We start from the raw sequence: 57,671 nt of genomic DNA, 5'->3' as shown, positions 1-57,671 counted from the left end.
CTCCGCGGTGTCCAGCAGTTCCTGATGCTCTTTTACGTAAGAAAGCGTTTCTCTTGCTTTTCCGGTTTCCTCATGGCTCTCGTACAGCCATGCTTTTCCCAGCGTCACCCACGCCATGTCTCCGCCGGCTTTTTCGAACTGCTCGATGGCCTCCCAGGTGTCCTGATACCAGGTACGGTAGTCGCGTTTATGGACTGCCAGATCGAGATAGCCGCGCGCGATGGCAGTTATCTGACGGTCGCGCTCCGTATTTTTCCTGCTGGTCACATGTTTTTCGCTGTTTGTCACTTCCAGTTCAAAGCGAAGCTCCTGTTTTCCCTGACGCACCGTAATTCTGCCGTAATGGCGGCCGTTTCCGATTTTCTCCTGATGGATAATGTATTCCACACCGTAGACGCTTCCGATGAAATCTTCTGAAGTGACGACTTTCTTTTCCACTTCCAGAAAGTCTCCCTGCACCTCGATTTCCATGCGGACGTAGCCCCAGGTATTTTTATACAGATACAGTGTTTCCTTGCGCGGCTGGTCCACGGTAAGCACAGTTTTCTCCGGCTGTTCCGCCGAAAGCATCACCGGCTCTTTCTGACCGAGGGCAACCAGAAATTCCTCCAGGTGCTGAAATGTCACCGGCTTGTGGGACAGTCCCTGATAAAGTGCCATCTGCTCCGGTGCCTCTTTCTGAAGAAGACGTGCAAACTCTTTTTTTACAAAGAAGCGGTACGCTGCGCCGAAATCATGGCTTGCCAGATGCACAAAATCTGCCAGGGAATGAATCTCCTGTCCGGAAATGTTCATTGTCTTTCCTGCAATCGAGACGTGTACCCGCACGCAGCGTTCCTCCAGATTGCTGCTGACGGTGATGTTTCCACAGATTTCATCGCCTGCTTTTAATCCGCTGGTATCCACGCCGTACTCAATCGTACTCGCCGTTCCCTGGAACTGATTTTTCGCCAGAACGATTCTCTGATGATCTGTGGTCACAATTCCTTTTACTCTTCTCCCGTCTTCCGCTCCGATATTCAGCTCTCCGCGGAAATTCTGCCCCTCGTCCAGCGTCAGGGCCACCTCCGTCTCGGACAGCAGCAGATGGGGAACCTCATATTCAAATCTGCCGTTCAGCAGTTGTTCCAATCTTCTTCTCAATGTTTTTCACCTTATTTTATCTAAATCGTTTTCGTTCTTTTCCACAACGTCTGATTATACCCCAAGACGCACGGGATTGCAACGGAAAGGGGACGCTCCTTTTAATAGTCGAACAGCGAAAACTGGTTGCTTTCGGGCAGATCTCCGAAGACACCGAGGTCCGCCATAAAGTCGATAATCGTCTTGCTGACCTTGGTGCGGTCGCGGAAATCATCTTTCGAGAGGAATTTTCCGTTTCGTGCCGCAAGGACAACGGCGTCGGCCGCCTTGTCGCCCAGACCCTCGATCGAGTCGAGCGCCGGCATCAGATGTTTGTCATCGTAGACCTGGAAGCGGTGCGCCTGTGCCTTATAGAGGTCCACCGGCACGAAATCGAAGCCGCGGGCGTACATTTCCTGGACAATCTTCATATCCTTGACGGTTGCCTGCTCCTTCTGAGTCAGCGTGTCTTTCCGTTTTTCGTAATCTTTCATATAATATTCCAGCCGGTCGCGTCCCATGCACATGAGCTCGTAGGAAAATGCGGACGCACGAATGGAGAAGTACGCCGCATAGTACGCCAGCGGATAGAAAATTTTATAGTAAGCGATGCGGTACGCCATCATGACGTACGCCGCCGCGTGGGCTTTCGGGAACATGTACTTGATCTTTTTACATGACCAGATGTACCAGTCCGGCACGTCATGTGCCTTCATCTCCTCTTCCCACTCCGGTTTTAAGCCCTTTCCTTTTCGCACACTCTCCATGATCGTAAAGGAAAGCTCACTTTCGAGTCCCTTGTCGATCAGGTAGATCATGATATCGTCTCGGGTACAGATGGCGGTGGAAATCGTCGCCTTGCCCTCCTCGATCAATGTCTGCGCATTGCCGAGCCATACGTCGGTTCCGTGCGACAGACCAGAGATACGGATCAGGTCAGAGAACGACTGCGGCTTCGTGTCCAGAAGCATCTGGATAACGAAATCGGTACCGAACTCCGGCACGCCAAGACATCCAAGCGGGCAGCCGCCGATGTCCTCCGGCTTGATGCCGAGCGCCTCGGTGCTCTTGAACAGCGACATGACCTCCGGGTTATCGAGCGGAATCGTCTGCGCATCAAGGTGCGTGATATCCTCGAGCATACGGATCATGGTCGGATCATCGTGTCCGAGAATGTCGAGCTTTAAGAGGTTGGCATCAATGGAGTGGTAATCGAAATGGGTCGTAATGATGTCGGTTGTCATATCGTTCGCCGGATGCTGCACCGGGGTGAAGGAGTTGATATCCTCACCGAACGGCAGAACGATGATACCGCCCGGGTGCTGGCCGGTGGTACGGCGGATGCCGGTGCATCCTTCCACGATCCGGTCGATCTCGCAGTTCCGTTTGTGCTGGCCGCGCTCTTCGTAATAGTTCTTCACGTAACCGAACGCTGTTTTATCCGCCAGCGTACCGATGGTTCCCGCACGGAACGTCTGACCGGCGCCGAAAATAACCTCTGTGTATTTGTGCGCCTTACTCTGGTAATCACCGGAGAAGTTCAGGTCGATATCCGGCTCTTTGTTTCCCTTGAATCCAAGGAACGTCTCGAACGGGATATCAAATCCCGCTTTTTTCAGCGGCTTGCCGCAGTTCGGGCAGACGGCGTCCGGCATATCGCATCCGGCGCGCCCGACGTACTCTTTGACGCGCGGTGAATCGAACTCGCTGTAATGGCACGACTCGCAGTAGTAATGCGGGCTCAACGGGTTTACCTCCGTGATTCCCGCCATCGTCGCAACGAACGAGGAACCGACGGAACCACGCGATCCTACGAGGTAGCCGTCCTCGTTCGACTTCCACACTAGTTTCTGTGCGATGATGTACATAACGGCGTATCCGTTGGAAATAATGGAGTTCAGCTCCCGTTCGAGGCGCGCGGAAACGATCTCCGGCAGCTCCTCGCCGTAGATTTCATGCGCGCGGTCGTAACAGATTCTCCGCAGTGTCTTGTCGGAATCCTCGATGACCGGCGGAAATTTTCCGGCACGGATCGGGGAGATTTTCTCGACAAGGTCGGAGATTTTGCGCGGATTGGTGATGACGACCTCCTCCGCTTTCTCACTTCCGAGATACGAAAACTCTTCAAGCATCTCCTCGGTAGTGCGCAGGAACAGCGGTGCCTGCTCATCCGCGTCGTCAAAACCTTTTCCGGTCATGATGATGCGGCGGTAGATCTCGTCCTGCGGATCCATGAAGTGGACGTCGCACGTTGCCACAACAGGCTTATGGAACTGCTCGCCAAGTTTGACGATGCGCCTGTTGATCTCTTTTAAATCCTCCTCGCTCTCTACGGCAGAAACGTCCTCTTTTTTGATCATGAACGCGTTGTTGCCGATCGGCTGGATTTCCAGATAATCGTAGAAGTCCACGAGACGCGCAATCGCCGCATCCGGTTCACCGCGCAGGATTGCCTGGTAGAGTTCGCCCGCCTCGCAGGCAGATCCGATCATCAGACCGTCCTGGTATTTCAGGTAGACGCTCTTTGGCAGCTTCGGCCGGCGGTTGTAGTATTTCAGGTGGGATTCCGACACGAGGCGGTACAGATTGACACGTCCCGTCTCGTTCTTTGCCAGAATGATCGCATGGTACGATGGAAGCTTGCGCACAGCCTCCTCCGATACTTTTCCCTGCGCATTCAGGTCATCCAGAGTCAGAATATTGCGCTCCTCCAGCATTTTTACGAATTTCACGAAAATTTCCGCCGTACAGCCGGCATCGTCCACCGCACGGTGATGGTTTTCCAACGATACGCCGACCGCCTTCGCAACGGTATCCAGCTTGAAACGGTTGAGGCCCGGCAGCAGGAAACGCGCCATGGCGACGGTGTCCGCCGTTGTAAATTCCCGCTCGATCCCCTGCAGGACGCAGTTGTGCTCGATAAAGCTCATATCGAACGAAGCATTGTGGGCAACCATAACGGCTCCCTCACTGAACTCCAGGAATTTCGGCAGCACCGTTTCGATGTCCGGCGCGTCAAGAACCATGTTGTCGTTGATGCCGGTCAGGTTCTCAATCCGGAACGGGATCGGGACTTTCGGGTTGACGAAGGTGGAAAACTTATCGACAATCGCTCCGTTTTCCACACGGACGGCACCGATCTCAATGATTTTGTTGACAACCGGGGAAAATCCCGTCGTCTCGATATCAAACACAACGTAGCTTCCGTGGATGTCCTGTCCTTTGCTGTTGACAACGATATCTTTCAAGTCGTCGACGAGATAAGCCTCCATGCCGTAGATGACCTTGAACGGAGCCGAAACTTTTTTCAGCTCATCTTTTGTCGCATCCGGGTGCTCTGCCTGGTATTTTTTCCGGTAAGCGCCGTCGATCGCCTCGATCGCATGGTTTGCCTCCGGGAAGGACTGCACCACGCCGTGGTCAGTGATCGCGATCGCCGGATGGCCCCACTCGTAGGCACGCTGTACCAGACGGGCAGCATCGGTGACACCGTCCATATCGCTCATCTTTGTATGACAGTGCAGCTCCACACGCTTCACCGGACTCGTATCCTGACGGCCGGTACGGAAATCGGTGATCTTCTTGATGCCCCAGACAGACATAACCGTCAGATCGTGGTCAAATGCATCAACCGTCGTTTTTCCTTTTACTTTAATGAACGCGCCTTTTTTGATCGCATCCTTTAATTCCGGCACTTCCGCGTTCTGGACGAAAATCTTGACGCCGATGGTATCCGTAAAGTCGGTGATCGTGAACATGAAAATCGTACGCTCATTCCGGATCTCGCGCATATCCACACTCTGGACTCTTCCTCGGATGACAACATCACCGATCTCATCGCCGATTTTCAGAATCTCCACGCTCTCATCCTCGAAATCTCTTCCGTACAGCACATCCGGATTGGAGGATTTGCGCGGCTGATTGTCCGCATTCCGGCTGAAACTGCCCTTGCCTTTCTTGAAGGAACCGCGTCCGCCGCCGGAAAAACCTTTTCCCCTTCCGCCGTCTGCTGCTTTTTCTTTTTTCGCCTCGCCGCCCTTGGCTGCTGCGGCTGCTTTTGGCTGTTCGCCTGCTGCCTCCGCCTGCTCTTCCATCCGGTTCTGCTCTTTTTCGCCGAGCATCTCACCGTAATGGGTATGCGCCAGAACGTGGCGCACTTCCTCCCGGATGCGGAGCTCGGAATTTCTCATGGCGCGGCTCTCGCCCTCCGGCTTTCTCATCTCGGTTTCCACGATCAGGTCGAAGCCGCACCGCTCACAGAAGATTTTCTCGAGAATGTGGACCAGCTCCTCCTCGCGCTCCTTTGCCACAACGGAATCCACGAGCACCAGGTGCATTTTGTTCGTCTCCGGGAAGGTAATCTCGGCAGTCGAAAACAGATGATTCAGAAAGACACTGTGGTTTTTCAGCTCGAGCAGGATACTCGGACGGTACACCTCCAGAAAGTTTTCCGGCGTATACTGGCGCGACAGATAGAACCGCTCAATAATCTTCACGCGCAGCGGCACGTTGGAAAAGAGCTGCTCCTCGATCTGGCGCTCCAGCTGATAAATATATTTTTTGTGAATCCACTGATGGCTGACCACATAGATCCGCAGCAGATCTTTTTTCTTATTGATCGATACCCGCGAAACCTCCACGGTATCGAGAAGCTCTGCCATGCCCCCTTCGATTCTCAAATCCGGAAATACTTCCTGAAACTGTTTTTCCATTCCTATTCCTGCTTTCTTTTTTACTTGCCCCAGTGATCCAGCTCGTCCTTTAAGACGGACAGCAGCTCGCTCTCCGGTACTTTTTTCACGATTTCACCTTTTTTAATTAAAATGCCGACGCCTTTTCCGCCTGCAACACCAAGATCCGCCTCTTTTGCCTCGCCCGGTCCGTTGACCACGCAGCCCATGACGGCAACCTTGATATCAAGATCGTAGCCCTGCACCAGTGTTTCCACCTGGTTTGCCAGTCCGATCAGGTCAATCTGGGTCCGTCCGCAGGTCGGACACGATACGACCTCAATGCCGCCTTTTCGAAGTCCCAGGGTCTTTAAGATCCGTTTTGCGGATTTGATTTCCTCGAGCGGATCGCCGGTCAGGGAAACACGGATCGTATCTCCGATGCCCTGATATAAAATAATACCGAGCCCCACTGCCGATTTGATGTTGCCGGAATACAGCGTTCCTGCCTCCGTAATGCCGACATGAAGCGGATGATCCGTCTGGTTCGTGATCAGCTCATGCGCTTTTGCACACATCATCACATCAGACGATTTGATACTGATGACGAGATTGTCATAGCCCATCTCCTCGATGATCCGCACTTTGTCGAGCGCGCTCTCCACCAGGCCCTCTGCCGTTACGCCGTTGTATTTTTCCACCAGCTCTTTTTCGAGTGAACCGCTGTTGACGCCGACGCGGATCGGAATCTGGCGTTCTTTTGCTGCATCTACAACCGCCTGGATCCGGTCGCGGCTGCCGATGTTGCCCGGGTTGATGCGGATTTTATCGGCTCCGTTTTCGATCGCGGCGATCGCCAATCGATAGTCAAAATGAATGTCTGCTACAAGCGGAATCGAGATCTGCTTTTTGATCTCGGACAGCGCCCTGGCTGCCTCCATGGTCGGGACGGCGCATCGGATAATGTCACATCCGGCTTCCGTGAGCGCCTGGATCTGCTTTACGGTTGCCTCCACATCTTCTGTTTTGGTATTCGTCATGGACTGGATCAGAATCGGATTTCCGCCTCCGATGACCCGGTCGCCGATTTTCACAACTCGTGTATTTGCTCTGCTCATTGTCTTTCCTCCATTTATTTTCTCCGTGATGGCATAAAAATCTTATTTTATTATAAGACAATTTTTTCTCTGGCACAACCGTCTTTTCTCTTGCAATTTTTTCCCAAATTTTCTATAATGCTAGGAGTGATTTTTTTTGATTCAACTGGAAAGGAAGACATACAAACGATGAAAAAGATGATCCTCGTAACCTCGCCGCCGGCGTGCGGAAAGACATACATTTCAAAACAGCTCGCCAAGGAGCTGAAACACGTTGTTTATCTCGACAAGGACACGGTCATTCCGCTGTCGAACCGCGTTTTCAAAGCGGGCGGACAGGAAATCAACCGCAGTTCTGATTTCTTCGAGGAGAATATCCGCGATTATGAATATGAAGTAACGGTCAATTTCGGACTGGAAGCACTCGAGTATGACGATATTGTGCTGATCAACGCACCATTCACACGCGAAGTGCATGATGAGAAGTTCCTGAAAAACTTCTCCAAAAAGCTCGCTGACCATGGGGCAAAGCTTGTTGTGATCTGGGTTGTCACAAAACCGGAGATCTGCCACCAGCGCATGATCGACCGCAACTCCGTGCGCGATACGTGGAAGCTGGAGCACTGGGATGAATATGTGAAAACGATCGACTACTCCATCCCGGAAGCACTGAAGAAAATGAGCAGCTGCCTCGATCTGATGCTGTTCTACAATTCTTCGGATGAAGAATATCAGAAATCCATGGAGATGGTTATCTCCCGTCTCGAAGACGAATAACGACTAAACGAAAAAAGAGAATTTTGCCGGACCTCATTTTTACAGTCTGCAAAATTCTCTTTTTATTTATAGAAACTATTTTCACATCCGATACAAAAGATAATCCGCCGCTGCCGCCCACAGCACCCAGGAAACGCAGAGAACTGCGAACACACTCTTATATCCGAGCACGGCAAAGTGGACGCGCCATTTTTCCTTCTGCGTGAATTTCTCCGGGTTTTTGCCTTTTACCATCAGCATTCCGGCGATCACGAACATGCCGAGGGCCGCGATCAGCAGCAGGCCGTCTTTCGCCGCCTCAAGGGCAGCGCGGAACGTGAATCCCCCAAAGAGGAATCCTCCCAGCAGCAGCACAGCTGCCGCAGCGCCGCCGGAGAGCAGGCCGATTGTAAATGCTTTGCCGAGATCACGGCAGATGTTCTTTATCTTTTCCATGTTTTATAATTCCTTATTTTCTTCTAACGCATCGCAGAAATGACATGCCACAAAGTGATTGTTGCCCACGTCTTTTAATTCCGGCATCTGCTGTCGGCAGATGTCTTTTGCGTACTTGCATCTTCCCTGGAATTTGCAGCCCGGCTTCGTGTTGATCGGGCTCGGCACCTCGCCTTCGAGGCGGATTTTTTTGCGGTCGCGCTCTGCCTCTACTTTCGGGTCCGGAATCGGAATCGCGGAGAGCAGTGCCTGTGTGTACGGGTGGCGCGGGTTGGCGTACAGCTCCTCGGATGTCGTCAGCTCGACGAGCGTTCCCAGATACAGAACCGCCACACGGTCGGAAATATGTTTGACCATCGACAGATCATGCGCAACGAAAAGATAGGTCAGACCCATCTTCTTCTGTAAGTCCACAAGCAGGTTGACGATCTGCGCCTGAATCGAAACGTCGAGTGCGGAGATCGGCTCATCGAGAACGATGAACTCCGGCTGCACGGCAAGCGCACGCGCAATACCGATTCGCTGGCGCTGTCCGCCGGAAAACTCGTGCACAAAACGGTTCGCATGCTCGCGGTTCAGTCCGACCAGTTCCAGATATTTGTAGATCATCTCCTGGCGCTCTTTTTTATTCTTCGCCAGATGATGGATATCGATTCCCTCGCCGATGATATCGGCAACTGTCATACGCGGGTCAAGCGATCCATACGGATCCTGAAAGACCATCTGTACCTGTTTTTTGAAGGCAAACCGCTCTTTTCCGTTTAACGCATGGACATCGGTTCCCTTGTAGAGCACCTGTCCGTCGGTCTTGTCATACAGGCCGATGCAGGTACGGCCGCACGTTGTCTTTCCACATCCGGACTCGCCAACCATTCCAAGTGTCTCACCCTTGTAAATTTCGAAGGAGACATCATCCACGGCCTTTAAGGTCGCATGGTTTCCGACCTGAAAATATTTTTTCAGATGGGAAACGGAAAAAAGCACTTCTTTTTCGTTATTTTCCATTACAGTTCTCCTCCTTCCAGATTTGGCATTTCTACTTTTGGTGCCATCGGGTGATGGAGCCAGCAGGCAGCCTTATGCTCGCCGCCGAATTCCGTTGCCTCCGGCATCTCTTCCTTACAGATCGGCATACAGTAGCTGCACCGCGTGCAGAACGGACATCCGACCGGCGGGTTTAAAAGATCCGGCGGAGTTCCCGGAATTGTCGCGAGTTCCTGCTTGTTTTTCAGATCCAGACGCGGTACGGAACGGATCAGCGCCCAGGTATACGGGTGACGCGGACGATAGAAAATATCCTCACACGTTCCGCTTTCCACGATAATACCGGAATACATAACAGCAATCTTCTGTGCGATATTTGCCACAACACCGAGATCATGTGTGATCATGATGACGGACGTCTGATTTTTCTTTTGCAGATTTTTGATAATATCGAGAATCTGTCCCTGAATTGTCACATCGAGCGCGGTCGTCGGCTCGTCACAGATCAGAATTTTCGGATCACAGGCAAATGCAATCGCGATCATAACACGCTGACGCATACCGCCGGAAAATTCGTGCGGATACTGTCTGACACGTTTTTCCGGCTCCGGGATGCCGACCATGCGCAGCATCTCGACAGCCTCCTTTGCCGCTTCCTGTTTTGTCATGTTTTTGTGGCCCATCAGATTTTCCATAATCTGTTTTCCGACACGCATCGTCGGATTTAAGGAAGCCAGCGCATCCTGGAAAATGATTGCACACTCGCCGCCTTTGTAATGCTGCCACTGTTTTTTGTTGTATTTCAGAATATTCTCTCCATTGTAGAGAATTTCACTGTTCTCTTTCATCTCACCCTGCGGCGCCTTGATGAGGCCCATGATGGATTTCGCCGTTACAGATTTTCCGCAGCCGGATTCGCCCACAATTGCGAGCGCCTGACCTTTCTCGAGAGAAAACTGTACACCGCGGACTGCCTTTACTTCACCGGCATAGGTGTGATAAGAGACTCTTAAGTTTTTTACTTCCAGAATCGGATTGTTTTGTTCGTTCATATCGTTATCTCCCACTTATTACTGGCGAAGTCTCGGATCCAGGGCATCGCGCAGGCCGTCTCCCAGAAGGTTGAATGCCATAACGATGATACAGAGCACGAGACATGGGAACAGAAGCTGTGACGGATAGAAATCCATGTTCTGCTGTCCCATCGAAATCAGGACACCAAGGCTGATCGACGGTGCCTTGAGGCCGATGCCGAGGAAGCTAAGACCTGCCTCCGTAAAAATAAACATCGGGATTGCCGTCGCCGTATCCAGAATCAGGATACCCAGCATATTCGGTACATAGTGTTTTAAGATGATGCGGAGCGGTTTTGCACCGAGCACCTCCGCCGCGTAAACGTATTCCGTCTCACGGAGCTGTTTGATCATACCGCGCACCTGACGTGCCGTGTTACACCATGCGGTGACACTAAGCGCGACCAGAAGTGCAAACAGGTTATTTCCAAGAATCATCATGATCAGAATCGTAAGAAGCAGAGACGGAATCGAGTTGATAACCTCGATGATCCGCATCAGAACCTCATCGACCCAGCCGCCGAAATGTGCCATCAGCGCGCCATATACCGTTCCGATGATGAGTTTGATTGCCGTTGCAACGATCGCGATGATCAGTGATGCCCGCGCGCCGACCCAGACTCTTGAGAAGAGGTCACGTCCCAGGTTGTCGGTTCCAAACCAGTATTTTGACGATACGCCCTGGTTTTTCTCGGCGATATTCATGGATACATAATCATATCCTTTGATATGCGGTCCGATGATGACCATGACAAGCAGAATGCCGAGCACAACAAGAGATCCCATTGCGATCGGATTTTTGCGGAGCCGTCTCCAGGCGTCCTGCCAGTAGGAAATGGTCGGGCGGTCAATCCGGTTCGCATCTTCCTCGGTGTATCCTATTACTTTAAATTTTTCCGGTGTTAATGCTGCCATAATATCCTCCTTATCTGCTCTTTCCTGTCAGACTGATTCTCGGGTCAACGACCACGTACAGCAGGTCCGTGATAAAGAGAACACCGATGTAAAGTGCTGCGATAATAACCGTCTCTCCCATGATAATGGAAAGATCCTGGTTATTGACCGCCGTCACATAATACTGTCCGATTCCCGGGATGGAAAAGATGCTCTCGATGAAGAAGGAGCCTGTGATACACATGGCAACCGACATCGGAAGCTGTGTGATAACCGGGATAAACGAGTTCCGAAGGATATGGCGGCGGATAATCTGTCCGCGGCTTAAGCCCTTCGATTCAGCAGTCAGCACGTAATCCTGATTGATCACATCGAGCATCGAGGTTTTCAGCAGACGCGCATACGTTGCGATATAAGAAAAGCATCCTGTCAGGGTCGGAAGAATCGTGTATTCCCATCCTCCGAACCACAGATCCTTTCCCGCAGGCCAGCCGATCGTCGGCAGAACCTTCAGGTTACCTGCGAAAATTTTCTGAAGCATCAGACCAAAGATCAGGTTCGGAATGGAAATCAAGAGGACCGACAGGGCGATCACCATATAGTCCCAGAAGCTTCCCCTCCTCATTGCCGCAAGAATTCCAAGCAACAGACCGATCGTGATACCGGCCAGCACCTGCTGGATACCAAGGCGGGCGGATACCGGAAGACGGTCATGAATCAGCTTCTGTACCGTCTGTCCCGCATAGACAACAGATTCCCCGAACTCTCCCTTGCAGATTCCCTTCATTGTGATCACATAGCGCTCCATCATCGGCTTGTCGAGGCCGTAGCGCTTATAGAGGTTTTCCTTTACGGTCGGCGAGAGCTTGCTCGCACGCTCCGTCAGCGGATCTCCCGGAACCGCTTCCAGAAGGAAAAACGTGGCCGTTGCAATCAGAAACAGTGTGATCAGCATTTCTGCAAAACGGCGCAGTAAATATTTTGGCATAAAAATCCTCTCCCTGTCCGGTCTTTTCCGACCGGAATTTTATTATGATAGCGAAAGAAGAGCCTATTGTTTCATAAGCCCTTCTTCCCTCATTTCTTCTGTTTTGCTGCTTTTTTATTTCTGTACAGATGCTCTGTAAAGCTCCTGGCTTGCGCCGAAGGAGGATGTGTAGAAATCTTTTACCCAGTTCTGATAATAGTAATGTTTATCAGAGTAGTACAGCGGTGCAACACCACAATCCTGTGCAACCAGCAGATCTTCCAGCTTCTGGTAAATCTCAAGGCGTTTTGCGTTGTCGTTCTCTCCGGTCAGAGAATCGATCAGGCTGTCGTACTCGCTGTTGCTATAGAGGCCGTAGGAATCATAAACGCCTGTCTTCATGACGTTCAGGAAATCCAGCGGATCGTTGTAATCGCTGAACCATCCGCCTACAAAGATATCGTAGTTCTTGTTATCGCGCTCGTTTGCAAACATCTGGTAATCGCCAACGGTATTCAGCTCTACCTTTACGCCCAGATTCTGGGAAATGGACTGCTGCAGGTACTCTCTCTCGAGCTGATTCTCGGTAGCAGAACCCTGGGACAGCAGTGTAATGGTGATGTCTTCCGGTTTGTCGGTGATACCAAGCTCATCAAGGCCTTTCTGGAACAGTGCTTTTAACTTGTCTGCATCTCCTGCATACTGCTCATATTCCTCTTTCATGGTCTCCGACGCCTGCTTGCGGTAGGAAGTTCCGTCGAGCGTGATCGCCGGGGAAACGAAGCCGTAAGCTGCGGTGTATCTTCCGTAAACAGCTGATACCATCTCCTCACGGTTGATGGAGTAGGAAATTGCCTTGCGGATGTTTACGTTTTTCATCAGACCAGATTTTCCGCCCTCAGACTGCTCGTAGCACAGAACCATAGTTCCCGGGTACTCGGTGGTCATGGTCTGCATATTGCCTGCTTCTACTTCTTTGTCATATTTTGCAATGTAATCGCCTGCTGCATCGAAAACGTCCAGCTGTCCGTTATCGAACATGGTTGCTGCTGTTGCGTTCTCTGCTACACAGTACCAGTTTACCTGATTCAGTTTTACGTTGTCCTTATCCCAGTACTGGTCATTTTTCACCCATGTCATGGAGTTATCTTCTACCAGGTTGGTCATGGCAAACGGTCCGTTGTAGACACATTTTGTCCAGTCTTTTCCCCACTGGTCTCCGGCTGCCTCTGCGACATCCTGACGGGTCGGGTAAAGCGGAGTTGCTACCAGCTTGGACTGGAAGGTCGGATCCGCTACCTTTAAGGTAACCTCGAAGGTGTAATCGTCCACTGCCTTGATTCCGATCTCATCGGCAGAGCCCTGTCCGTTATAATACTCCTCTGCTCCTACTACGTTGAACAGGAAGAAAGAATAGGAATAGCCGTATTCCGGATTTAACAGACGTTTCCATCCGTACTCATAATCTGCTGCGGTAACCGGCTGTCCGTCGGACCATTTTGCATCCTTTCTCAGATGGAAGGTATAAACCAGTCCGTCGTCGGATACGTCCATGGATTCTGCACCGGCGTACTCGAAACGGTCTCCGTTCTCATCTGCTACGTCACGCATCAGTCCTTCGTAGCACTCTGCCATCATCCAGCGCCATCCCATATCCTGTACATCGAAGTTGTTTCCAAAGGATACCGCGCGAAGATTGATCTGTCCGTCCACTTCACCTGCAGTCTCCGGTGCTGCAGAATCCGCTGCTCCAGTACTGGTTGATGCCGCTGTAGCATTGTCAGCAGTTGCTACCTGTGCCTCTCCGCTGCTTCCGCATCCGGCCAGAAGACCGGCTGCCATGCATCCTGCCAAAAGCAGAGAAACGACTTTGTTTCTTTTTCTCATTGGTGTTCCTCCTTTGTTTTCCGCAGACCCTCCCCAGCTGATCCGGCTATGTCTGCACACGGGCCATTGTTTTTCATATAATTATCCTGAATTTTTTCTCTTATTCGGACAATAGCACGAAATAATACCTTGTTTTTTCACTCTTTTCACGTGATTTTAGCCCAACTTTTATCAGAATATCGAAAAATATCTTTTTTGTCAATCTTTTTTCCTACACATTTTGTATTTTTTAAGTGCGCAACAATTCGGTATCAAAAGGAAAAGAAGGAGGCTGCCGTCGCACACAGCATTCTCCTTCTTCTTTTTCTTTCTTTTTCTTTCTTTTTCTTTCTTTTTCTTTCTTTTTCTTGCTTTTTCTTGCTTCTTCTTTTTCTTTGCTTTTTCTCTTTTATTCCGCTTTTGCATCCATCTGCCGCAGGCTGTGGATCAGCTCCTCACAGATCTCCAGCTCGCTCTTTCCGTCCGTCTCGATGATAATGTCGGCTGCGGCCTCATATTTCTCACGGCGCTTGCTCATCAGATCCGCGATAAACGGAACGGTTTTGTTGTTCTCGATCAGCGGTCTGTCGTGGCTGTCTTTGACACGGTCTAAAATCGTCTCCGGCTTTGCAGTCAGAAGAACAACGCGGCCGTTCTTTTTCATCTCTACAACGTTGCACTCACGCATCGGAGTTCCGCCGCCGCACGAAATGACAACGTTTGTTCTCGACTGCATTTCAATCAGAAGATTCGTCTCGCAGTCACGGAAATACTGTTCGCCGTAAGTCTCAAAAATATCGGAGATGCTCATACCGGCACGCTCTGCGATGATCTGATCCATCTCGATGATATCCATGGCAAACACGGTTTTGAGATAATCGGAAATGGTGCTCTTTCCGGCTCCCATGAAGCCAATCAGTACAATATTATAATTGAACAGCTTTCTTGCCTGAATCTTTTTACTGTTTCTTGTGATGCTCTCGAAAACATCCGCAACTTCGTTTTTATGGCGTTTTTCCTGCATCCGGCGTTCCAGCCATTCCTTCTGTTTTGCTTCCTGCTCCGGCTGGAGAATCGGCACGTTATTTGCTTCTTTATATACCATAATGTCCTCGACAATACGGTTTCTCATCAGCAGCGCATCCAGAATAATCTCATCGCACTGTCCGAGGCTCTCTCGTAATACTTCCAACTGATTCATGTTTTTATCCTTTCCAGACTTGTGTGTACTTGTTCGCACAGCCCTCTTCCGGTATTTTTGTCGTATTTTTTGACATTTTCTGTTATTATAGCAGTTGTCCTCCGGAATCACAACAAAAATTTGCACAAAAGTGCGAAAAGCCCATGGAATCTTTTCAGAAATCCATGGGTTTTGGTATATTTTTATTTAAGATCGTCTTTCGAATCCGCATGATACCTGTTCTCCCAGGCATCTTCTGTGGATAACTTCTCATCAGAGTTCAGAAAACTCAGCTCTGCCCCCCCCCGATTTCAGATTCTTTTTCAGCTTTTCAATCTGAATCGAAGTCTGTTTTTCTTCGGATATGGTGTTCAGCTCCTCGCAGATGGCATCTTTGATATCGAGCAGACACTCGAGCATCAGCGGGCTGAAGGTACCGCACTCGCCGTTCAGGATCATCTCGATGGCTTTCTCGTGCGTGTATGCCGATTTGTAGACACGCTCGCTTGTCAGCGCATCGTAAACATCGGCAATCGATACAACCTGGGCTGCAATCGGGATCTCCTCACCTTTTAAGCCGTCCGGGTAACCCTTTCCGTCGTACCGCTCATGATGCCAGCGACAGATCTGGTACGCAATCTGTACCAGCTTCTCGTCCTGATACAGTTCCAGGCTCTTCAGCATGGACGCTCCGATCAGGGTATGTTTCTTCATCTCCTCGAACTCTTCTTTCGTCAGCCTTCCCGGCTTATTTAAAATGTTCTCGTCAATGCCCATCTTTCCGATATCGTGCAGCGCGGATGCCGTTGTGATCATCAGCTGATCGGACCAGCTTAAGTGGTAGCGGTCTGTCTTCTGTACCAGACGCTCGAGGAGCATACTGGTCAGAACGTTGATGTGGTGGACATGAAGTCCGCTCTCGCCATTCCGGAATTCCATGATATGGCTCAGGATACTGATCATCATCTGATTGTTTTTCTCTTTTTCGTAAATCTGCTCGGTGACGAGCGTCACGAGACGGCGCTGTTTTGCATATAATTTGATCGTGTTGAAGACACGCTGGTAAACAACTTTTGCATCAAACGGACGACTGATATAATCGGATACACCCTGCTCATACGCACGGCGCACAAATGCGGTGGAATCCTCGCTCGATATCATGATGACCGGAACCTCTTCGATCCAGTGGTTGCGGTTCATGTAGTCAAGCACTCCGAAACCGTCCATGCCCGGCATGACGATATCCAGAAGGATCAGCGCAAGGCCTGTTCCGTATTCTTCCAGCAGACGCAGGCACTCTTCGCCGGTGGAAGCCTCGATGATATCGTATTCATCCTGCAGAATCTCCGAGAGGATGATACGGTTCATCTCGGAATCATCCACGATCAGGATGCGCTGTTTTTCTCTGCGGTTTTCCTGACGGACAACATCGTCCTGACAACCCAGGATCTGGTCTTTCTCGGTGACAACCATGTTTTTCCGTTGTTTTGCAAGATACATCAGCTGATCGGCACGCATCGCAGCTTCGCCGATCGTCTCATCTCTTGTCAGAACACCTCCTACGCTGACGGAAAGACGCATCTTCGAGTAGCCCGGCACCTGTGCCTCATGGATCTGTGACTGAATCTGTTTTAATTTCTGTACAAAGTTTTCCTCATCCATCTCCGGCAGAACCAGCAGAAATTCGTCTCCTCCTAAGCGGATCAGACGGTCGGTACGTCGGGTGCAGCGGTTGACGGTCTTTACAATGGTGTCAAGCGCCATATCTCCGGCATTGTGGCCGTATGTATCGTTGTATAATTTGAAATCATCGAGATCGATCATGGCTACGCCGCAGCAAAAGCTGGCGTCCCGGATCTGGTCTTCGAAGTAGCGGCGGTTGAATACTCCGGTCAGCGCGTCACGATACAGCTCTTCGCTGTAGCTGTTCAGCTTGCTTACCAGATTCTGGCGTCCTTCGGAGTCCATCAGTGTTTCATCGTCGAGACGGTTGATCATCTCGATCACGCATGGTTCTCCTTCGATCTCCACGTATCTTGCAATGACCTGATACACATTCGACGCAATGCATTCCAGTTTTGATTTCTGCGATTTCTCCCGCAGGGCTTTTTCGGAAATACAGTTAAGGCACGGCATCGCTTTGTTCCATACTGCGTAGCATTCACACAGCTTGCCATTCTCTTCATCGATAATAAAATATCCGATCTCATCCGGACGGAGAACCCGCACATACATGAAAATATTCTTCAGATGTTCCACCAGACGTTCTGCCTGTTTCTGTGTCATCTGAACATCCTTAGAAGGCTCTTTCTTATTTATTTTTTCACATTCCGGCAATTCGGTCTGATTCATCTGTTTCCCTCTCTTCTCCCCGGTACACACAAAACTTCATTACCCCTTTGTGTGCTTCCGCGTTTTGCTACATTTTCCCATTTTAATTACAGTTATACATAATAGTGTAACGATTGTTTCCCGTTTCGTCAAGAAAAAAGTGTACAAAAACCGTCCTGTAATGGAAATTTATTCAAAAAAACCGACCGGTTTTACGCGGTCGGTTTTTTCTTCTTATCATAGAAGACACGGCTGTATAACTGCGGATAGATGTTGCTGCAGGAGAGCGCCGGTCCTTCAATATAGCGGTAATGATCGAAATCGTAAACACCGTAATCCGGCTCGGAGTTATCCAGCCAGAAAGCATTGATGCCGTAATCGTAGTAGTTCTTCTTGCATACGTCCCAGACATATTTTCTTGTCTCCGGATTGAACACGTCGATCTCAACGCAGTCACCCTGGAAATCGTATGTCTGCTTTTTCGCGCAGACTGTCCCTGTATGTTTTTCATTTTATTAATTTTTTTTGTCTGTTTCTTGAAGTTTTTATCCGATTTCTAACACTATTTTGATCTTTTTACCAAATTTGCGGAATGGGCTTTATTTTTAACTGCACAAATTCCATTTCTTATGATAGAATATTTACGAAAAAATAAAGTATCTGATTCACTATACTTTGATTCACAATAAAATGAGGGAGTAATCCATGATTCAAACGAAAGATTCGAACTTAACCTTCCGCCCGCTGACCATCGACGACGCAGAGCAGTACAATGCACTTCTGCGCTACGCCTTTCAGGTTACAGAGCAGGAGCTTTCCGAAAGCGGATGGAAAGACGATGAAATCAAGCAGTCCAAATTCCCGGTTCTCGTCCGTGCCGATGTGCTCGGCTGTTTCTGCGAGGAGGATCTGGTATCACAGTTCGCGGTTTATCCGCTGGACATGAATATCTACGGTGTCCGCTATCCCGTCGGTTTTGTCACCAGCGTCTGCACCTACCCGGAATACACCGGCCAGGGCATCATGAAAAAGCTGATGATCCGGAGTCTCACGCGCATGCGGGAAAACCACCGTTCCTTTGCGCTTCTCTATCCCTACTCTATTCCGCTCTACCGGAATCTTGGATGGGAAATCATTTCCAATAAGATGACATACACCATCAAGGACACGCAGGTGCCGCGGAAACTCAAAGCCCCTGGCTATGTGCGCCGCGTGGCATGGGATGACAAGGATTTTAAGGAACTACATACCAAATTTGCTTCGAAGACGCACGGCTGCCTCTACCGCAACAATCTGGCGTGGGAAGAATATTTCCGCTGGGATGAGGATGATACCGTCGTTGCGATCTACTATTCCGCTGATGATGTGCCGTACGGCTACATGGTCTATCTGATCAGCTCCGATATCATGCATATCAAAGAGATGATCTATCTGAACCGTGAGGCGCAGCTGGGACTCTGGGAGTATATTCATGCACACGATTCCATGATCGATGAGGTCAAAGGAAATAACTACTACAGTGAACCCATCGCGTTCGAGCTTGAGGACAGCGATATCAAAGAAACGATTCGCCCGTACTCGATGGGGCGTATCATCGATGTCGTGCAGTTTATGGAACATTACGCCTGCGACCCGGACGAGCCGGATGTGTGTATCCGTTTTGAGATCGAGGATGAGCTGCTTCCGTGGAACAATGACAGCTTCACATTCTTCTTTGAAAAAGGACACTGTGTGCCGACCGACCGCGAGCCGGACCATGTGATGAAAATGACGATCGCATCGCTCACGACACTGCTGCTCGGCTACAAGACGGCTTCCAAGCTGTATGAGATGGCGCGCATCGAAACAACGCCGCAGACTGTGGAATGCCTGGACGACCTGCTCTTCCACCATATTCCATATGTTTCGGACTATATTTAATTTATTTTACGCATTGCAAAAGAGGGACTCCCGTGAAAGGAATCCCTCTTTTTCTATGTAACATTTTTTAGTTTTCTTCCAGTTTGATTTTCTCCTGCAGCACAACGCAGCCTGCCATATCGCCGATGACGTTGACGCAGGTGGCACCCATGTCACACAGTGTGTTGATGCTGATGTAAACGCCCATGACGCCGGCCGGAAGACCTGCCATCGTGGCGAGTGCTGCGAATGATGCGATCGCGCCGCCCGGGATACCCGGTGTTCCGACAGAAAGCAGGACGTTGGCAAGCAGAATGATCACCATCATCGAAATGCTGACGCTGATGCCGCAGGCATTTGCGAAGAACATGATCATAAACGACATCAGGATCGATACCGCATCCATGTTGACAGTGGCACCAAGCGGGATTGCGATACTGCTGATCTGGTTCGAAACGCCGAGTTCTTTCTCGACACAGCGCTTGCTGATTGGGATCGTCGCGGAACTGGAACATGTTCCGAATGCATTCAGGGCTGCCGGCATGATCGCCTTAAAGAACTTGACCGGACTCGTCTTTCCGATGAGTTTTACAGCGCCGCCGTAGACGACGATCGCAAATCCATAGAATGCCACATACAGAATGATGAGCTGGGTTGCCAGGGAAACGATGGTTTTGGTTCCGTTTGCCTCGACAACCGGCACGATCGTACAGAAGACACCGATCGGGGTGAAGTACATAACGGTGCTGATGACTTTTAAGCAGACCTCATTCAGGGAGTCGATCACGTTTAAGAGCGGCTGTCCCTTCTCTCCGACCGCAATCAGCGTAAAGCCGACAACGACAGCGAACACGAGTACCTGGAGCATGTTGCCCTCCGCAAATGCTTTCACCGGGTTGGACGGGATCAGGTTTTTGATCGTGTCGAGGATGCTGGTCATCTCGGTCGCCTGGATATCGGAAGTTGCCATCTCAAAATGGACTCCCTTTCCGAGGCGGATCAGTCTTGGAATGATAATGCCGACTGCACTTGCAATCGCGGTGGTACACAGGAAGAAAATCATCGAGTAGCCGGTGATCTTACCTGTCGTTTTTGCATTTCCGATGCTGCAGATGCCCATGACAATTGAGCAGAATACCATCGGGAAAATCATCATATTCAAGGCGTTCATGTAGATGCCGCCGATGACGCCGGTTACGGTCAGAATCGGCGTAAAGCGGTCCGCCAGAAGAAGTCCGGTTAAGATACCGAGAATCAGTCCGGTAAAGATCGCACCTGTAATATGCTTCTGATACCATGCATAAAACTTTTTCATATGTTCTCTCTTCTCTCCTTTTTCACAGAGTAAGAGGCAGGTGTCCCTGTATCTTCTACCTGCCTCTTCGCATACGGCCATCTTATCACACAACCGCGGATAATTCCACCTAAAAATGGATTTATCCGCGGTTTTTCTGGCTTTTTGTCTTTTTTCTCTTTTTTATACGGCTGCTGCCCGGCTGTAGACTTTCTTCCGCACAATCAGATAGCAGATCACCTGCAGGATAATCGTGATGATCCACGATCCCGGATACGAAATGAACAGCACATACAGCGAGCGGTGCTGCGGGAAAATGCCGAAGATCCACACGATTCGCGTTCCGACCGTTCCGATGACGGACAGAATCATCGGCACCGCCGAGCATCCCATACCGCGCAGGGCTCCCGGGAAGAGGTCCATGATGCCGCAGAGGAAATACGGAACCGTCGTGATCGACAGAATTTCCATACCGCAGCGGATAACCTCCGGGTCCCCGGTGTAAATCTGCAGGATTTCCGTACCGAACAGATACGCGCCGCCACCCATCACCAGTGCGATGCCGCTGGAGAGAATCAGGCAGTCGATCAGCACCTTATCCATTCGTTTGTATTTTCCGACACCGTAGTTCTGGCTTGTGAAGCTCATGCACGCCTGGGTGACGGAGTTGACTGAGGTGTATAAAAATCCCAGCACATTGTTGGCCGCCGTGTAGCCTGCCATTGCAATCGAACCGAAGGAATTGACGGATGACTGCAGCAGCACGTTCGAGAAGTTGATGACGGTACTCTGAATACCCGCCGGGATGCCGACCTGGAAAATCGGGATGATGTAATCCTTTTTCAGGCACAGCTTCGAGAACCGGAGCTGATAACTTCCCTCGCTCTTATAGAGGCACCGCAGAACCAGCACGCAGGAGATCGCCTGCGAAACCACCGTTGCAATCGCCACACCTGCCACGCCGAGGCTGAACACGATCACGAGGAACATATTCAGACCAGCGTTGATCACACCCGATACAATCAGGAAATACAGCGGCCGCTTCGTGTCGCCGACGGCACGCAGAATCGCCGCACCGTAGTTGTACAGCATGAAAAACGGCATTCCCATAAAGTAAATTCTCATATACAATGCCGACTGATCAATGACATCCGCCGGCGTATCCATCAGCTCCAGCGCGCCTTTTGCAAAAAATACGCCCACAAACGCCATCACAACGCCGCTGATCAGCGCCAGCATGATCGATGTATGTACCGTTTCCGACATCTCCCGGTCGCGCCCCGCTGCATAATACCGCGCCGCAAGCACATTCGCACCGAGCGAGATTCCCATAAACAGGTTGATGAACACGTTGATGAGTGCCGTTGTCGATCCGACAGCCGCAAGCGCCTGGCTTCCGCTGAACCGTCCGACGACGATGATATCCACAGCGTTGAACATCAGCTGCAGAATGCCGGACACCATCAGCGGCAGCGAAAAGGAAATCAGCTTGTCCATAATCGTGCCGTTGCACATGTCGATTTCATATTTGTTCTTTTTCAAAAATACTCCTCCTTCTTTTGTAGCAGATATGCAGTCTTACACCGCAGACATATACAGAAATGATACCACTTTTTTCCGGTTCTGCACAGAGACTTTCCATAATTTATTGACTTCTGTAAAGTCCGCAGGTAAAATAAATACAATTACAGTTTTTCTGTATATAAATCAAGGACAGGAGAGAACCTATGAAAAAAATATGGATTACAGGTGCCGAAGGCCACATCGGTACTGCCCTTCTGGAACTGCTGGAGGGTGTGGAATATCAGCTTCTTCCGACGGATATTCACGAGGTTGATATTACCAAAATCGATGAAGTCACACAGTTCGTTTATGTCAACCGTCCCGACGTTATCATCAACTGTGCCGGTATGACCGACGTTGCCGAGTGTGAAAAAAACATCGACGAAGCCTATCGTGTCAATGCCATCGGTGTGCGCAACGTAGCGCTTGCCGCCAATGATATCGACGCAAAGGTTATTCAGATCTCAACGGATGATGTTTTCGACAAGGAATCCCGCATCCCGTACAACGAGTTTGATACCGTGCATCCGCGTACGATCTACGGAAAATCAAAAGAGGCCGGAGAGAAAATCCTGACACAGCTTTTGAACCGCTTTGTCATCATCCGAAGCTCCTGGATTTACGGGATCGGCCGCGATTTTGTGGATGAAGTACTCCGCAATGCGGCAAAAGGCGGCACGATGGAGGTTCCAAACAACCAGTATGCGGCTCCGACCAGTGCTTTTGAGCTTGCGCGCGTGATCTGCCACTTTATCGACAGCGAGGAGTATGGTCTGTACCACGTTGTCTGCCCCGGAAGCTGCAGCCGCTATGAGTTTGCAAGAACCATCCTCGAGTATACCGGAAAAACCGGTGACCTTGATCTCTACCCGGTTGTCGCACGCGATGATGTCCGCCCGACCTATTCTGTTCTGGACAACATGATGCTCCGTCTGACCGGTATTCCTGAGCCGCTCGACTGGAAAACGGCACTGAAAGAATATCTCGAAGAAACCGGAGGAATCGAATAATGGTCCGAAACAGAAAAGAAACAACGGAAAAGTCAAAAAAGAAGCTCGGGCTTTCCACCCAGATTTTTATTGCCCTGCTGGCCGGTGCGCTGCTCGGCGTGGTGATTCACTATTGGATCCCGTCCAGCTATATCAAGGACACCGTCATCGTAGAAGGTGTGCTGTATGTCATCGGACAGGGCTTTATCCGCCTGATGCAGATGCTTGTCGTACCGCTTGTCTTCTGCTCCCTCGTCTGCGGAAGTATGTCCATCGGAGACAGCAAAACCCTCGGAAAGGTCGGCGTAAAAACGATCGGCTTTTACCTTGTTACCACAGCACTTGCCGTCTGCATCGCACTTGGAACCGCCCTGCTCATTCACCCGGGGCTCGGACTTAACATGAGTGCGGTTCAGAAAGCCGACCTGTCCTCGACAGCAGCAGATTCCAGCGTCAGCCTGGTGGATACACTGCTCAACATCATCCCGAAGAACCCGATTGGTTCCATGGCAAACGGCGATATGCTTCCCATCATCGTATTCGCCCTGTTTGTCGGCGTAATGCTGGCAAAGCTCGGAAACCGCGCTTCGGTCGTTTCCAACTTTATCAGCCAGTTTAACGATGTCATGATGGAAATGACCATGACGGTCATGAAGGTGGCCCCGGTCGGCGTTTTCTGTCTGATTGCACGTACCTTTGCAACGGTCGGCTTTTCTGCGTTCGCACCGATGCTGAAATACATGGGAAATGTAACACTGGCGCTGGCACTGCAGTGCTTCATCATTTATCAGGTTCTTCTGTTCGTATTCACACGGCTGAATCCGATTAAATTCGTGAAGAAATTCCTTCCGGTTATGGGATTTGCATTTTCCACCGCAACCTCCAACGCGACAATCCCGATGTCGATTGATACCCTGAACAAAAAGATGGGTGTCTCGAAGCAGATTTCTTCGTTCACCATTCCGCTCGGCGCAACCATCAACATGGATGGTACCTCCATTATGCAGGGTGTCGCTGTCATCTTCATCGCAGAGGCATACGGTATTCATCTGACTCCGGCAAACCTCGCAACGGTTGTTGTTACCGCAACACTGGCTTCCATCGGTACCGCCGGTATCCCAAGCGTCGGACTTGTTACCCTGGCTATGGTACTGAATTCCGTCGGACTGCCAACGGAGGGTATCGCTCTTATCATGGGTATCGACCGTATTCTCGATATGCTGCGTACCGCCGTCAACATCACAGGCGATGCTGTCTGCACAACGATTGTCAGCCATCAGGAAAAGGCGCTCAACCGCGAAGTATTCAATCGCAATTAACTGCAATAAACTGCTTGCGAAAAGCCTTTTTCAGACACGCTCTAAGGCTAAGAAAACGCGTTCCCGTTTTCGGAAACCCCTGTGGTTTCCGGCGGGAACGCGTTTTTATTATCTTATTTCTCTGTTACAGTTCAAATGCCTGGCGGATGCTGTCATAATGCAGGAATTTACCTTCTGCGGCGTACTCTTTGATTTCGTCCGGCGCAGCAAAACGGTAGCCGTCTGTTTCTTCCTCCTGAAGATGGAGATCTTCGTCTTTGACATCCATCACGAAGCGATAGACATCGACAAAGTAATTGTCTCCCTCATCCGGGTTGATGCGCCGGTAGGTAAAGAGATAACCGCCGTCAGCCTTGCTCACATCGAGTCCGGTTTCCTCTCTGACCTCACGGCGCACGGCCTCCCAGGAGCTCTCTCCTGCCTGTGCCGCGCCGCCGGAAACCTCCCACCAGCCCGGTGCCCAGGCTTTCGTCATGACACGTTTTGTGATAAGAAAGGTCCCATCCGGTCTTGCGATTACGCCGAGTACGGTCAGGTGAAACTCGCCCGGCTTCATATGCCAGTCATTCCGTTTCATCGTGCGGCCGGTCGGCTGTTTGTTTTCATCATAGATATCCCAGAGTTCCATATCGTGTTTTCTCCTGTCGAACTTCTTCCGAGCCCCATCTCGATTTTTCTTCCCTTTCGCATGGTTCTGAATCATTACAGATACTGTTTAATCTCTTCCATCACATTTTCCAGCGGAATCTGTGTTTTCAGAGTCTTATCGCGGGATGCAACCTCGACAACGCCCTGTTTCATGTTTTTCGGGCTTACGATGATGCGCAGCGGAATGCCGAGCAGATCGGCATCGGCAAACATTACGCCGGCTCTGACGCTTCTGTCGTCGTAGATCACTTCGATGCCTGCATTCTGCAGATCCTCGTACAGCTTGTCCGCATATGCTCTGACTTTCTCGTCATCGACGCGGACTGCACAGAGGTGTACCTGCCACGGAGCGATAGCTTTCGGCCAGATCGGGCCGTACTCATCGTGATGTGCCTCGCAGACCGATGCTGCCAGACGGCCGACACCTATACCGTAGCATCCCATGATCGGGGTCTTGCTCTCGCCGTTTGCATCGACATAGGTCATATTCATGGATTTTGTATATTTGGTTCCAAGCTGGAAGATATTTCCGACCTCGATACCTCTGGAGATCTTCACAGTCTTTTTGCCGCATTTCGGGCAGATGCCGCCCTCCTGGATTTTTGCAAAATCGTGATACTCGGCATTCGGAACGTCGCGCTCCATGTCGAGTCCTTTGTAATGATGCTCTGCCTCGTTGGCTCCGCAGGAAAGGTTATTTCTTCCCTCGAGGGATTTATCGTAGAGGACAACGGCATCTCCGTTCACCTTCAGGTTCACCGGTCCGATGTAGCCTGCGTTCAGGCCGCATTCTTCGGTGATCACGGCTGCGTGAACCTGCTCGCCGAGGAAGTTGACCAGCTTCGTCTCGTTGACTTCGAGATCGCCGCGGATGAAAAGGACAACGTATTTATCATCAACATTCTGCTGATAAACAACGGCTTTGCAGGAGTTCTTTGTCTCGTCTCCGAAGAAATTGCAGACGTCTTCAATGGTGTGGACGTTCGGTGTATAAACCTTTTCGAGTGCAGCGGATTCTGCGTCTCTTGCGATATCGGAAATGTTCTCAGCTGCCTCCATGTTGGCTCTGTAATCGCAGGAATCACACAGAACGATGGAATCCTCTCCGACCGGAGTCAGAAGCATGAACTCATGGGAAATGTTTCCGCCCATCATACCGGAATCGGATTTGACAGATACCACCTCCGGCACGCCGACACGCTCAAAGATACGCTCGTATGCTGCGTGGCATTTCTCGTAATACTGCTCCAGATCTTCCTGGCTGGTATGGAAGGAGTAAGCATCCTTCATCGTAAACTCACGCACACGGATCAGTCCGGCTCTCGGACGGGCCTCATCACGGAATTTTGTCTGGATCTGATAGATCATAAACGGATATTTGGTGTAGCTCTGTGCATACTCGCGTACAAGGTGTACGGCTGCCTCCTCGTGGGTCATGCCGAGTACCATTTTGGCATTGTTGCGGTCGGTGAAACGCAGCAGTTCATCGCCGATGCTATCGTAACGGCCGGACTCATCCCACAGAGAAGCCGGCATGACAACCGGGAACTGCACTTCCTGGCCGTCGATTTTGTCCATTTCCTCGCGCAGGATCTGCTCGATTTTGCGCACAATGCGGCGCAGCGGCAGATAGGAAGAATAGATTCCGTTTGCCATATATTTGATGTATCCGCCTTTTACCATAATAGCATGGCTGTCGATGACACAGTCAGCAGGTCTTTCTTTGAAGCGCTCTCCTACTAATTTTTCAAGTTTCATTTTCTGATTTCCTCCTTATTCTTTGGGTTTTCAACATCTGAAGTCTTCCAGACGCGAGAACATTCCAGCCTGTCCGATTTTAAGCTTTTATTCAACATTTTGCGCATCTAACTCATCACTGAAGCAACGAGAATGCGATGCGCAGTTTTCAAACAGAAAAAAGCCCTAAACCGCAAGCTGCAGTTTAGGGCGAATTTTTTTATCCGCGGTACCACCTAAATTCAGGAAAACTCCTGCACTCTGACACAAAGCATTTGTACCCCACGATTTTTGTATTTTGTAATACGCGTGATCTCTGCTCTCTGTACCTTCTCTGTAACGGGAGATCCCGGTGCAGCCTACGAAATAAATTTTCCCTGATGGATTTTCTTCTCTTCGGTGCACAGCTCCAAGACCGGTTCACGATAGATTCTGCAAAAAGCTTTCACCTGCCGCTTTCTCTCTGAATGCGCTCTGTCGCTACTGTTTCTTTTCGTCGCTTTTTCACTGCACTGATTGTAGCAGAAACCGGAAAAGAATGCAAGCCCGTTCCTTCTGCTTTTTCTGCATAAACGCCCGCCCAGGTTACAGGCCTTCCCGATACATTCTGCTGATTGCCGCCTGGGCTTCCTCGGACTGTTTTTTCTCAATCCATGCTTTGCGGTCACTCAAAATAGCCAGCATCTCATCGACAACGTCCTCGGCGCGCGGGCTTGTGACGCGGTAGAGATAGCCGAGCATCCGCGTGGCGGTAAAATCGGTGTTCATCTGGCGGTATGCAATTTCCCGGCAGAAGTCGTCCGGGTAACCGTTGTGTTTTAACGCACGGTACAATTCGTCATTTCTCGTCTCTGGCATTGCCTGTCTCCCTTTTTTTGTATATACGGTCTGATCCGCCGGATTTTTCTTTTTCTTTAAACATTTACGTTTCCGCTGTTCAGGCCTTCCGTCTTTTCCTCAAGTGGCAGCCAGTCCAGTGCCTTTTTGATCCACTCATCCCAGAAATCCCATTCATGGCCACCCTTGCTCTCATAGTAGACAATGTCCATGCCGCTCTCTTCCATCCGTTTATGGTAGAGACGGTTTACTTCCAGAAGTCCGTCCTCTGTTCCGCACGCCTGGAATACGGTCGGCACATTGACAGACGGATCTTTTTTCCGTGCTTCCTTTAACTGCTCGATAAGAACAGCCGGGTTTTTGTCACTCTTTGCTGCTTCGACCAGATTTCCGAAATAACCTTCTTCATGTGCAAAGCTGTCCGCTCTGCTCTCTTCCGGATTTTCCAGCACATGAAGTGCACCGGACAGGCAGATCACAGCCCCGAAGGTATCGTGATATTTCAGGCCATTTCTGAGTGCGCCAAAACCACCCATGGAAAGGCCTCCGATAAAGGTGTCTTCTCTTTTTCTGGACAGTGGAAACATTTTTCTTGTAATCTCAACCAGTTCTTCTCCGATAAACTGTCCGTGCATGGCACCGATGGACGGCTGATCCACATAAAACGCATTCTCGCCGGCCGGCATGACAACGGCAAGGTTTTTCTCCTCTGCCCATCTTTGGATTCTGGTTCCATGAACCCAGTCTGTCTCATTTCCAAAAATGCCATGCAGCAAATACAGCGTTTTAAACGGTTTTTCCTCGCGCTCCGGCTGCCCAAAGGTAAATTTGTCGACCGGCAGAATAACCTGCAGCGGTACGGTGCGCATTAAAGTTTTTGACATGAAGCTTACCTGAATAAATGCCATAATAAAAATCCCCCTGTGGATATATATTTTTCTTTATTTTACGCCTTATTTCTGCGTTTCGTCAACGTGGAGTTTTGCGTTCCTCCGGTTCCGGCTTGCACCCCGAAGCAATTCACGATATAATCATGTTTATAGCAATCCCAGAAAATAATGCAAAAAATTCAGCACTGCAGAACGTGAATTACTGCGTCACGGATTTTCGTCGTACCCCGGTACGCCTTCAAATCCGTTCCTTGTAATTCGCGCCCTGCAGCACTGCCTTTTTTGCGTTATTTTCTGGTCTTGCTATAGTTTGAATTTTTTCTGTGACAAGATAAGGAGATTTTCTATTATGATAAAGTTGATCGCAACCGATGTCGATGGAACGCTCGTCAAAGACGGCACACTTCTGATCGACCCGGAATATATGACTGTTGTTTCCAGGCTTGTCGACCAGGGCATCCATTTTGTTGTCTGTTCCGGCCGCCAGTTTTCCAGTGAACAGAAGCTTTTCGCTCCGATCAAGGACCGCCTGCTCTACATCTCCGATGGCGGAACTGTCGTGCGCACACCGGAAAAGATTCTGAAAACATATCCGATGGAAACGGCACTCTGGAAATCCATGTGCCGCATGGTACACGACGAACTTCCGTCCTGCGACTGCTTTGCCGCCACCCCGGACTACTGCCTCGCCGAAGATGCCGGAAGCCGCATGTTTCACTGGCTCCGCGACTCCTACGGCTTCGATGTCCGCGAAGTACCGGATCTGTCGAAGGTAGAAAACGAGGACATTATCAAATTCACGATCTACCATCCAACCTCCTGTGAAGAGCTTTGCTCCCCAAATTTCATCCCGGCGTGGAAACATCAGGCAAAACTCGCTGTCGCCGGTAAGGAATGGTTGGACTGCAACGCCCGCGGCGTCAGCAAATGGACCGGTCTCTCATTTCTGATGAACTACTTTGGCCTTACCCCAGACGAAGTCTGCTGCTTCGGCGACAACCTAAACGACATCGAGATGCTTCAGAACGCCGGCGAAAGCTACGCCGTCTCCAACGCCCGAGCGGAAGTCATCGCCTCAGCAAAACACACCTGCCCGCCGTACTGGGAGAACGGGGTGCTGCAGGTTTTGAAAACGTTTTTGAAGGAAACGACAAACCCGTTTTGATTTAAAAAATCCAGGCATCCTATACGGATGCCTGGATTTTTAATTCTCTGTTTCTTTACAGTACCCCATGCGGCGCAATGCCGATCGCAAATTCGACTGCAATCGCTACCAGGACTACCAGCAGCGAAATGATGAATCCGTGCAGCATCGGCTTTGCGCCGGAGCGGCAGAGGGATTTGAAATCGGTGTTCAGGCCGATGGCCGCAAGGGCGGCCACCATCAGAAATTTGCTGATGGTTTTTAATGCGGCTGCTGTGCCTGCCGGGATAAGACCTAAGGAGGTCAGTGCTGACATGGCGAGAAAACCTAAGATAAACCATGGAAAAATGGATTTGATGCTTACCTTTACGGCGGTTCCTTCTGCTGCCTGCGCCTTCCGTTTCAGATGTACGTTGATGGCGGCGAATGCCAGAACAGCCGGAATGATGGCGAGGGTCCGTGTCAATTTTACCATGGTTGCGAAATCACCGGCGGCCTCGCTGAATGCGTAACCGGTGGCAACGACGCTTGATGTGTCGTTGACCGCAGTTCCGGCCCAGAGGCCAAACGCGGCATCCGAAAGGCCCATCCAGTGACCGAGGATCGGGAATACGACAATCATGACCGTATCAAATAAAAACGTTGCGGAGAGGCCATAGGCAATGTCCATATCGGTCGCCTCGATGACCGGCGCGATTGCCGCGATCGCGGAACCGCCGCAGATACCCGTGCCGGCGTTGATGAGGCTGCTCGTCTTCCAGTTCAGTCCAAGTGCTTTTCCGATCAGTGCGCCGAGGCCAAAGCACGTTGCCAGGGTAAATACCATAACCGTCAGGGAAAATCTTCCGACCGTCAGCACCGTGCGGATATTCAGGCTCGCACCGAGCAGAATAATCGCAAATTTCAGGATCTTCTTCGATGTAAATTTAATTCCCGGCGCTGTCACGCTGTTCGGCTTGTAAAAGGCATTCACAATCATACCGATAAACATGGCGATGACCGATGCCCCGATAAAGTGCAGTCCGGCGCTCTCCTCCAGGCTTTCCAGGAATTTCGCCGCAGCGGCAATCACCAGCGCAATCGCCGCTCCGGGAATCAGTTTCTTTGCGTTTTTCATAATAATAACTTCCTCCAGATGTATCGTTTTTTCTTTCTCTCTCCCCAAAACATTCCGTATTTTTCATCACGTCTGATGCTGCCACTTCCCGCTTCGATAGCGAAGGACAAAGAAAATGGCACGAACAACCCAGTCCATCGTCATGGCGACCCAGACACCGAAGACGCCGAATCCCATACGCACACCGAGCACATAGCTCATGCCGATTCTGCAGATCCACATGGAAAGAATCGAGAGAATCATGCAAAATGCCACATCATTGGACGCGCGGAGTACATTCGGCAGATTGAAGGCAATTGGCCAGATTATCATACAGCAGATGCCGTGGTAAACGATGATATCTTCCGTCATGGCTGTTGCCTCCGCAGACAGACTGTAAACGTGAAGCACCGCCGGAAGTGCCGCGATGACACCGAGACAGCAGACGATCATCAGGCCATAAATGATGATGTGCAGCTTTTTCGCATAGTATTTTACCTGCTCATAGTCTCCCGCTCCCGCGCACTGTGCGCTTACGGTCAGCACTGCATTTCCGATCGCCATACCGGGCAGTGTCTGGAAGACAGCAATCGTGTTGGACACCGCATTTGCCGCGATCGACGCTGTTCCGAACTGTGTGATCATACTTAAGACCATAATTTTGCCGAGCTGGAACATACTGTTCTCGAGGCCGTTCGGAATGCCGATGCCAAGGATTTTTTTCAGCATATGGAAATCCGGTTTTAATTTCACCGGATAAGAGCACCGCACTGGATACCGCTTATTATGTACGAGAACAAATGCTGCCGCAGCCGCGTACATACGTGAAAGCAGCGTCGGAATCGCAACGCCGTCCACGCCGAATTTCAGCGCATAGACCAGAAGCGCATTTCCCGAAATATTGATCAGGTTCATGACGATGGATATTTTCATCGGCGTTTTCGAATCACCCTGCGCACGGAAAATGGCCGCACAGCCGTTGTAAACCGCCAGAAACGGAATGGAGGCCGCTACGATCATCAGATAAATATTGCAGTTTCTTTCTACCTCTGCCGTAATGTTTCCAAACACAACATGCAGAATAAACGGCTTTAAAAGATAGACCGCCGCCATGATCACAACTGACAGCGCCGTTGTCACCAGCAGAAGCTGGTCAGCTGCCTCACATGCTTTGTGTGGCCGCTTCTTTCCGATATACTGGCCGCACACGACGGCTCCGCCGGTTGCAATCGCGGTGAACATGTTGATCAGCAGAATAAAGATTGTATCAATCAGCGACACACTCGACACCGCCGCCTCGCCGACACTGGATACCATAATTGAATCCGCCATGCCGACTGCGATGGCAAGAAGCTGTTCAATCAGAAGCGGCACAATCAGCCGTTTCAGATCCGCATTGGAGAACAGGTCACCATCCCGTTCCTTCAGATAATTCATCTTTTGTTTCCTCCATTTTCATACCTTCTCTGTTGATGATTTTTCACGCATGTGTATTACACTCATGCTGTTTTTATCTTACCTGCATTTTTACGTAAAAGCAAGAAGAACCGGCATCATTTCTTTACCGGTTCTCCATTGATTGCCTGTACCAGGACTTTGTCAAATCTTGCGTATTTTTTTACTTCTTTCATCAGCGTATCGAGGTCTTTCACAATCTGCTCGCGCTTTCCTGTCGGTCCTATGAAATATTCTCTGCTGCCCATTTCCAGCAGATTTCCTGTCGTTCTTGTCCGTACGCCGAAGGTAAGTCTTCTGCTTCCCCGCTGGTAATAAATCGTATAGGTACGCGGCACGTAGTTGAACAGGGAGCTTTCGATTTGGGAAATCGTGTAAAATTCACCGCTCTCTTTCGCCGCCGCATACCGCCGGTCTTTCAGGCAGTCCATTTCGGCTACGGAAATAAAGCAGATCAGATAGTCCAGAAACGAAAACACAACCAGAATCATTGCTTCCACAATTCGTCCCAGATTTGTTCCATCCAGAATATGAACATAGATGTCACCGTAAAATACCGCAAAGAAAAGAACAATGCTTAAAATAATCTTGATCCACGGCCAGAGACGGGATTTAATTTTCCGGTTCACTTTAAAGACATTAATCCATTCAAGCAACTGTTTATCCTCCACCAATGTAATGATGTCTGTATTTATTTTACACTCTTTTCTCCGTAAAAACAACAGGGAAGCAGAACACTTTCTGTTATAGTTCACTGGTATCAACGAACTGTAATTCTAAAACATTTCCTTCTTTCTTTTTCCAAATTTGCGTATAAAAAGGGAAGTGGCTGGTAATTCATAGGATCTTACCGCCATTTCCACTCTTCTCATACTTTATTTACTTTCCGTATACTTGACACCGTATGAAGTGAGGAGATCACAAAATTCGTCGGCACTGATTGGCATAGTACGGACACAACTAAATTGTGACTTATCAAATATCACAAAGCTAGTAAATGGATGATATGTTGAAAAAAACAGACCACTATCTTTTTGTTTTGATACGTTAAAGAAAAAATGATTTTTATATCTTTGTATAACGGAAAAATCCTCCCATACAATTTTTTTCTTATATCCCAAAAAGGCAAGTTCCATTCCCCACTTATGGATGTAAATACGTGTTAAAGCATCTACACTTCCCCATGACACTATCCCACAAATAAACATTATTCCAAATATTACCCAAAGCTTTTGAGGCAAATTATATAATTCACATTGATTTTTTGCATCTTCCCAAAATCTTGTCATAAGATACCCGATGCCTATTAATGTAGCAACTTGTGCAAACATAAAAAACTTACGATATCCTGCTCTCATATTTTCTCTTTAATTCCTTCGATCTTTATTTTCTTTCCGTGTACTGAACACCATATGAAGTGAGCAGTTCACAAAATTCGTCGGCGTTAAGCGGCATGGTATGAACAGAACGATTTCGCGAATTATCGAATATTACAAAACTGGTAAAGGGATGAAACATTGCCCAATACGGACCTGCATCTTTTTGTTTTGACATATTGAAGAAAAAATGATTATGATATCTTCGTATAACAGAAAATTCTTCCCATTCGATTTTTTTCTTATATTTCAAAAATGAGATCTGCATTCCCCATTCATAAATGTAAATACTGGTTAAAGTATTTATAATTCCAGCAGCCGTACCAAAAGTATAAATCATAAACCACAATATCATAAGTGCTTTATCTTGCATGTTATAAGAACTAATTTGACCTTTTCCCTCTTCCCAAAAATTCAGCATAAGGTATCCGCAGCCCATAAATACCAATATACTAAAATATTTATAAAATTTACGATATCCTGCCTTCATATTTGCCACCTACTAATTTAACTTTTTGAACATTTCCGCTTTTGCAACATCAAAGTTGTCTGCGCAAAGGAATCTGCACAATTCCAGATCGTAATAGCGGCTGGCGGTGACATAGAGCTTGGTGTCGTCATCGTAGCAGTAAGCACGATAGCGGAATGGATTGAGCTTTCCGATATTTTCTCCGCTGGTATCGGTCAGACCGGTCTGTTTTCCCCATATTTAAAACGAGCATTACCTCTATTAGAAATATAATACTTGTTTTTAATGAATATGCATGAAACTCATCTTTTCCATTTACCCATATACTCACCACATAGTAATTAACAATAACACACAGAATCAAATCTACACCTGTACCAAATTTTCCCCATATTACTTTCATACAATTTTCTCCTCGTTATTTCTTTCGACTGTGCAATATTCGCACCACTTGTATCCATGGTATTTACCAGTTCTCCCCCTGCATCGTAAGAATAGTTTACTCCCTGCTTTCCATCGCTGTCAATCCGTCCGATGACATCGTTTTGCAAAGATGGGATTTTATACTCTTCCCCCGTAAAAACAATATGCTTTATGGCAGTTGATCCATCCCGCTCCCGACAGCAGTCTGCCCCAGCTTTTGTTTCTGATTTCTGTGATCGTATAGCTTCCCTGGTCTTTGATGACTCCCACCACCGGGTATTCTACTCCGGGACCTGTGCGGATGTTGAGCGCCGGGTCTGTTACACGGTAGATGCCGGGATTGTATTCACTTTTCTCACTGCCGTCTTCTGTTTCCCGAATCAGACGCTGGAACCGCTCCCAGTCTCCCCGCTTCTGAATCTGGGACGGGCAGTTTTTGCTGCAGATGTCGTAATGCCGGTAAACTGCATCTGATGGAATCCCCGTCTCGTTCATCAGGTTTTTCACCAGCTCCACCGTATGTAAAAATGCGGTTTCGTAATCATATCCTTTCTGCACGCACATCTCAACCGCGATGCTGTTCCGGTTTCCATATCTGCCGAATAGATTTTTACTTCCATAATTTCTCCCGACATGCCAGCATCCTCTGCTGTGCGGCGCAGCCTGATAAGCGATCTCCCCGTCATCTACGTAATAATGCGCCGACATAATCTGAAAATTTCCCTGGTACTGCGCTCTTGCATGCGCGCGGGCATCGGCTCCGGCGGCAAAATTGTCTGTATTGTGTACCACAATACACTGCGGATGATTTTCCGACCATGTATTCTGGTTGCTACAATAGCTTCTGTCAACCCTCATTTACTCTGCTCCTCCTTTCTCAGCACATCAATCCTTGACCGCAGAACCTCAGGGATTTTCACACCCATCAGCCCTGCATTTTCCAGGATGGAAACCGCTTCATTTAAAATAAATCCAATGCAGACGGCATCCCGCAGGTAATTCGTCTGTGTGAGCTGATCCAGTTTTTCCGCGACCAGCACAAAGAACAGCATCATCCCTTTTCTGCAAAGCCCTTTCCATCCCGCACGGCTCTCCAACGTTCCGTTTTCAGATTTCGGACTCTTTTTAAAAACAACAGGAAGCAGAACACCTCCTGTGATCCAGTCAATTGCCATGAAGCAGACCAGCGTTTCCAGCGCCGCATCCCAGCCTCCAAACTGCGCCGCAAGGAAGCTGCCTGCTGCGGCAATGATCGTGCGATAAATTGATTTCATTGGCATTTCCTTCTTTCTTTTTCTAAATTTGCATATAAAAAGGGAAGTGGCTGGTAATTCGTGGATCTTACGGCCACTTCCACTCTTTTTGTATGTTATTTACTTTCCGTATACTTGACACCGTATGAAGTGAGGAGTTCACAAAATTCGTCGGCGCTGAGCGGTATGATTCCCCAGCCCGGTCCGCGGAACTTGTCGAATATCATGATACTGGTAAATGGGTGATAGGTACACCAGAACAAACTGTCATCTTTCTGTTTCGATATGTTGAAGAAAAAATGATCATTGTATCTTTGTATCACAGTAAAATCTTCCCATTCTATCTTTTTTTCATAGCCCCAAAAAGATAACATTATTCCCCATTCATAAATATAAATTCGTTTTAGTAGAAATGTCACAGTTCCATAAGCTGCTATGCTTAAAAAGAACATTATTCCTAGAAACACTATGATACTTGTTTTTAATGAATAGGCGTGGAACGCATCTTTTTCATTTACCCACAGGCTCACCCACCAATAACTACTAATAGCACACACAATCAGGTCTACGCCGGTACCAAATTTTCCCCATACTACTTTCATACAATCTTCTCCTCGTTATTTCTTACGCTTTGCCTTTGTACAAAACTATTTTTCTTCGCGCAAAGGCATCTTAAAACTTTTCTATCTAAGCGCTGGAAGTCCTATATTTTGCATTTTTCTGGAAATTGCAGACTTATTACTCTGCCAGTTCTTCTTTTTCCCCCCAACTTTTTTTGTACTAAAGTTGATGTTGCTGTTTTTCTTAAGTGTTGATCCATTTTTATTTGCCTGTTTCTTGGGTTTTCCAAACACTCCATCCAAAACACCGCTTTTGGGATAGCTCAGTAATGGAGACTGAAAAAAGTCTGTAAAAGCACCCAATGCATTCTCAATAGTTTCATTTTTTACATATGCGTTATACGTTTTAGGTTCTAACAAGGTCATTATAGCATCGTAAAATCCTGCCCCCATTGCTCTTGCCATATCTCCTGATTCCTGATACTCTAAATATCCTCCTTTCAAACCACTTACTACTACTGAAAAGATAATTCCTTGGCTATCTCCCAAAACACTACTGATTGCACTTTCTATGGCCACCTCTGCAATTCCTTCTAAGGTTACTTTCTCATTCGCCATTCCGCACTGTACCGCATATACAAATACATCTTTTAAGATATTCCATGCTACTTTTCTGGGATCGATTCCTGGGAATGCCAGCATTAAAATTCCAAAATCACCATCATCATCTACCGCATTCACCGGATTGTTGCAACAGTACACATAAAGGTTCTTTCCATTCATGCTAAACATTTTCGCTTTTACAGCATCAAAGTTGTCCGCACAAAGGAATCTGCACAATTCCGGATCATAATAACGGCTGGCGGTGACATAGAGTTTGGTATCGTCATCGTAGCAGTAAGCACGATAACGGAATGGGTTTAGTTTTCCGATATTTTCTCCGCTGATATCGGTCAGACCAGTCTGTTTTCCCCATGCATCGTAAGAATAGTTTACTACCTGTTTTCCATCGCTGTCAATCAGTCCTATGACATCATTCTGGCTGTTGTACAAGTAATAATACTCTTTTTCTCCCTTTTTCAGCATCAGCGGGGATTTATCCGCACCGTAAACAAACTGAACCAGTACATCTCCATACTTCGTTCCCATCAGTTTGTTTCCGCACCAGTAGTTCTTATGGCTGATTCCGTTCAGGTCTTTCCACTGGACTCTGTATCCTTCGCTGTCGTAATGGTAAACTGCTTTCTTTCCGTTTAAGGTCAGACTCTGCAGCAGGCTTCCTCTGTACCAGGTCAGTGTTCTTCCCTGATAAGCTGTAATGTTGCCGACCGCATCATAGGAAATGCTGCTGCCATTATAGGAAATAAGCTGATCTTTCCATCCTGAAGCACGGTAGGTAAGCAGATCTGTCTTTACCGCATTGCCCAGTGTTCCCGTTGTATAGGAATACTCTTTTCTGGACGTCATATTCATTCCGGCATCGTAGGTATACGTAATACTCTTATTTTCCCATGCAGAATCCACACGGGTCAGTTCACTCAAAGCATTATACATATATTTTACTTTCTGAACACCATTCTCGGAAATCGTAACAATATTTCCTACTGCGTCATAAGTAAAGGACAGTTTCTTTCCGTTATTGTTGATTTCTTTGAGAAGCAAGGTTGTAATTCCTGCTTTTCTTCCCGTCACAAAAGTGTACCTGTTCTTTCTGCAATGCAGATCGGCATGGAACTCGCAAAAAGACAGCCTGCTGCCTGATGGATTAACTCCATTCTTAAGGCAGTAGGCTGTCTTTTCCGCTATACCCGCTCCACTAATAACTGCTGCATCGGTGTGAGTGTTTCGGTTTTCAGTTCATTTAATTCCCTGATCTTATCTGTCGTCGTATAGAATTTCTTCGCGATATCCCACAGGGTATCCCCCGGCTTGACGAAGTAGCAGGTGATGCCCGGGAGGCTCTGCAGTTCTTCCGGATCTCGGTCTTTTTCTTCGACGTACTGCATTACCATCTCTTTTCTGCGGCGGAAGACGAGGGCATTCAGGTTCAGTACGACTTTGGCTTCGATGTCGCTGCTGTCCGGCATGGTTGTGGAGAGCTGGTCAATGGAGGACTGGAGTTCGTAGCGGCAGTCTGGTCCGATTCCCGGGACTTCGATGGTGTGGCGGAAAGGGAGGGCGGTTTCGGCGGCGTAGAATGGCATTTCATCGTCGCTCACGACATAGAGCGCCCTGAGTTCCACCACGCCGGTTACTTCGATGCCGTTTTCTACGATTCTTTCCTCGTCGATCTTGATTTTGCCGTCGCTGTGGCAGATCTGCAGAATTTTATTTTTCGGCACGCGCATCTGCAGTTTGTCGGTCAGGCGGCATTTGGAGGAATTGCGGATCAGAAGACTCTCCAAAGTCTCCTCCTGCACTTTTGGAATGCATTCTCGGTGCGGATGGTAAACGTCCTGCAGAAGTGATACGGTTTCTTCCTGATACAGACAGATGTCAAGTTCGAGTACGGCCTCCGCCTGCAGGACCCGCTCCTCGCCGTCGGAATCGGGCTGGATTTCGAGTGTGGTCTGGCCGAGTGTGCTTTCGATCCGCGGGATCATCTCGGAGATGCAGCCCTGGCATTCCACTTCTGCCTGGAACGGGAGCGCCTGCTCCACCCACTGCAGCGGGTGATCCTCCTCGCCGTCGCTGTACAGACAGAAGACAAAGAGTTCTCCCTGCGCACTGACCCGCCCCTCCTCAGAGCGGAGATCGAGACCGCGCACTTCCAGATCCTGCCAGAGAATCTCGTGCAATTCCGGCTTGCCGGACGGAATCGTAAGCTCCTTTTTGACACGCAGCACATCTTTTTTCTGCACTGCAAGCTCAACCACGCGGTATTCCTGCCTTTTTACCGCGACGTCGCTCTCCCCGCGGATTTCCATCGGCACGGCAAGGTCGCACAGTTCCTCGATCCACGCGTGCAGCGTGACGATCGCGCGCACGCCCAGCTTCCGCGAGTTGATGAGATGCAGGTTCAGATCTTCCACTTCCCAGGTGATGCAGACCTTGTCGCCCCCTGTCAGACCATCGAGATGGATCGTCTCGTCGATCGGAAGCTCGCCGGAGAGCTGGCAGATCCGGCGCCGTTCGCCGTCGGAGACGTACAGCAGATGAAAGGTGAGGCCGCCGAATACACGCGCTTTTCCTTCCGAAATCTGCACATCCCCGATCGTCACCTCGCCTTTTTTCTGAATCATCCGCCCCACATCGGGCCGTGCGTCCGGCACATTGTAGTCCTCATCAAACGTAATCTGTGACACCGCTTCGCTTTTTCTGCTGATCTGATGCAGAATCTTTTTTACAAAATCCATAAGGCTCCTCCCACTCTAATCCTCAAATACGACTGAGATTCCCGCCGCCGCTTTCGTTTTCAGCACGACGTAAGGGCAGGAGGCGGCGCCTTTCTGCTCCTCCTTTGCGGCAGGTCCGACGAGTTTTGTCCGCACGAAAACGGCGTTTTCCGATTTCGATACTTCTTCGATCTGTATGGAAAAGCCTCCGCTTTTCTGCTTTCCGTAGCCGCGCAGTATGTAGAGATCGTCCCCGCTCTCGTACGCCATCTGGAACGCGGATTCTTTTTTCCTGCGCAAAATCTGATCGATTTCCGGCGGAAAATCGCCCGGCTTTACAATCGCATACGACAGTTCTTTCCGCTCGCCCTCGCTCACATCTGTGATCCGGCACGATGCCAGGAGCATCAGAATCACCGCCGCCAGAAGAACTCTTCCCCGTCTCTTTTTCTTCATCATTCCAAACGCCGCTTCCTGCTCTTTCTATCCATTGTATGACGGGCCGCAGTCTTCTATGACGCAAAATCTTTTTCTGAAAAAGACGAAAGTTATTGCAACATGCCCCGTCAATGACGTATACTGAAAAGTACGCAATAACTGAATACCACTATTTTTACCAAGAGGAGAAAAAGATTCATGATTCGTTTTATTCTGGTCATTCTGACCGCTTTTCTGTATCTGATTCTGTCGATCCCGGTGCTTCTTGTTCTGCTTCTGATCCGGAAGAAAAAGCCGGAGGTCTGTGACAAGGTAAGCCGCTCCCTGATCCGCTGGATTTTTCGCGTAATTCTGTTTTTTTCCGGCACGAAGATCACCGTAAAAGGTCAGGAAAATATTCCGAAGGACCGGGCTGTTCTATACATCGGCAATCACCGCAGCTATTTCGATATCCTTGTAACCTATACAACGGTTCCGGGTTCCTGCGGATTTGTCGCCAAAAAAGAACTTTCACGCATTCCGCTGTTAAAGAACTGGATGGAACTCATCCACTGCCTGTTTCTCGACCGTTCCGACATCAAGCAGGGTCTGCAGATGATTCTCTCCGGATGTGAGGAGATCAAAAGCGGCACTTCCATCTGTATCTTCCCGGAAGGCACCCGCGGCAAAACACCAAGCGAGCTGGAGCTCGGCGAATTCCACAACGGTTCATTCAAGATGGCAACAAAGACCGGCTGTCCGATCATTCCGCTTTCCATCTCCGGTTCCAGAAATATTCTGGAAGCACACTTTCCGAAGATCCGCGCCACACACGTTACTGTGACGTACGGCAAACCGATTCTTCCGGGCGAGCTTACGAAGGAAGAGAAAAAAGAGATTGGAAATTATACGAAAAACATTCTATTAGAACAATTGAAAGAAAATGCTTGAAAATGCCAGACCCCTGCGATATAATAAATATATAAAAAGAAAGCACCCACTCCAAAGTGGATGCTCTCGAGAAAAGGGTTAAATGTTCTTACGAACACCGCCTATCCCGTTTGCCGACGGGGTAGGCATTTTTATTTTCGCTTATTTCTCTTATCGAGAAAGGTAAGCAACGCAATGATGAAGCCTCCGAAGGAAATCAGTAAAGCTAAGATTCCCAGAAAAACCATAATAATTTCGTATGCTGTCATTTACGCCACCTCCCTTCCTATGTATTCATTAGCTCGGGAGGCTACCACCCTGTCATGGGTACTTTCCAGTTTAAAATTTTATCATAATTTCTGTGCTGTTTCAAGCATCTCCACAATCTTTCCATATTCCATAAAATGCGATGCCTTTACCAGAATCTGATCGCCGTCCTTTAAGAGTTTCGGCAGTTCTGCCATCAGGCTCTCGCGGTCTGCGAAATGGCGGATTTCCAGTTTCGGGTCTGCCTCTTTTGCCGCTTTTGCAAGATGCTCGCAGAGCGGTCCCGCACAGTAGAGGGCGTCAATGCCGCAGGTTCCGGCGTGTGTGCCGACTTCGGCGTGGAGTGCTGCCTCATCGGTTCCAAGCTCTCCCATATCGCCGAGCACGGCCACTTTTCTTCCCTTCGCCTCTTTCAGAACATCGAGAGATGCCTTCATCGAAACCGGGTTTGCGTTGTAGCAGTCATCAACAACGGTGTATTTTCCTGTCTCGATGATGTGGAATCTTCCGCTCACCGACTGCAGTGTCTCGATTCCCTGTTTGATCTGCTCCAGCGTCAGCCCGTACATGCATCCGACTGCGGTTCCGGCCAGCGCATTGTAAACCATATGGCGTCCCGGAATCGGAATCAGTGCAGAAAAGCTCCCCTGCGGGGTATGAATCCGGCAGGAAATGCCGCGGAAGCCCTGGCTCTCGATCTCATCGGCATAATATTCGTTCTTTTCATCCAATCCGAAATGAACCGGCTTGATGCCGTGAACCGTTCCAACAGTAGACAGCTTATCATCGTCCCCATTGATGATAATGTGCCCGTTCTCACGCAGATGATCAAAGATCTCGGTTTTTGCCTGTAAAATACCATCTCGCGTCTTCAGATTTTCCAGATGGCACCAGCCGATATTCGTGATGACTGCAGTCTCCGGGCGCGCGATCTTCGCCAGACGGTGCATCTGGCCGAAATCGTCGATTCCCATCTCGAGAACCGCCATCTCATCCTCCTCGCGCAGGCGGAAAACAGTAAGTGACAGTCCCAGTTCATTGTTAAAGTTCGCATCCGTTTTCAGCACACGGTATTTCTGCGCCAGCACCGACGCGATCGTCTCCTTTGTACTGGTCTTTCCAACGCTTCCCGTAATGCCGACAACCGGAATATTGAGCTGCTGCATATAGTATTCTGCCATTGCTTTAATGGCCTCCATGGAATCCTTCACGAGGATATACGGGCATGGCGGTGTTTCAAGTTTCTGCTCGGAAATGACAGCAAGTGCGCCCTGGGAAGCCACGTTCGGGATAAATTTATGGCCGTCCACACGCTCACCCGGAATTGCAACGAAGAGACTTCCCTCTCCCGCTTTCCGGCTGTCCGTCACGATATCCGTGACTTCCGCTGTTTTCTTTTCTTCCGGTCCGAAGTAGATTCCGCCGCACACCTCTGTGATGTGCGCAAGTGTCATATTTTTCATGCGTTGTTACCTCTTTTTCTGAGAGAAAGCTGGATCAGCAGCTCGCAGAGTTCCGAATAGGAAATGCCGAGTACCTGTGCCTCCTGCGGCAGAAGGCTGGTCGGGGTCATGCCCGGAAGGGTGTTTGCCTCGAGGCAGTACATTCTTCCGTCCTTGCGCATCATAAAGTCGAGACGGCAGTAGTTTTCGATACCGAGAGCGGCAGCGCCGTCCTCTGCGTGCTTCTGCATTTCTTTCGTCTGCTCCTCCGTCAGTACGGCCGGGCAGGTATCAACAGTAGCTCCGGCTTTGTATTTGTTCGTGTAATCATAGAAGCCTTCGATCGGTGCAATCTCGATGATCGGGTAAGCCTTTCCGTCTACCACGCCAACGGAGAACTCTCTTCCCTCGATATACTCCTCAACGACAACCTCCGGTTCGTAGGAGAAAGCATCCTTCATAGCCTGCCAGTATTCTTCGTTCGTGTGTGCAATATAGACACCGACACTGGAACCGCCGCAGCACGGTTTTACGACAACCGGAAGCTCCAGGCCAAAGCCGGACAAAGGCTCGCTCTCCTGGCCTTTTTTCAGGGTCACGCCGTTCGGGGTCGGCACATGGTGTGCACGGAAGAACTGTTTTGTGATGGATTTGTCCATTGCGAGGGCGCTGCTTAAATAGCCCGTTCCGGTATACGGAATGCCGAGCAGATCGAACGTAGCCTGTACCTTTCCGTCCTCTCCGTTTGCGCCATGCAGGGCAAGGAAAACAACATCCGCTGCCTCGCAGAGTTCCAGTACGTTCGGTCCGAAAAATCTGCGGCGGGATTCGATCATTTCGTTTAATCCTGCATCAAAGCTGTGCATATATTCTGCTGCTTTGTCTATATCGTACGCCTCCTCTGCAAATACATCTTCCAGGTTCCCCTTCACATCGATACCGCAGAAAACGTCTACCAGAACTGCCTGATGGTTTTTCTCGCGGAGTGCCTTGCAGACCATAGTTCCCGATGTAATGGATACCGAACGTTCCGTGCTGGTTCCTCCAGCTAATACTACTATTTTCATCTATCAAAATCTCCTTTATTTGATGTGCTTCTGCTGTGATGCTTAAGCGTTTTTCCTACAGGCTGTTTTTCTGTGTAGGCTGCGGCCCGGTTACATCATCCAGGCTATAGTATACGATAACCGGGTCACCAATTTCAATAGCATTGAACACTTTTTCTGCTTCTGTGTATGGGGTATTCACACATCCGTGGGATCCGTTCGTCAGATAGATGTCCCCGCCGTACTCGGTACGCCAGCTCGCATCGTGGATTCCGACGTCGCCGTTAAACGGAAGCCAGAACATGACATGGCTCGGATAGAGCTTGAAATCACAGTCACTTTTTTTCGCATCCACCGCCCAGACACTGCCTGCCGGAGTGTCATAGCCCGTCGCATGATTGCCCGTTGTGACCGGTGTTTCCGTCACCAGAACGCCATCCTTGTAGCACCACATTTTCTGCTGGGAAATGCACACCTCGACGTATGTATTTCCGATATCATTTGCCGAGCGGTCATTGGCCGTATAGAGGTAAACCGGGTCGAGATTTCCCTGTGTTTCGTCCTCGATCGCCTGCAGAAGTGCCTGCATTGTCTCCTCCTTGTCGATGCACCAGCCGTAATCGCCGCCCGCATTCAGGTTAATGGTCGCGCCAAGACTCGTTTTGAAGGTATGCGCCAGCCCGAAGGTGTCCGTCTCATACGCCATATGGCGCACAAAAGCTGCCGCTTCGTCCTGCGAAATCGTGTAGGTTCCATCCTCCCCCTGTACGAGCCAGCTCTGTAAGGTCGCCCGGTCTATGGCATAGCTGTTTTCACCGATTGCATATGTGATCCGCGCCGCTGTCAGGTGGTTCAGTTCCGCCATTTCCCCATTCAGTGCTTCATCATCCTGCGTAATGCCCGGTTTCCGGTAAACATCTTTTTCTTCCAGATCCACGCTCGCCGCTCCGGCATCCAGCGCCTCGATGACAGCCTGCTCCGCCTTCTCATAGTCCACCTGCTCGCCCTCTGTTTCCGGCACAATGACGTACGAGGTTCCGTCATCCGTCAGATACGCATCCGTCGGCGCTTCCTGCTGTTCTTCCTGAAACCCTTCCATCGTCTGCAGTTTTTCCTGCACCATTTCTTTGTCATAGACAGAGTCCGCCGCCACCTGGTTTTCTTTCTCTTTCCAATAGAATGCAGGCCATGCAAGAGTATTCTGGGACTCCAGCAGTTTTTCCACCGCGTGGTCGTCCACATACGTGAGGCCGATCTCCGTGCCGCTTAATGTCTCTGTTTTTCCACCGCGCTCGGTAATGCTGAGTGTATAATCCACAATGTGCTTCTGAATTTCCTCTTTGACCTGCTCTGCGGTCAGCCCTGCGCAGTTCAGTCCGTTGATCGCGGTTTTCGGGAAAAAGTGGGATGCATAGTAATGCCCCACGCCCGCGTAACCGCCTGCGGCCGCAAGGAGTATGAGTCCTGCGGCAATTCCTATTACTTTCTTTTTCATGTTTTTCCTTTCTGTCCCATAGAAAATTTCTTTTTAACTTTCTGATAGAAAAAAGCCGGAACTCCCACACCAGAGTTCACAAAAACTGTGTCCCCCGGGAGAATCCGGCTTTTGTATTTTTACTTATCTGTTATTTGCTTTCCAGAATCTTATCCACGCTGACCAGTTTGACACTCAGCACGAATACCTGACCTGCGATTTCCAGCTCTTCCGGTGTCGGGAAGGACGGTGCAATACGGATGTTGGAATCCTGCGGATCGTTGTGATATGGATACGTTGCGCCCGCGCCTGTCATGGTAAGACCGGCCTCTTTTGCTTTTGCAACGATCTTCTTTGCACATCCCTCCATCGCATCGAAGGAGATGAAGTATCCACCGTTCGGTTTTGTCCAGGAAGCGATGTCAAGGCCGCTCAGCTCCTGATCCATTACCTGCAGAATTGCCTCGAATTTCGGTCTTAAGATCTCAGCATGCTTTTTCATCTGATTCATCACGCCGTCCAGGTTCTGGAAGAATTTTACATGGCGCAGCTGATTCAGTTTATCATGACCGATGATCTGGAAGTTCATGTACTCCTGTGCCTCTTTGAGGTTTGCCTCAGAAGAAATGAGAGCTGCAATTCCGGCTCCCGGATAGCTTACTTTCGAGGTGGATACGAACTCATAGACCATATCCGGATTTCCGGCTTTCTCGCACTCCTCGATGATGTTCAGCAGGTGATCCTGTCTGTCATCATACAGGTGATGGATGATATATGCATTATCCCAGAAAATACGGAAGTCTTTGGCTGCCGGTTTCAGGTTTGCAAATCTTCTGACGGTCTCATCGGAGTAGGTGTAGCCCTGCGGGTTGGAGTATTTCGGTACACACCAGATTCCCTTGATGGCGTCATCTTCTGCAACGAGTTTTTCTACCATGTCCATGTCCGGTCCTTCTGGTGTCATCGGAACATTGATCATCTCAACGCCGAAGTACTCGGTTACACCGAAGTGACGGTCATAGCCCGGTACCGGACAGAGGAATTTTACTTTGTCCAGCTTGTTCCACGGAGTGCAGCCTGCAACGCCCTTCAGGAACGAACGTGCTACGGTATCAAACATAATGGTAAGGCTGGCGTTTCCGTAAACGATGACGTTTTCCGCCGGAACCTCACAGATATCTCCGATCAGTTTTCTTGCTTCCGGAATACCGGTCAGCACGCCGTAGTTCCGGCAGTCGGTTCCATCTTCTGCGAAGGTGTCTTCATTTTTCGAGAGAACGGTAAGCATTCCTTCCGTGAGATCTAACTGGGCTGCTGCAGGTTTTCCTCTGGAAATATTCAGATTGAGGCCTTTTGCTTTTACCTCTGCAAATTCCTGCTCCAGTCTGGCTTTCTCGGCAACTAATTCTTCTTTGGTCCATTCGATATACGGTTTCATGAAACGTCCTCCCTTGTACTTTCCTTACCCGTTTTTCAGGTTTCTTGCTCAACTAAAGACCATTTTACCAGATCATGAGTTTCTGTCAAGGAGAACTTGCATGTTTTATGCACTTTTCGGCATTTTATCCCACTTTTTGCAGTTTTATACTTCATTTCCTGCAATTCAGCCAAATGTTTTTCGTATGACGGACATACGTCCGCTGCCAAAAGATGTTTTAAACGTTGTCAGACTGCCATCTTCCCGATGCACCGCACGGCAGAACAAGGCCGGTCGACTTGACCGGAAGGCCGATTTCCTGTGCTTCTACGTGGCCTTTGTACTGTTTTAATTCCAGGGAAATCATGTACGTCAGGACAGCCGGTGCAAGTCCTGTCGTGTAAGAATTCACAAGGAAGAACAGCGGGTCATCGCTTAAGAGCTGCGTGCAGAGCCTGATGAACGGATGAATCGACTCCTCGATTTTCCAGATCTCGCCCTTTGGTCCTCTTCCGTAGGACGGCGGGTCCATGATGATCGCGTCGTAGTGGTTGCCTCTGCGGATCTCGCGCTCGACAAATTTGGTGCAGTCATCCACAAGCCAGCGGATCGGCTTGTCCGAAAGGCCGGACACGGCAGCGTTCTCTTTTGCCCAGTTGACCATGCCTTTGGATGCATCGACATGTGTGACGCTTGCGCCTGCTGCGGCCGCTGCGAGCGTTGCGCCTCCCGTGTAGGCGAACAGGTTCAGCACTTTAATCGGGCGGTTGGCACGGCGGATCAGATCGCCGAACCAGTCCCAGTTCGTTGCCTGCTCCGGGAAAAGGCCGGTGTGTTTGAAGCTGAACGGTTTCAGGCGGAAGGTCAGGTCTTTATAGTTGATCTCCCACTGCTCCGGCAGATGGAAAAACTCCCATTCTCCGCCGCCCTTGCTGCTTCTGTGATAATGACCGTTTTTCTTTTTCCAGCCCGGATTTTCTTTTTTCGTGTTCCAGATGACCTGCGGGTCTGGTCTTACCAGAAGGTAATCTCCCCACCGCTCCAGTTTTTCTCCGCCGGACGTATCCAGCACTTCATAATCTTTCCATCCATCTGCTATCCACATTTTATTGGTTTCCTTTCTCTTTTATCTCAAAATTTATCGTGTTCTGAATTGTACGTTCCTATGATACCATAAAAGTATTGTTTTTCCAAAACATTTCTTATATCATAGTTCTGGGCATCCGCGCATTTGATCCGGAAATCTGCCCGTGGAAAGGATTTTTCTCATGGAAACCGTACTCTTATATCAGATCAAAGGAACGAAAACAGCTGTGCTTTTAAAGCCGGTTCTCTTAAAGCTCGGTATCCGCGTGCGCATTGTGGAACCGGAACAGTATCTCCAGTCGATCGGATTTCTTGCCGGAAATAAAGCATTTGCAGAATCCCCCGAAGCCTATGACGGCGCCGGATTTGATGAACCAATGATGGTCATGGCCGGCTTTTCCGAGCGGAAACTTGATCTTTTTCTCACCGAAATGCGCCGGAAAAAAGTGCCGCCGATCGCCCTCAAAGCCATCGTCACAACGCAGAACCAGGCGTGGAATTCGCTGCAGCTCTACAGAGAATTAAAAGAAGAACACGAAAAAATGAAATCGTACCGGAAATAACTGGTCTGGTCAAAAAATCCGGAATTGGAACTTTTTCTTCATGCCACCACTCCCTATAATAGGGTGCAATCAAGGAACGAAAGTTCCAGATACCAAAGGAGTGCGTTGTTATGAAAAATGAAAAAGTCTGGAAAATCGCAATGACAGGTGTCTTTGCAGCCCTTTCCTACGTTGTCTTCACCTTCCTGCAGTTCAAAATCTGGCTGCCAGGCGGAGATGCCACCTCAATCCATTTCGGAAACGCTGTCTGTGTGCTCGGTGCACTGATTCTCGGCGGTGTTTACGGCGGAATCGGCGGTGCGATCGGCATGACCATCGGAGATCTTCTCGATCCGGTCTATGTGGTATACGCACCAAAGACCTTCATCTTAAAATTCTGCATCGGCCTCATCGCAGGACTGATCGCACACAAAATCGGTAAAATCAACGAGCAGACCGATCAGAAACAGATCTTCAAATGGGCACTGCTTGCAGCCATCGGCGGACTTCTGTTCAATGTGATCTTCGATCCGCTCATCGGTTACTTCTACAAACTGGTTCTTCTTGGAAAACCGGCAGCAGAGGTTACCTTAAGCTGGAACGTAGCGGCAACTTCCATCAACGCCGTACTTTCCACCATCGCTTCCGTTGTCATCTACATGGCACTGCGTCCGGCTCTTCAGAAATCCGGACTGTTTAGCCAGGTAAAGGCAGCAGCGAAATAAAAAAACAAATTTCATTTACGCGATATCCAAAAAAGTCACCATGTTCTATTTCGAACCGGTGACTTTTTTCATGCATTTCTTTTTATTTTTCAGCGGTGGCTGCTGCCTCTTCTTCCTCGTGCTTCGGGGTCAGCTTCTCGCTGATGAATCCATTTTCTTTCATCTTCTTTTACTCCTCATCTTTTGTTTTTTCTCCGGCGAACCACGCTTTTTCAATCATTTCCAGTTCCCGGATATCAATACAGTTGGGAATGCTTCCTTCTCTTACCGCCTTCTGGCACTCTTTGAGATCCATCCAGCGGACTGCTTCTACTTCCGACTCCTGTAGATGCAGTTTTTCCGCCTCGACCGGCTTCGTGTAAAGATACACGGCGCTGACCTCATGATCGTGGAACGGTTTTCCGTAAAAAACACCGTGTGATACTTTTTCCAGCAGGCCAAGATCCCTCAGCTCCTCTGCCTCTGCGTGGATGCCGAGCTCCTCGCCGATTTCCCGCAGAGCCCCTTCCAAATACGTATCGCCCGCCGAAAGATGGCCGGCGCTTGAAATATCGTAGCAGCCCGGATTCGAATCTTTCCAGGCACTCCTTTTCTGCAGCAGTACCTCACAGCCGCTCTTCTCATTCGCCCGTGCAATCCAGATATGTGCCGTTCCGTGACACCGTCCCTCACTGTGCGCCACGCCGCGCTCTACGATGGTTCCGGTCGGCGTGCCGTCGCCTGAGCGCTCCTCAAAAAGTTCCATCTGTTTTCCGTTCAGCACCGCTTCTGCGAGCGTGTCGCCCACATACCGCAGCTTCAGGGAGAAAAACGGCTCGTCTTCATTCAGAAGGCGGAAAAAGATTTTGTCTCCCTCCCACAGATTCAGGTGCAGGACGTCCTCTTTTTTCACCCAGGCGAGTTCGCCCTCATCACATGCAGTCGGTTCTCCCGTGAATCCGTCTGCCGTGTAGAGACACATATACTCCATGTACTCCACCGTTTTGCTGTTTTCTGCCTCTGTCACAAAGGTAACGAGACCGCGGAAACGCCAGCTCGTCAGCGTGTAGCCGGTTTCCTCTTTTACTTCACGCAGCAGGCATTCCTCCGGGCTTTCGCCAAGTTCCGCATGGCCGCCGACGCCGATCCACTTGTCCTTGTTGACATCGTTCTTTTTCACCGTGCGGTGCATCATCAGATAGCTGTCATCCTTTTCGATGTAGCACAGCGTTGTCATGCAGCCTCTGCCTCTTTCTTCTGTTTTTTCCTCCATCTTTGACTCCCTCCGTCGTGTGCCGGACTTCTTTCCGCTTCTTTTGTTTTTCAGGAAAAATGTATTTCTGCACACACCTTTTTCTCGTTTTCTATTCTACCATACTTTTTCAGAATTCCAGCAACAAATTTCTATCTTTTTGCAGATCTTTCACGAAAAATGTAACGACCATTCCGCATCTTCTTGACTCTCACACAGTACTGTGTTAAAGTGTCTGTAATTGATGTTTTGTCACCCGTAAACAACGTTTCTTATCATTCCTTACATTTGAGGTTTTCATGATGGAAAAACAGACGATAGTTGTGAAAGTCGGCACCAGCTCCCTGACACTCTCAGACGGAACGATGGATGCTGAAAAAATACGGAACATTACGACCCAGCTTGCCGCGCTGCAGACGGCAGGCCACCATGTGATTCTCGTTTCCTCCGGTGCGATCGCCGCAGGCTTTTCCCGTCTCGGCTTTAAAAAACGGCCGACGAAAATTGCCGATAAACAGGCTGCCGCTGCTGTCGGCCAGGGCCTTCTGATGGAGGAATACACGAAAAATCTGATGGCGTACCAGATTCCGTGTGCGCAGATTCTTTTGAACCGCAGTGACTTTGAGGACCGCCGCCGCTATAAAAACATCTTCGGCTCCCTCTCCGTCCTGCTCGGGCGCGGTGCGATTCCGATCATCAATGAGAACGATACGATCGCGATTGAGGAGCTGAAGGTCGGCGACAACGACACGCTCTCCGCCCAGGTGGCTGCGATGCTGCATGCATCGCTTCTGATTCTGCTGACCGATATCGACGGGCTCTACACTGCCAATCCAAAGAGTGACCCGAATGCGCGCCATATCGACGTGGTAAATGAGATCACGCCGGAGCTCACTGCTGCGGCAGGCGGTGCGGGATCGGGCAACGGAACGGGAGGCATGACAACGAAGCTCTCCGCCGCTTCGCTTGCCACAAGAGCCGGTGTGCCGGTTCTGATCTGCTCCTCGGCGGAGGAAAACAACATTGTGCGTGCGGTGAAAGGAACCGCAAAAGGAACGTACTTTACCGCCAGCGGCCACAACATGAAAACGCGTCTGCAGTGGATGGCATTCTATGCGCCGAGTGCGGGCAACCTCTACGTCGATGAGGGTGCCGCAGAAGCACTTGCTGTTCAGGCAAAGAGCCTGCTTCCTAAAGGCATCGTGGCAGTCGAAGGCGATTTTAAGAAAGGCGATGTCGTCAGCGTCTTCCGGCGCGGCAGCCATGAATATCTCGGAAAGGGCATTGTCAACTATGACCGGCCGGATCTGCAGAAAATCATGAACGAAAGCACCAGCCACACGGAAGCAATCAACCGCGATAACTGGATCGGCGCGGAATAAATGGTGCCGAATAAAGCATTCTTTTGTTTACGAAAATTCCCCTCCGTGTTATAATATTTGTATTCAGCCGGCTGCAGGTTTTTCTTTCAGCGAGGAAAGGAAGCTGCATCCGGTTTTCCATGTGCTTTTGGTTTTACTTCGAGAGCACAGCAAACACAAAGGAGGGTTTTTACCAATGAAATACGATTTTACATCTCTGATGAACCGCAGCGGCCACGATTCGATCGCTGTCGATCAGATCCCGATTCCGGGTGCGGAAGTCAAAGAGGGCTTCTCCCGCATCCCGATGTGGGTGGCCGACATGAACTTCCCGTCTCTTCCGACCATTCAGGAAGCAATTCACGCGAGAGTCAACGAACCGCATTTTGGCTACTTTAATCTGCCGGATGCATATTTTGACAGCATCATCCGCTGGCAGAAAGAGCGCAACGGTGTGGAAGATCTGCCGCGTGAGGCGATCGGCTATGAGAACGGCGTGCTCGGCTGTGTTGCTTCGGCTACTGCCGCTTTTACATCCCCGGGCGAATCCATTCTTCTGCATTCCCCGACATACATCGGTTTTACCGGTGTTCTTGAGAACTGCGGACGCAATATCGTTCTCTCCGATCTTGTTCAGGATGAGAACGGCGTATGGCGTATGGACTACGCCGATATGGACCGCAAGTTAAAAGAACACAACATTCATTTCGCGATTTTCTGCTCTCCGCACAACCCGACAGGCCGTGTCTGGGAGCGCGAGGAAATTGAAAAGGCGATGGAAATTTACAAAGCAAATGAATGCGTTGTCATCTCCGATGAGATCTGGTCTGACCTGACACTGCCGGGCTTCAAACATATCCCAACGCAGTCCGTTTCGAAGGATGCACGCGAGCGCACCATCGCACTTTATGCACCGTCCAAGACCTTTAACCTGGCTGGCCTTGTAGGCTCCTACCACATCATCTACAACCGCATGCTGCGCGACCGTGTGGAGAAGGCTTCGTCCCTTTCTCACTACAATTCTCCGAACGTACTCTCTGTTCATGCGCTGATCGGCGCTTACCGGCCGGAGGGATACCAGTGGGTGGATGAACTGCGCGAAGTGCTGAAATCGAATGCGGATTATGCGTACAACTACATTCTCGAGCATTTCAAGGGCGTGAAGCTTTCCAAACCAGAAGGAACGTACATGCTGTACCTCGACTGCGAGGAGTGGTGCAAGGAGCATGATACCGATATGGATACGCTGCTGAAAGCCGGTGTTGCTGTCGGCGTGATCTGGCAGGACGGACGGCCGTTCCACAGACCGTATGCGATCCGCCTGAATCTGGCACTGCCGCATGTGCTTGTGAAAGAGGCATTTGACCGTATGGATAAGTATGTATTCAATGCGAAATAATTGTATTTTCTAATTTTATAAGCCAAACATAATGAAAGACCGAAACGGACATTTTCCTCTGCCGTTCCGGTCTTTCGCTGTTTTGTGCATCCTGTTTTTTCAGTTTTGCTCCAGCTCCCGCTGTGCCAGCATCTCTTCCACGTTGATGCCGTACTTCTTTAAATTGACGCGGCCGTTTTCCAGCACAATGCCGTCTGCCTCCAGCATATCCGCCTGTTTCCCGGCGCCGCCGAAGACAAATTCCGCGGCCAGTTCGCCTTTGGAGTTTACCACACGGTAGCATGGAATGTGCTCCGGATCTGTGTTTTTATGTAAGGCGTTTCCCACGGCACGCGCCATCTTCGGCTCGCCTGCAAGCGCTGCTATCTGGCCGTATGTCGCCACTTTTCCGCGCGGAATCTGCTTTACCGCCTCATAGATTCTTTTGGTCGGGCTGTCCGTGATGATGTCGTAGCTCTCGGCGATCATGGTACGCACAGCGTCATCGGGTACGGTTCCGTCGAGGAGAATCGTGTTCCAATGTTCTTTGTTCTGATGATATCCCGGGATAACTGACGCGAATGCATCGCGCCAGTAGTCCCGCCATTCCGGGTTTGCTTTTACATTCAGCTGAATGATTCCGTCCTTTTCATAGACCCACAGAAATGCCTTTTTGCTTCCTTTCACGCGGATGAGCTGCCAGTTGTCATCGTGAAACGGCGCTTCCTGATATGTGTCCGGGAAGGAAAGGCCATAGGATAGCGCTTCTTCTCTTGTCTTCATTGCAGACTTCCTTTCTTCCTGTCGCGGGTGTTTTGATGTTTTTTCCGCAAAACACCCGCTTTTTCTGTATTCGTCCTGCCGCTGCGATTCTGCTTTTTTCTGCGGCATTTTTCTTTATTATATCATTCCGCCTGCTTCTGCGCAATTTTTCACCTGCTATTTTTTCATCTTCGGCTGGAAAATCCAGCTTGCAAGATACGCGAAAATCAACGCCGCTGATGTTCCGACAGCCCCCGCCTTTAATCCGCCCTGGAACAATCCTAAAAATCCGCTTTCTTTTACGGCATCTTTTACTCCCTGAAACAAAAGATGCCCGAATCCGAGCAGCGGCACCGACGCGCCTGCCCCGGCGTATTCTGCAAATGGATCGTAGAGTCCCAGAAAGCTCAACACCGCGCCCGTGCACACAAGCGTTACCATAATTCTTCCCGGTAGCATTTTCGTGCGGTCGAGCAGAATCTGGCACAGGGCACAAATGAGGCCGCCGACCCAGAAGGCATTGAAATATTCCATAAACGTTCCCATTTTACACATCCTCCTCCCGCTCGATTACAACCGCCTGTGCAATACCAGGCACGCTGCTGCCCTCCTGAAAGCTGACCTTCGACATCAGCGCACCAGTCGGTACAAACAGAATCCTCTTCCACTCTCCGTTTTCCAGCTTCGGCAGCAGATACTCCGCCAGCACCGATGCCGCACAGCCGCAGCCGCTTCCGCCCGCACCGGTGTCCTGTTTTGCCGGATCGAAGATCAGCATGCCGCAGTCACTGTGCTGTTCCGAGATATCGTATCCTTTTTTCTTCAGCAGCTCCAGCAGAATTTCCCGCCCCACAACGCCGAGATCTCCCGTCACAATGCGGTCGTAATCGGCCGGTTCCCGGTTGAAATCGACGAGGTTCTGTGCAATCGTATCGCACGCAGCGGGGGCCATGCAGGCGCCCATGTTCTGGTTGTCTTTCAGCCCGTAATCAATGATTTTTCCCGTCGTAGCGCCCGTGATTTTCACTCTGCTCTTCGTTTTTCCAAGCACACACGCGCCGCTTCCCGTCACCGTCCAGCTCGCGGACGGCGGGCGCTGGTTTCCGTAGGCGAGCGGAAAACGGAACTCCTTCTCCGCCGTTCCAAAGTGGCTCGATGTCACCGCCAGCACCCGGTCACCGTATCCTCCCGCGACTGCCATCGCGCCAAGCGAAAGCGCCTCTCCCATCGTCGAGCAGGCACCGAACAGGCCGTAGAGCGGGCAGTTCAGATCCACCAGGCCGAACGATGATGCGATTGACTGTGCCAGAAGATCGCCCGCAAAAATCATGCGGATCTGCTCCGGCCTCACATTGGCTTTCTGCATTGCCAGCTTCGCGGTGGCAAGCTGCAGTTCACTCTCGCCCTCCTCCCAGCTCTCCTGCCCGCACATCGGGTCCGAAAGCGTGTGCGAAAAGTATTCGCCCAGCGGTCCATCCTTTTCCTTTTCTCCTACAATCGCCGCGCTGCCCTCGATATAGACGGCTTTGGCAAACGAGATGCTCTGCTTTCCTGTCATCTGTCTCATCGGCAAATTCCTCCGTTTTCTTATTTTGCGTCTTACCATTTCTGACCTTCAGTATTTCCGTTTTTTCCATTCTTACGCATGATTTTCCTGTTTTAGGGAACTCTGTACGCTGTAGCACAAAAATCCTGTTTCAGAAACTTTTAGAGGAATGTTTTTCATGAGTGAAATGCTGTATCTTCAGACGGAGCGGAATATCAAAATCACCAGTCCCGTCGTGACGCTCGGCGATGTGGCGCAGCTTTCCTGTTCAGACGGCGCTGTCCTCGCCCGCAATCAGGTCCGCCGCGTGGCGCATCTTCCCGATGACGGATACGGGCGCTACGTCTGCTCCGCCTCCACCCTCGTCCGCCTCGTCACGGAGGCCGAGGAGCACGTCGATGTCACCCACATCGGCGAGCCGAATTTTATTTTAACGTACGAGGATCCGCGTCAGAAAAACACCTGGATCAGCTGGTGCAAAACGATTCTGGTCGGCATCCTTACGTTTATCGGAACTGCGTTTTCCATTATGACCTTCCACACCGACATCGGCGTCCGCGAGCTGTTTTTGGATGTTTACACCCGTTTTCTCCCGCAGATGACGCCCGGATTTTCGGTGCTGGAAATTTCATATTCCATCGGCATCGGCCTTGGCGTCGTGCTCTATTTCAACCATTTCGGACGGCGGAAATTCACGCAGGACCCGACGCCGCTCGAGGTGGAAATGCGGGTCTACGAGGATGATATCGATACGACCATTATCGAACAGAACGACCGCTCCGGTAAAGGAAAGGAGGCTTTTCATGCGAATCCTGCCAGAGATCCTGCTGATCACAGCCGGTCTTAGCCTTGGCTTTTTCATCGCGAGCGGCCTTATCGCGCTTGTGATCGGCCTTGGCATCGTGACACGGTACGCCGGCATCACAAAGACAGCAGGGAACCTGCGTTTTTACGAATGCTGCTGTATGGCCGGGGCGCTGTTCGGCGATCTTTTCTCGCTTGGCACCTTCTCGTTTTCCCTGCCCTCCTGGACGGCCGGTGTGTTCTGGCTTTTTGCGGGCATTTATCTGGGAAGCTGGATCATCGCGCTCGGCGAAGTCGTCAACCTGTTTTCGATCCTCTGCCGCCGGATCGGACTGACGCGCGGACTGCCGTTTGTAATTCTCTGCATGGCGGCAGGGAAAATCGCGGGCTCTCTCTATTATTTTGCAAGTGGATTTCAATAAGAACTGGAGGTAAGATGTGATGCAGAGTTTAAAAAGTGAACGGGCAAAAAAAGAATACGAACAGTTTGTCAAAGAGGTGACGCCAAAGCAGAATCTCTTCTTCAATATGGCAAAAGCCTTTATCGTCGGCGGTCTGATCTGTGTCGTGGGGCAGATTCTGCTCCATATCGGCAAAACGCAGTTCTCGCTCAGCAAAGATGACGCCGGCTCCTGGTGCTCGCTGATTCTGATCCTTAGCAGTGTGATTTTAACCGGCCTCAACATCTATCAGAAAATCGTCACCTTTGCCGGCTGCGGTGCGCTCGTCCCGATCACCGGCTTTGCCAACTCGGTTGCAGCTCCTGCGATTGAATATAAAAAAGAAGGACAGGTCTTCGGCATCGGTGCGAAAATTTTCACCATCGCCGGACCTGTCATTCTGTACGGTGTTTTTGCAAGCTGGCTGCTCGGCTTTCTCTATTGGCTGTGGACCGCTGCCGGGAACTGGTTTTAAATCAGTTCCGCAGCGCTTCCGCCTCTTCTTTTGTGCAGCCCTCGCGGCTGTAACGGGCTTTTTCATAGCCGTCGTGCAGCCGTCTCATGCTGTCGCCGGAAAGCTCGTTTCTCTCTTCCAGCTCCGCCGGGGTTTCGGCTCCGGTCGGCTGGTATTTTCCGGCTTTTTTGATCGTTTTTTTATACTGCCGGCGGATACGCATATTCGGGGAGAGATAGCCCTCTTTCTTTTCCCGCCGCCACGGCAGATTTTCCCGTTCGTCGTTTCCCTGATGCAGGAAGAGAACTTCGTCCTCCTCATCCTCTGAGAAGGCTTTTCCCGCATTTTTTACGCTCTGGTAAATCGCCCGCAGAACCGCGATTCCGACGGCAACCATCACAAGATACATGACCGTCGTAAAAAGATTCTGGATCCACTGCGGCATCGGTTTGTACTCTTTGTCCCCCAGCATATCGGACAGATCGGCCTGCTCCATGCCCTGCGGCGCCTCGGCCTCCGGTGTTTCGATCGTAAGATCGCTTTCCAGCTCTTTCGGCTCATATCCTGCGATCGCCTCCGCAATCGGATCCTTTCCGTAGAGCGCCGATGGGAGCACGAACAGTACCAGAAGGAGTACTGCAATTTTCAGGATCAGTTTTCCCGTCC

At 49.9% G+C, this 57,671-nt stretch carries 53 protein-coding genes, 1 pseudogene and 1 other annotated feature (2 of these 55 running past the window's edge); of the genes and pseudogenes, 13 read left to right on the top strand and 41 right to left on the bottom strand.

The window, feature by feature from the left end; translation table 11 throughout:
• The 3 genes from DWX32_RS05855 to ispG form a co-directional block, all read right to left on the bottom strand.
• On the bottom strand, positions 1-1,143 hold the 5' portion of the coding sequence (locus DWX32_RS05855; RefSeq protein WP_147398473.1) for a DUF5717 family protein. 2,433 nt of this gene lie to the left of the window's left edge; only the first 1,143 of its 3,576 coding nucleotides appear in the window; the start codon lies at positions 1,141-1,143; its stop codon lies off the left edge, out of view.
• Positions 1,144-1,244: 101 nt separating this feature from the next.
• Positions 1,245-5,834, bottom strand: coding sequence for a PolC-type DNA polymerase III (locus DWX32_RS05850; protein ID WP_022462662.1), 4,590 nt, complete (start codon positions 5,832-5,834; stop codon positions 1,245-1,247).
• A 20-nt stretch (positions 5,835-5,854) separates the two neighbouring features.
• Complete coding sequence (gene ispG, locus DWX32_RS05845) at positions 5,855-6,910, bottom strand: flavodoxin-dependent (E)-4-hydroxy-3-methylbut-2-enyl-diphosphate synthase (RefSeq protein WP_117509872.1); 1,056 nt, start codon at positions 6,908-6,910, stop codon at positions 5,855-5,857.
• Positions 6,911-7,078: 168 nt separating this feature from the next.
• Between ispG and DWX32_RS05840 the strand changes: the two genes are divergently transcribed.
• A complete protein-coding gene (locus DWX32_RS05840) occupies positions 7,079-7,666 on the top strand; it encodes an AAA family ATPase (protein WP_117802383.1) in 588 nt (195 codons plus the stop codon).
• Positions 7,667-7,747: 81 nt separating this feature from the next.
• On the opposite strand, the gene DWX32_RS05835 is transcribed toward DWX32_RS05840, so the two are convergent.
• From DWX32_RS05835 to DWX32_RS05795, 9 genes and pseudogenes are all read right to left on the bottom strand, one after another.
• The gene (locus DWX32_RS05835; protein ID WP_055219923.1) at positions 7,748-8,101 is read right to left on the bottom strand and encodes a hypothetical protein; all 354 of its coding nucleotides are present in this window, start codon (positions 8,099-8,101) and stop codon (positions 7,748-7,750) included.
• Between the two features lie 3 nt (positions 8,102-8,104).
• Positions 8,105-9,106 carry an ABC transporter ATP-binding protein gene (locus DWX32_RS05830; protein WP_022462666.1) on the bottom strand — a complete coding sequence of 334 codons (1,002 nt, stop codon included), beginning with the start codon at positions 9,104-9,106 and terminating at the stop codon, positions 8,105-8,107.
• Positions 9,106-10,137 (bottom strand): ABC transporter ATP-binding protein, encoded by a 1,032-nt coding sequence (locus tag DWX32_RS05825; RefSeq protein WP_118659408.1) that lies wholly within the window; start codon positions 10,135-10,137, stop codon positions 9,106-9,108. The genes DWX32_RS05830 and DWX32_RS05825 overlap by 1 nt, the downstream gene beginning before the upstream one ends.
• An 18-nt stretch (positions 10,138-10,155) precedes the next feature.
• The gene (locus DWX32_RS05820; RefSeq protein ID WP_022462668.1) at positions 10,156-11,073 is read right to left on the bottom strand and encodes an ABC transporter permease; all 918 of its coding nucleotides are present in this window, start codon (positions 11,071-11,073) and stop codon (positions 10,156-10,158) included.
• Positions 11,074-11,083: 10 nt separating this feature from the next.
• Complete coding sequence (locus DWX32_RS05815; protein WP_117509869.1) at positions 11,084-12,040, bottom strand: ABC transporter permease; 957 nt, start codon at positions 12,038-12,040, stop codon at positions 11,084-11,086.
• 114 nt (positions 12,041-12,154) lie between these two features.
• Entirely contained in the window at positions 12,155-13,906 is a 1,752-nt protein-coding gene (locus tag DWX32_RS05810; protein WP_117802379.1) for a peptide ABC transporter substrate-binding protein, read from the bottom strand.
• Positions 13,907-14,294: 388 nt separating this feature from the next.
• On the bottom strand, positions 14,295-15,086 hold the full coding sequence (locus DWX32_RS05805) for a shikimate kinase (RefSeq protein WP_022462671.1): 792 nt from the start codon (positions 15,084-15,086) through the stop codon (positions 14,295-14,297).
• Positions 15,087-15,338: 252 nt separating this feature from the next.
• Positions 15,339-17,417, bottom strand: a complete 2,079-nt coding sequence (locus DWX32_RS05800; protein ID WP_330421818.1) for a diguanylate cyclase — start codon at positions 17,415-17,417, stop codon at positions 15,339-15,341.
• A 191-nt stretch (positions 17,418-17,608) separates the two neighbouring features.
• Positions 17,609-17,860 (bottom strand): annotated as a pseudogene (locus tag DWX32_RS05795) (TIM-barrel domain-containing protein); the annotation flags it as partial.
• A 241-nt stretch (positions 17,861-18,101) separates the two neighbouring features.
• Here DWX32_RS05795 and DWX32_RS05790 point away from each other — a divergent pair.
• On the top strand, positions 18,102-19,316 hold the full coding sequence (locus DWX32_RS05790; RefSeq protein WP_022462381.1) for a GNAT family N-acetyltransferase: 1,215 nt from the start codon (positions 18,102-18,104) through the stop codon (positions 19,314-19,316).
• Positions 19,317-19,383: 67 nt separating this feature from the next.
• Here the strand turns inward: DWX32_RS05790 and DWX32_RS05785 are convergent, their stop codons facing one another.
• Together DWX32_RS05785 and DWX32_RS05780 are read right to left on the bottom strand one after the other, a co-directional pair.
• Entirely contained in the window at positions 19,384-20,610 is a 1,227-nt protein-coding gene (locus DWX32_RS05785) for a dicarboxylate/amino acid:cation symporter (protein ID WP_118659407.1), read from the bottom strand.
• 162 nt (positions 20,611-20,772) lie between these two features.
• Positions 20,773-22,104 (bottom strand): MATE family efflux transporter, encoded by a 1,332-nt coding sequence (locus DWX32_RS05780; RefSeq protein ID WP_117509898.1) that lies wholly within the window; start codon positions 22,102-22,104, stop codon positions 20,773-20,775.
• Between the two features lie 212 nt (positions 22,105-22,316).
• On the opposite strand from DWX32_RS05780, the gene rfbD reads away from it, so the two are divergent.
• Positions 22,317-23,162, top strand: coding sequence for a dTDP-4-dehydrorhamnose reductase (gene rfbD / locus DWX32_RS05775; RefSeq protein ID WP_117509864.1), 846 nt, complete (start codon positions 22,317-22,319; stop codon positions 23,160-23,162).
• A complete protein-coding gene (locus tag DWX32_RS05770; protein WP_118659406.1) occupies positions 23,162-24,460 on the top strand; it encodes a dicarboxylate/amino acid:cation symporter in 1,299 nt (432 codons plus the stop codon). Before rfbD ends, DWX32_RS05770 begins: the two co-directional genes overlap by 1 nt.
• Positions 24,461-24,584: 124 nt before the next feature.
• Here the strand turns inward: DWX32_RS05770 and DWX32_RS05765 are convergent, their stop codons facing one another.
• The 4 genes from DWX32_RS05765 to DWX32_RS05750 form a co-directional block, all read right to left on the bottom strand.
• Entirely contained in the window at positions 24,585-25,088 is a 504-nt protein-coding gene (locus DWX32_RS05765) for an NUDIX hydrolase (protein WP_118659405.1), read from the bottom strand.
• 74 nt (positions 25,089-25,162) lie between these two features.
• The gene (locus DWX32_RS05760; protein WP_118659404.1) at positions 25,163-26,866 is read right to left on the bottom strand and encodes a proline--tRNA ligase; all 1,704 of its coding nucleotides are present in this window, start codon (positions 26,864-26,866) and stop codon (positions 25,163-25,165) included.
• 182 nt (positions 26,867-27,048) lie between these two features.
• Positions 27,049-27,351 (bottom strand) — a binding site (T-box leader).
• A 79-nt stretch (positions 27,352-27,430) separates the two neighbouring features.
• Positions 27,431-27,703 (bottom strand): hypothetical protein, encoded by a 273-nt coding sequence (locus DWX32_RS05755; protein ID WP_022461797.1) that lies wholly within the window; start codon positions 27,701-27,703, stop codon positions 27,431-27,433.
• 56 nt (positions 27,704-27,759) lie between these two features.
• A complete protein-coding gene (locus DWX32_RS05750; protein WP_055219937.1) occupies positions 27,760-28,590 on the bottom strand; it encodes an alpha/beta hydrolase in 831 nt (276 codons plus the stop codon).
• Between the two features lie 331 nt (positions 28,591-28,921).
• Here DWX32_RS05750 and DWX32_RS05745 point away from each other — a divergent pair, with 331 nt between their 5' ends.
• Positions 28,922-29,737 (top strand): Cof-type HAD-IIB family hydrolase, encoded by an 816-nt coding sequence (locus tag DWX32_RS05745; RefSeq protein WP_117804931.1) that lies wholly within the window; start codon positions 28,922-28,924, stop codon positions 29,735-29,737.
• A gap of 55 nt (positions 29,738-29,792) precedes the next feature.
• Here the strand turns inward: DWX32_RS05745 and DWX32_RS05740 are convergent, their stop codons facing one another.
• From DWX32_RS05740 to DWX32_RS05685, 12 genes are all read right to left on the bottom strand, one after another.
• Positions 29,793-30,833: a YeiH family protein gene (locus DWX32_RS05740; RefSeq protein WP_117802372.1), complete on the bottom strand. Its 1,041-nt coding sequence runs from the start codon at positions 30,831-30,833 to the stop codon at positions 29,793-29,795.
• A 66-nt stretch (positions 30,834-30,899) separates the two neighbouring features.
• A complete protein-coding gene (locus DWX32_RS05735) occupies positions 30,900-32,249 on the bottom strand; it encodes an MATE family efflux transporter (RefSeq protein ID WP_117802371.1) in 1,350 nt (449 codons plus the stop codon).
• Between the two features lie 116 nt (positions 32,250-32,365).
• A complete protein-coding gene (locus DWX32_RS05730) occupies positions 32,366-32,923 on the bottom strand; it encodes a hypothetical protein (protein ID WP_117802370.1) in 558 nt (185 codons plus the stop codon).
• 219 nt (positions 32,924-33,142) lie between these two features.
• On the bottom strand, positions 33,143-33,625 hold the full coding sequence (locus tag DWX32_RS05725; RefSeq protein ID WP_055219945.1) for a hypothetical protein: 483 nt from the start codon (positions 33,623-33,625) through the stop codon (positions 33,143-33,145).
• 25 nt (positions 33,626-33,650) lie between these two features.
• Entirely contained in the window at positions 33,651-34,133 is a 483-nt protein-coding gene (locus tag DWX32_RS05720) for a hypothetical protein (RefSeq protein ID WP_117761627.1), read from the bottom strand.
• A 127-nt stretch (positions 34,134-34,260) separates the two neighbouring features.
• Positions 34,261-34,515, bottom strand: a complete 255-nt coding sequence (locus tag DWX32_RS05715; protein ID WP_118659403.1) for a hypothetical protein — start codon at positions 34,513-34,515, stop codon at positions 34,261-34,263.
• A 158-nt stretch (positions 34,516-34,673) separates the two neighbouring features.
• Complete coding sequence (locus DWX32_RS05710; RefSeq protein WP_055219951.1) at positions 34,674-35,393, bottom strand: N-acetylmuramoyl-L-alanine amidase; 720 nt, start codon at positions 35,391-35,393, stop codon at positions 34,674-34,676.
• Positions 35,390-35,809, bottom strand: coding sequence for a phage holin family protein (locus tag DWX32_RS05705; RefSeq protein ID WP_117509847.1), 420 nt, complete (start codon positions 35,807-35,809; stop codon positions 35,390-35,392). Before DWX32_RS05705 ends, DWX32_RS05710 begins: the two co-directional genes overlap by 4 nt.
• 95 nt (positions 35,810-35,904) lie before the next feature.
• Complete coding sequence (locus DWX32_RS05700; protein ID WP_055219954.1) at positions 35,905-36,390, bottom strand: hypothetical protein; 486 nt, start codon at positions 36,388-36,390, stop codon at positions 35,905-35,907.
• A gap of 81 nt (positions 36,391-36,471) precedes the next feature.
• A complete protein-coding gene (locus DWX32_RS05695) occupies positions 36,472-38,040 on the bottom strand; it encodes an RHS repeat domain-containing protein (protein ID WP_118659402.1) in 1,569 nt (522 codons plus the stop codon).
• A gap of 110 nt (positions 38,041-38,150) precedes the next feature.
• The gene (locus DWX32_RS05690; RefSeq protein ID WP_055268114.1) at positions 38,151-39,704 is read right to left on the bottom strand and encodes a DUF3794 and LysM peptidoglycan-binding domain-containing protein; all 1,554 of its coding nucleotides are present in this window, start codon (positions 39,702-39,704) and stop codon (positions 38,151-38,153) included.
• A gap of 15 nt (positions 39,705-39,719) precedes the next feature.
• Entirely contained in the window at positions 39,720-40,142 is a 423-nt protein-coding gene (locus DWX32_RS05685; RefSeq protein WP_022461788.1) for a protease complex subunit PrcB family protein, read from the bottom strand.
• Positions 40,143-40,319: 177 nt separating this feature from the next.
• On the opposite strand from DWX32_RS05685, the gene DWX32_RS05680 reads away from it, so the two are divergent.
• Positions 40,320-41,051, top strand: a complete 732-nt coding sequence (locus tag DWX32_RS05680) for a lysophospholipid acyltransferase family protein (RefSeq protein ID WP_118659401.1) — start codon at positions 40,320-40,322, stop codon at positions 41,049-41,051.
• 131 nt (positions 41,052-41,182) lie between these two features.
• Here DWX32_RS05680 and DWX32_RS20085 read toward each other — a convergent pair whose 3' ends face one another.
• The 6 genes from DWX32_RS20085 to DWX32_RS05655 form a co-directional block, all read right to left on the bottom strand.
• Positions 41,183-41,299, bottom strand: coding sequence for a putative holin-like toxin (locus DWX32_RS20085; protein ID WP_226906323.1), 117 nt, complete (start codon positions 41,297-41,299; stop codon positions 41,183-41,185).
• 81 nt (positions 41,300-41,380) lie between these two features.
• Entirely contained in the window at positions 41,381-42,760 is a 1,380-nt protein-coding gene (locus DWX32_RS05675) for a UDP-N-acetylmuramoyl-tripeptide--D-alanyl-D-alanine ligase (protein ID WP_118659400.1), read from the bottom strand.
• The gene (locus DWX32_RS05670; RefSeq protein ID WP_118659399.1) at positions 42,757-43,806 is read right to left on the bottom strand and encodes a D-alanine--D-alanine ligase family protein; all 1,050 of its coding nucleotides are present in this window, start codon (positions 43,804-43,806) and stop codon (positions 42,757-42,759) included. Before DWX32_RS05670 ends, DWX32_RS05675 begins: the two co-directional genes overlap by 4 nt.
• Positions 43,807-43,861: 55 nt before the next feature.
• Positions 43,862-45,280 carry a L,D-transpeptidase family protein gene (locus DWX32_RS05665; protein WP_117814127.1) on the bottom strand — a complete coding sequence of 473 codons (1,419 nt, stop codon included), beginning with the start codon at positions 45,278-45,280 and terminating at the stop codon, positions 43,862-43,864.
• 130 nt (positions 45,281-45,410) lie between these two features.
• On the bottom strand, positions 45,411-46,697 hold the full coding sequence (locus DWX32_RS05660; RefSeq protein WP_117814125.1) for an aminotransferase: 1,287 nt from the start codon (positions 46,695-46,697) through the stop codon (positions 45,411-45,413).
• Positions 46,698-46,914: 217 nt separating this feature from the next.
• Positions 46,915-47,781, bottom strand: coding sequence for a class I SAM-dependent methyltransferase (locus DWX32_RS05655; RefSeq protein WP_118594863.1), 867 nt, complete (start codon positions 47,779-47,781; stop codon positions 46,915-46,917).
• Positions 47,782-47,926: 145 nt separating this feature from the next.
• Between DWX32_RS05655 and DWX32_RS05650 the strand changes: the two genes are divergently transcribed.
• Both DWX32_RS05650 and DWX32_RS05645 read left to right on the top strand, forming a co-directional pair.
• Entirely contained in the window at positions 47,927-48,325 is a 399-nt protein-coding gene (locus tag DWX32_RS05650) for a DUF3783 domain-containing protein (RefSeq protein WP_226911627.1), read from the top strand.
• Positions 48,326-48,435: 110 nt separating this feature from the next.
• Positions 48,436-49,029, top strand: a complete 594-nt coding sequence (locus tag DWX32_RS05645) for an ECF transporter S component (RefSeq protein ID WP_022461779.1) — start codon at positions 48,436-48,438, stop codon at positions 49,027-49,029.
• A 169-nt stretch (positions 49,030-49,198) separates the two neighbouring features.
• Here DWX32_RS05645 and DWX32_RS05640 read toward each other — a convergent pair whose 3' ends face one another.
• A complete protein-coding gene (locus tag DWX32_RS05640) occupies positions 49,199-50,281 on the bottom strand; it encodes an NUDIX domain-containing protein (protein WP_117802358.1) in 1,083 nt (360 codons plus the stop codon).
• 278 nt (positions 50,282-50,559) lie between these two features.
• On the opposite strand from DWX32_RS05640, the gene proB reads away from it, so the two are divergent.
• Together proB and DWX32_RS05630 are read left to right on the top strand one after the other, a co-directional pair.
• Positions 50,560-51,642 carry a glutamate 5-kinase gene (gene proB, locus DWX32_RS05635; protein WP_226906324.1) on the top strand — a complete coding sequence of 361 codons (1,083 nt, stop codon included), beginning with the start codon at positions 50,560-50,562 and terminating at the stop codon, positions 51,640-51,642.
• A 175-nt stretch (positions 51,643-51,817) separates the two neighbouring features.
• Complete coding sequence (locus DWX32_RS05630) at positions 51,818-53,020, top strand: MalY/PatB family protein (RefSeq protein ID WP_118659398.1); 1,203 nt, start codon at positions 51,818-51,820, stop codon at positions 53,018-53,020.
• Positions 53,021-53,119: 99 nt separating this feature from the next.
• Here DWX32_RS05630 and DWX32_RS05625 read toward each other — a convergent pair whose 3' ends face one another.
• The 3 genes from DWX32_RS05625 to spoVAD all read right to left on the bottom strand — a co-directional run bounded on the left by DWX32_RS05625 (position 53,120) and on the right by spoVAD (position 55,328).
• Positions 53,120-53,782 carry a methylated-DNA--[protein]-cysteine S-methyltransferase gene (locus DWX32_RS05625; protein ID WP_055220159.1) on the bottom strand — a complete coding sequence of 221 codons (663 nt, stop codon included), beginning with the start codon at positions 53,780-53,782 and terminating at the stop codon, positions 53,120-53,122.
• A gap of 156 nt (positions 53,783-53,938) precedes the next feature.
• Positions 53,939-54,295 (bottom strand): SpoVA/SpoVAEb family sporulation membrane protein, encoded by a 357-nt coding sequence (locus DWX32_RS05620; protein ID WP_055220161.1) that lies wholly within the window; start codon positions 54,293-54,295, stop codon positions 53,939-53,941.
• A gap of 13 nt (positions 54,296-54,308) precedes the next feature.
• Positions 54,309-55,328: a stage V sporulation protein AD gene (gene spoVAD / locus DWX32_RS05615; RefSeq protein WP_055219982.1), complete on the bottom strand. Its 1,020-nt coding sequence runs from the start codon at positions 55,326-55,328 to the stop codon at positions 54,309-54,311.
• 157 nt (positions 55,329-55,485) lie between these two features.
• Between spoVAD and DWX32_RS05610 the strand changes: the two genes are divergently transcribed.
• The 3 genes from DWX32_RS05610 to spoVAC are packed head-to-tail and all read left to right on the top strand — an operon-like array spanning position 55,486 to position 57,026.
• Positions 55,486-56,154, top strand: a complete 669-nt coding sequence (locus DWX32_RS05610) for a stage V sporulation protein AA (RefSeq protein ID WP_055219984.1) — start codon at positions 55,486-55,488, stop codon at positions 56,152-56,154.
• Entirely contained in the window at positions 56,111-56,533 is a 423-nt protein-coding gene (locus DWX32_RS05605; protein WP_243037560.1) for a stage V sporulation protein AB, read from the top strand. Before DWX32_RS05610 ends, DWX32_RS05605 begins: the two co-directional genes overlap by 44 nt.
• A gap of 19 nt (positions 56,534-56,552) precedes the next feature.
• Complete coding sequence (gene spoVAC, locus DWX32_RS05600; RefSeq protein ID WP_118659397.1) at positions 56,553-57,026, top strand: stage V sporulation protein AC; 474 nt, start codon at positions 56,553-56,555, stop codon at positions 57,024-57,026.
• 1 nt (position 57,027) lies between these two features.
• On the opposite strand, the gene DWX32_RS05595 is transcribed toward spoVAC, so the two are convergent.
• Positions 57,028-57,671, bottom strand: the end of a protein-coding gene (locus DWX32_RS05595; RefSeq protein ID WP_118659396.1) for a DUF4129 domain-containing protein. It continues 736 nt past the right edge of the window; 644 of the gene's 1,380 nt are visible here — the last part of the coding sequence; the start codon falls outside the window, past its right edge — the gene reads right to left on this strand; the stop codon is at positions 57,028-57,030.

The sequence above is a fragment of the Blautia sp. AF19-13LB genome (assembly GCF_003479105.1).
Taxonomy (GTDB): domain Bacteria; phylum Bacillota; class Clostridia; order Lachnospirales; family Lachnospiraceae; genus Fusicatenibacter; species Fusicatenibacter saccharivorans.
Note: the sequence above shows the minus strand (reverse complement) of the source record. Positions and strands in the feature narration are given on the sequence as shown.

Bases quoted from the DNA above. Each gene is read 5' to 3' on its own strand.
- DWX32_RS20085 (WP_226906323.1), bottom strand. From the start codon at position 41,299: ATGACAGCATACGAAATTATTATGGTTTTTCTGGGAATCTTAGCTTTA.
- DWX32_RS05645 (WP_022461779.1), top strand. From the start codon at position 48,436: ATGAAAAATGAAAAAGTCTGGAAAATCGCAATGACAGGTGTCTTTGCA.
- DWX32_RS05835 (WP_055219923.1), bottom strand. From the start codon at position 8,101: ATGGAAAAGATAAAGAACATCTGCCGTGATCTCGGCAAAGCATTTACA.
- ispG (WP_117509872.1), bottom strand. From the start codon at position 6,910: ATGAGCAGAGCAAATACACGAGTTGTGAAAATCGGCGACCGGGTCATC.
- DWX32_RS05665 (WP_117814127.1), bottom strand. From the start codon at position 45,280: ATGAAAAAGAAAGTAATAGGAATTGCCGCAGGACTCATACTCCTTGCG.
- DWX32_RS05655 (WP_118594863.1), bottom strand. From the start codon at position 47,781: ATGTGGATAGCAGATGGATGGAAAGATTATGAAGTGCTGGATACGTCC.
- spoVAC (WP_118659397.1), top strand. From the start codon at position 56,553: ATGCAGAGTTTAAAAAGTGAACGGGCAAAAAAAGAATACGAACAGTTT.
- DWX32_RS05685 (WP_022461788.1), bottom strand. From the start codon at position 40,142: ATGATGAAGAAAAAGAGACGGGGAAGAGTTCTTCTGGCGGCGGTGATT.
- DWX32_RS05700 (WP_055219954.1), bottom strand. From the start codon at position 36,390: ATGAAAGTAGTATGGGGAAAATTTGGTACCGGCGTAGACCTGATTGTG.
- DWX32_RS05660 (WP_117814125.1), bottom strand. From the start codon at position 46,697: ATGAAACCGTATATCGAATGGACCAAAGAAGAATTAGTTGCCGAGAAA.
- DWX32_RS05830 (WP_022462666.1), bottom strand. From the start codon at position 9,106: ATGGAAAATAACGAAAAAGAAGTGCTTTTTTCCGTTTCCCATCTGAAA.
- DWX32_RS05625 (WP_055220159.1), bottom strand. From the start codon at position 53,782: ATGAAGACAAGAGAAGAAGCGCTATCCTATGGCCTTTCCTTCCCGGAC.
- DWX32_RS05690 (WP_055268114.1), bottom strand. From the start codon at position 39,704: ATGGATTTTGTAAAAAAGATTCTGCATCAGATCAGCAGAAAAAGCGAA.
- DWX32_RS05825 (WP_118659408.1), bottom strand. From the start codon at position 10,137: ATGAACGAACAAAACAATCCGATTCTGGAAGTAAAAAACTTAAGAGTC.
- DWX32_RS05790 (WP_022462381.1), top strand. From the start codon at position 18,102: ATGATTCAAACGAAAGATTCGAACTTAACCTTCCGCCCGCTGACCATC.
- DWX32_RS05670 (WP_118659399.1), bottom strand. From the start codon at position 43,806: ATGAAAATAGTAGTATTAGCTGGAGGAACCAGCACGGAACGTTCGGTA.
- DWX32_RS05755 (WP_022461797.1), bottom strand. From the start codon at position 27,703: ATGCCAGAGACGAGAAATGACGAATTGTACCGTGCGTTAAAACACAAC.
- DWX32_RS05710 (WP_055219951.1), bottom strand. From the start codon at position 35,393: ATGAGGGTTGACAGAAGCTATTGTAGCAACCAGAATACATGGTCGGAA.
- DWX32_RS05760 (WP_118659404.1), bottom strand. From the start codon at position 26,866: ATGAAACTTGAAAAATTAGTAGGAGAGCGCTTCAAAGAAAGACCTGCT.
- DWX32_RS05810 (WP_117802379.1), bottom strand. From the start codon at position 13,906: ATGAGAAAAAGAAACAAAGTCGTTTCTCTGCTTTTGGCAGGATGCATG.
- DWX32_RS05610 (WP_055219984.1), top strand. From the start codon at position 55,486: ATGAGTGAAATGCTGTATCTTCAGACGGAGCGGAATATCAAAATCACC.
- DWX32_RS05680 (WP_118659401.1), top strand. From the start codon at position 40,320: ATGATTCGTTTTATTCTGGTCATTCTGACCGCTTTTCTGTATCTGATT.
- DWX32_RS05675 (WP_118659400.1), bottom strand. From the start codon at position 42,760: ATGAAAAATATGACACTTGCGCACATCACAGAGGTGTGCGGCGGAATC.
- DWX32_RS05735 (WP_117802371.1), bottom strand. From the start codon at position 32,249: ATGAATTATCTGAAGGAACGGGATGGTGACCTGTTCTCCAATGCGGAT.
- DWX32_RS05630 (WP_118659398.1), top strand. From the start codon at position 51,818: ATGAAATACGATTTTACATCTCTGATGAACCGCAGCGGCCACGATTCG.
- proB (WP_226906324.1), top strand. From the start codon at position 50,560: ATGATGGAAAAACAGACGATAGTTGTGAAAGTCGGCACCAGCTCCCTG.
- DWX32_RS05745 (WP_117804931.1), top strand. From the start codon at position 28,922: ATGATAAAGTTGATCGCAACCGATGTCGATGGAACGCTCGTCAAAGAC.
- DWX32_RS05815 (WP_117509869.1), bottom strand. From the start codon at position 12,040: ATGCCAAAATATTTACTGCGCCGTTTTGCAGAAATGCTGATCACACTG.
- DWX32_RS05740 (WP_117802372.1), bottom strand. From the start codon at position 30,833: ATGAAAAACGCAAAGAAACTGATTCCCGGAGCGGCGATTGCGCTGGTG.
- DWX32_RS05770 (WP_118659406.1), top strand. From the start codon at position 23,162: ATGGTCCGAAACAGAAAAGAAACAACGGAAAAGTCAAAAAAGAAGCTC.
- DWX32_RS05780 (WP_117509898.1), bottom strand. From the start codon at position 22,104: ATGTGCAACGGCACGATTATGGACAAGCTGATTTCCTTTTCGCTGCCG.
- DWX32_RS05750 (WP_055219937.1), bottom strand. From the start codon at position 28,590: ATGGCATTTATTCAGGTAAGCTTCATGTCAAAAACTTTAATGCGCACC.
- DWX32_RS05715 (WP_118659403.1), bottom strand. From the start codon at position 34,515: ATGAAAGTAATATGGGGAAAATTTGGTACAGGTGTAGATTTGATTCTG.
- DWX32_RS05605 (WP_243037560.1), top strand. From the start codon at position 56,111: ATGCGAATCCTGCCAGAGATCCTGCTGATCACAGCCGGTCTTAGCCTT.
- DWX32_RS05620 (WP_055220161.1), bottom strand. From the start codon at position 54,295: ATGGAATATTTCAATGCCTTCTGGGTCGGCGGCCTCATTTGTGCCCTG.
- spoVAD (WP_055219982.1), bottom strand. From the start codon at position 55,328: ATGAGACAGATGACAGGAAAGCAGAGCATCTCGTTTGCCAAAGCCGTC.
- DWX32_RS05840 (WP_117802383.1), top strand. From the start codon at position 7,079: ATGAAAAAGATGATCCTCGTAACCTCGCCGCCGGCGTGCGGAAAGACA.
- DWX32_RS05850 (WP_022462662.1), bottom strand. From the start codon at position 5,834: ATGGAAAAACAGTTTCAGGAAGTATTTCCGGATTTGAGAATCGAAGGG.
- DWX32_RS05725 (WP_055219945.1), bottom strand. From the start codon at position 33,625: ATGAGAGCAGGATATCGTAAGTTTTTTATGTTTGCACAAGTTGCTACA.
- DWX32_RS05640 (WP_117802358.1), bottom strand. From the start codon at position 50,281: ATGGAGGAAAAAACAGAAGAAAGAGGCAGAGGCTGCATGACAACGCTG.
- DWX32_RS05705 (WP_117509847.1), bottom strand. From the start codon at position 35,809: ATGAAATCAATTTATCGCACGATCATTGCCGCAGCAGGCAGCTTCCTT.
- DWX32_RS05820 (WP_022462668.1), bottom strand. From the start codon at position 11,073: ATGGCAGCATTAACACCGGAAAAATTTAAAGTAATAGGATACACCGAG.
- DWX32_RS05785 (WP_118659407.1), bottom strand. From the start codon at position 20,610: ATGAAAAAGTTTTATGCATGGTATCAGAAGCATATTACAGGTGCGATC.
- DWX32_RS05765 (WP_118659405.1), bottom strand. From the start codon at position 25,088: ATGGAACTCTGGGATATCTATGATGAAAACAAACAGCCGACCGGCCGC.
- rfbD (WP_117509864.1), top strand. From the start codon at position 22,317: ATGAAAAAAATATGGATTACAGGTGCCGAAGGCCACATCGGTACTGCC.
- DWX32_RS05800 (WP_330421818.1), bottom strand. From the start codon at position 17,417: ATGAATCAGACCGAATTGCCGGAATGTGAAAAAATAAATAAGAAAGAG.
- DWX32_RS05720 (WP_117761627.1), bottom strand. From the start codon at position 34,133: ATGAAGGCAGGATATCGTAAATTTTATAAATATTTTAGTATATTGGTA.
- DWX32_RS05805 (WP_022462671.1), bottom strand. From the start codon at position 15,086: ATGAATCAGTTGGAAGTATTACGAGAGAGCCTCGGACAGTGCGATGAG.